At 57.5% G+C, this 57,671-nt stretch carries 41 protein-coding genes, 1 pseudogene and 1 CRISPR repeat array; of the genes and pseudogenes, 34 read left to right on the top strand and 8 right to left on the bottom strand.

The genetic code is table 11. The features are described from left to right. Positions 1-104: 104 nt before the first annotated feature. Positions 105-281, bottom strand: a complete 177-nt coding sequence (locus GTO91_RS13945) for a hypothetical protein (RefSeq protein WP_012284012.1) — start codon at positions 279-281, stop codon at positions 105-107. Between the two features lie 152 nt (positions 282-433). On the opposite strand from GTO91_RS13945, the gene pcrA reads away from it, so the two are divergent. The 11 genes from pcrA (at position 434) to GTO91_RS13890 (ending at position 20,075) form a co-directional block, all read left to right on the top strand. Beyond that, positions 434-2,845: a DNA helicase PcrA gene (gene pcrA, locus GTO91_RS13940; RefSeq protein ID WP_161259342.1), complete on the top strand. Its 2,412-nt coding sequence runs from the start codon at positions 434-436 to the stop codon at positions 2,843-2,845. Between the two features lie 24 nt (positions 2,846-2,869). After that, positions 2,870-4,903, top strand: a complete 2,034-nt coding sequence (gene ligA, locus GTO91_RS13935; RefSeq protein WP_161259341.1) for an NAD-dependent DNA ligase LigA — start codon at positions 2,870-2,872, stop codon at positions 4,901-4,903. 15 nt (positions 4,904-4,918) lie between these two features. Next, entirely contained in the window at positions 4,919-6,706 is a 1,788-nt protein-coding gene (gene ade, locus GTO91_RS13930) for an adenine deaminase (protein ID WP_161259340.1), read from the top strand. Positions 6,707-6,779: 73 nt separating this feature from the next. Then, positions 6,780-9,074 carry a hypothetical protein gene (locus GTO91_RS13925; RefSeq protein WP_161259339.1) on the top strand — a complete coding sequence of 765 codons (2,295 nt, stop codon included), beginning with the start codon at positions 6,780-6,782 and terminating at the stop codon, positions 9,072-9,074. A 25-nt stretch (positions 9,075-9,099) separates the two neighbouring features. Then, positions 9,100-9,384 (top strand): Asp-tRNA(Asn)/Glu-tRNA(Gln) amidotransferase subunit GatC, encoded by a 285-nt coding sequence (gene gatC, locus GTO91_RS13920; protein ID WP_161259338.1) that lies wholly within the window; start codon positions 9,100-9,102, stop codon positions 9,382-9,384. A 101-nt stretch (positions 9,385-9,485) separates the two neighbouring features. Further along, on the top strand, positions 9,486-10,949 hold the full coding sequence (gene gatA / locus GTO91_RS13915) for an Asp-tRNA(Asn)/Glu-tRNA(Gln) amidotransferase subunit GatA (RefSeq protein ID WP_161259337.1): 1,464 nt from the start codon (positions 9,486-9,488) through the stop codon (positions 10,947-10,949). 54 nt (positions 10,950-11,003) lie between these two features. Then, positions 11,004-12,509, top strand: coding sequence for an Asp-tRNA(Asn)/Glu-tRNA(Gln) amidotransferase subunit GatB (gene gatB / locus GTO91_RS13910; RefSeq protein WP_161259356.1), 1,506 nt, complete (start codon positions 11,004-11,006; stop codon positions 12,507-12,509). Between the two features lie 267 nt (positions 12,510-12,776). Beyond that, entirely contained in the window at positions 12,777-14,795 is a 2,019-nt protein-coding gene (locus tag GTO91_RS13905; protein WP_161259336.1) for a methyl-accepting chemotaxis protein, read from the top strand. Between the two features lie 236 nt (positions 14,796-15,031). After that, positions 15,032-17,980: a PAS domain S-box protein gene (locus GTO91_RS13900; RefSeq protein ID WP_161259335.1), complete on the top strand. Its 2,949-nt coding sequence runs from the start codon at positions 15,032-15,034 to the stop codon at positions 17,978-17,980. An 83-nt stretch (positions 17,981-18,063) separates the two neighbouring features. Beyond that, positions 18,064-19,056, top strand: a complete 993-nt coding sequence (locus GTO91_RS13895; protein WP_161259334.1) for an alpha/beta fold hydrolase — start codon at positions 18,064-18,066, stop codon at positions 19,054-19,056. An 83-nt stretch (positions 19,057-19,139) separates the two neighbouring features. Further along, positions 19,140-20,075 carry a ketopantoate reductase family protein gene (locus GTO91_RS13890; protein ID WP_161259333.1) on the top strand — a complete coding sequence of 312 codons (936 nt, stop codon included), beginning with the start codon at positions 19,140-19,142 and terminating at the stop codon, positions 20,073-20,075. A 96-nt stretch (positions 20,076-20,171) separates the two neighbouring features. Here the strand turns inward: GTO91_RS13890 and GTO91_RS13885 are convergent, their stop codons facing one another. Continuing rightward, complete coding sequence (locus GTO91_RS13885) at positions 20,172-20,531, bottom strand: PilZ domain-containing protein (protein WP_235919607.1); 360 nt, start codon at positions 20,529-20,531, stop codon at positions 20,172-20,174. 237 nt (positions 20,532-20,768) lie between these two features. Here GTO91_RS13885 and GTO91_RS18705 point away from each other — a divergent pair, with 237 nt between their 5' ends. Then, positions 20,769-21,608: a methyl-accepting chemotaxis protein gene (locus GTO91_RS18705; protein ID WP_161259331.1), complete on the top strand. Its 840-nt coding sequence runs from the start codon at positions 20,769-20,771 to the stop codon at positions 21,606-21,608. A gap of 77 nt (positions 21,609-21,685) precedes the next feature. Here GTO91_RS18705 and sfsA read toward each other — a convergent pair whose 3' ends face one another. After that, positions 21,686-22,846 (bottom strand): DNA/RNA nuclease SfsA, encoded by a 1,161-nt coding sequence (gene sfsA / locus GTO91_RS13875; protein WP_161259330.1) that lies wholly within the window; start codon positions 22,844-22,846, stop codon positions 21,686-21,688. A 179-nt stretch (positions 22,847-23,025) separates the two neighbouring features. Here sfsA and GTO91_RS13870 point away from each other — a divergent pair, with 179 nt between their 5' ends. After that, positions 23,026-23,595 (top strand): nitroreductase family protein, encoded by a 570-nt coding sequence (locus tag GTO91_RS13870; protein ID WP_161259329.1) that lies wholly within the window; start codon positions 23,026-23,028, stop codon positions 23,593-23,595. An 80-nt stretch (positions 23,596-23,675) separates the two neighbouring features. On the opposite strand, the gene GTO91_RS13865 is transcribed toward GTO91_RS13870, so the two are convergent. Continuing rightward, positions 23,676-24,248 (bottom strand): hypothetical protein, encoded by a 573-nt coding sequence (locus GTO91_RS13865; protein WP_161259328.1) that lies wholly within the window; start codon positions 24,246-24,248, stop codon positions 23,676-23,678. Between the two features lie 781 nt (positions 24,249-25,029). Here GTO91_RS13865 and GTO91_RS13860 point away from each other — a divergent pair. Next, on the top strand, positions 25,030-27,060 hold the full coding sequence (locus GTO91_RS13860) for an endonuclease MutS2 (RefSeq protein WP_161259327.1): 2,031 nt from the start codon (positions 25,030-25,032) through the stop codon (positions 27,058-27,060). Between the two features lie 63 nt (positions 27,061-27,123). On the opposite strand, the gene GTO91_RS13855 is transcribed toward GTO91_RS13860, so the two are convergent. Further along, positions 27,124-28,719 carry an L-lactate permease gene (locus GTO91_RS13855; RefSeq protein WP_407929533.1) on the bottom strand — a complete coding sequence of 532 codons (1,596 nt, stop codon included), beginning with the start codon at positions 28,717-28,719 and terminating at the stop codon, positions 27,124-27,126. A 224-nt stretch (positions 28,720-28,943) separates the two neighbouring features. Between GTO91_RS13855 and GTO91_RS13850 the strand changes: the two genes are divergently transcribed. From GTO91_RS13850 to cas2, 11 genes are all read left to right on the top strand, one after another. After that, positions 28,944-30,572, top strand: a complete 1,629-nt coding sequence (locus tag GTO91_RS13850) for a thiamine pyrophosphate-binding protein (RefSeq protein ID WP_161259325.1) — start codon at positions 28,944-28,946, stop codon at positions 30,570-30,572. A 113-nt stretch (positions 30,573-30,685) separates the two neighbouring features. Continuing rightward, positions 30,686-30,961: an autorepressor SdpR family transcription factor gene (locus GTO91_RS13845; protein WP_161259324.1), complete on the top strand. Its 276-nt coding sequence runs from the start codon at positions 30,686-30,688 to the stop codon at positions 30,959-30,961. A 41-nt stretch (positions 30,962-31,002) separates the two neighbouring features. Further along, on the top strand, positions 31,003-31,671 hold the full coding sequence (locus tag GTO91_RS13840; protein ID WP_161259323.1) for an SdpI family protein: 669 nt from the start codon (positions 31,003-31,005) through the stop codon (positions 31,669-31,671). A 327-nt stretch (positions 31,672-31,998) separates the two neighbouring features. After that, positions 31,999-32,442: a copper amine oxidase N-terminal domain-containing protein gene (locus GTO91_RS13835; RefSeq protein WP_161259322.1), complete on the top strand. Its 444-nt coding sequence runs from the start codon at positions 31,999-32,001 to the stop codon at positions 32,440-32,442. A gap of 241 nt (positions 32,443-32,683) precedes the next feature. Beyond that, positions 32,684-34,936, top strand: coding sequence for a CRISPR-associated helicase Cas3' (gene cas3, locus GTO91_RS13830; protein WP_161259321.1), 2,253 nt, complete (start codon positions 32,684-32,686; stop codon positions 34,934-34,936). A 47-nt stretch (positions 34,937-34,983) separates the two neighbouring features. Continuing rightward, positions 34,984-35,643 carry a type I-C CRISPR-associated protein Cas5c gene (gene cas5c / locus GTO91_RS13825; protein ID WP_161259320.1) on the top strand — a complete coding sequence of 220 codons (660 nt, stop codon included), beginning with the start codon at positions 34,984-34,986 and terminating at the stop codon, positions 35,641-35,643. Continuing rightward, positions 35,640-37,415, top strand: coding sequence for a type I-C CRISPR-associated protein Cas8c/Csd1 (gene cas8c, locus GTO91_RS13820; protein WP_161259319.1), 1,776 nt, complete (start codon positions 35,640-35,642; stop codon positions 37,413-37,415). The genes cas5c and cas8c overlap by 4 nt, the downstream gene beginning before the upstream one ends. 3 nt (positions 37,416-37,418) lie before the next feature. Continuing rightward, positions 37,419-38,285: a type I-C CRISPR-associated protein Cas7/Csd2 gene (gene cas7c / locus GTO91_RS13815; protein WP_161259318.1), complete on the top strand. Its 867-nt coding sequence runs from the start codon at positions 37,419-37,421 to the stop codon at positions 38,283-38,285. Continuing rightward, complete coding sequence (gene cas4 / locus GTO91_RS13810) at positions 38,282-39,070, top strand: CRISPR-associated protein Cas4 (protein ID WP_407929532.1); 789 nt, start codon at positions 38,282-38,284, stop codon at positions 39,068-39,070. The genes cas7c and cas4 overlap by 4 nt, the downstream gene beginning before the upstream one ends. After that, positions 39,067-40,098, top strand: coding sequence for a type I-C CRISPR-associated endonuclease Cas1c (gene cas1c, locus GTO91_RS13805; RefSeq protein WP_161259317.1), 1,032 nt, complete (start codon positions 39,067-39,069; stop codon positions 40,096-40,098). Before cas4 ends, cas1c begins: the two co-directional genes overlap by 4 nt. An 18-nt stretch (positions 40,099-40,116) precedes the next feature. Then, positions 40,117-40,407 carry a CRISPR-associated endonuclease Cas2 gene (cas2, locus tag GTO91_RS13800; RefSeq protein WP_161259316.1) on the top strand — a complete coding sequence of 97 codons (291 nt, stop codon included), beginning with the start codon at positions 40,117-40,119 and terminating at the stop codon, positions 40,405-40,407. Positions 40,408-40,582: 175 nt separating this feature from the next. Further along, positions 40,583-47,666: direct repeats of the CRISPR family, unit length 32 nt; unit sequence GTCGCACCCCGTGCGGGTGCGTGGGTTGAAAC. Between the two features lie 583 nt (positions 47,667-48,249). Here the strand turns inward: cas2 and GTO91_RS13795 are convergent. The 3 genes and pseudogenes from GTO91_RS13795 to GTO91_RS13785 all read right to left on the bottom strand — a co-directional run. Next, a pseudogene (locus GTO91_RS13795) lies at positions 48,250-49,338 on the bottom strand (recombinase family protein); the annotation flags it as partial. A gap of 472 nt (positions 49,339-49,810) precedes the next feature. After that, on the bottom strand, positions 49,811-50,134 hold the full coding sequence (locus GTO91_RS13790) for a hypothetical protein (RefSeq protein ID WP_161259315.1): 324 nt from the start codon (positions 50,132-50,134) through the stop codon (positions 49,811-49,813). A gap of 44 nt (positions 50,135-50,178) precedes the next feature. Then, entirely contained in the window at positions 50,179-50,601 is a 423-nt protein-coding gene (locus tag GTO91_RS13785) for a helix-turn-helix domain-containing protein (protein WP_207709031.1), read from the bottom strand. A gap of 160 nt (positions 50,602-50,761) precedes the next feature. Here GTO91_RS13785 and GTO91_RS13780 point away from each other — a divergent pair, with 160 nt between their 5' ends. From GTO91_RS13780 to GTO91_RS13740, 9 genes are all read left to right on the top strand, one after another. After that, positions 50,762-51,025 (top strand): helix-turn-helix domain-containing protein, encoded by a 264-nt coding sequence (locus GTO91_RS13780; RefSeq protein ID WP_161259314.1) that lies wholly within the window; start codon positions 50,762-50,764, stop codon positions 51,023-51,025. 37 nt (positions 51,026-51,062) lie between these two features. Further along, positions 51,063-51,224 carry a hypothetical protein gene (locus GTO91_RS13775; RefSeq protein ID WP_161259313.1) on the top strand — a complete coding sequence of 54 codons (162 nt, stop codon included), beginning with the start codon at positions 51,063-51,065 and terminating at the stop codon, positions 51,222-51,224. Positions 51,225-51,272: 48 nt separating this feature from the next. Beyond that, entirely contained in the window at positions 51,273-51,869 is a 597-nt protein-coding gene (locus GTO91_RS13770) for a TrmB family transcriptional regulator (protein ID WP_161259312.1), read from the top strand. 31 nt (positions 51,870-51,900) lie between these two features. Then, positions 51,901-52,596, top strand: a complete 696-nt coding sequence (locus GTO91_RS13765; protein WP_161259311.1) for a hypothetical protein — start codon at positions 51,901-51,903, stop codon at positions 52,594-52,596. Positions 52,597-52,616: 20 nt separating this feature from the next. After that, entirely contained in the window at positions 52,617-53,279 is a 663-nt protein-coding gene (locus GTO91_RS13760) for a hypothetical protein (protein WP_161259310.1), read from the top strand. 571 nt (positions 53,280-53,850) lie between these two features. Next, complete coding sequence (recD2, locus tag GTO91_RS13755) at positions 53,851-56,109, top strand: SF1B family DNA helicase RecD2 (RefSeq protein WP_235919605.1); 2,259 nt, start codon at positions 53,851-53,853, stop codon at positions 56,107-56,109. 435 nt (positions 56,110-56,544) lie between these two features. After that, positions 56,545-56,898, top strand: coding sequence for a hypothetical protein (locus GTO91_RS13750; protein WP_161259308.1), 354 nt, complete (start codon positions 56,545-56,547; stop codon positions 56,896-56,898). Positions 56,899-56,916: 18 nt separating this feature from the next. Next, on the top strand, positions 56,917-57,267 hold the full coding sequence (locus GTO91_RS13745) for a PrgI family protein (protein ID WP_161259307.1): 351 nt from the start codon (positions 56,917-56,919) through the stop codon (positions 57,265-57,267). Next, a partial coding sequence (locus GTO91_RS13740; protein WP_207709030.1) for a hypothetical protein occupies positions 57,264-57,671 on the top strand: 408 nt, incomplete at its 3' end. The genes GTO91_RS13745 and GTO91_RS13740, both read left to right, overlap by 4 nt.

The following is a 57,671-nucleotide window of genomic DNA, read 5'->3' as shown; positions in this document are numbered from 1 at the left end:
CTGGTCAGCCCCTGTTTTTCCTCATCCTCATCAAAAAAAGGGAGTCGCCGTCTCGCAAAAAGCGCCCAGCCACTCCCTTGAGTATGTTTTATTCAGCCTGTCTGTTACCCCCGTCCCCCCAGGATCTGCCGGCAGCGGCTGAGGCGGGAGCGGTAATACTTGATCACTTCCAGATTCGGATCCGATTTGCGGATCTCTTCGTCCAACAGGCGTTGATAGTTTTTCAGACTGTTCATGGCCTGTATCTTTTCAAACGCCGAATAGACCGGATTGTACCGCATGCCTTGTCTCTCCTCCTGTCACCTTCACTGCGCCTAGTTTTCCCTAGGGGTCCAGCATTTTAAACCGCCGCCGTCACTGCCTTTTCTCACAGTAGACCATTTTGTGGTACAATAAAGACCATGTTGGAGGGCATCCAGAAGGGGGAAAGCAATTGTCGACCGATTTTTTACACTCCCTGAATCCGGTTCAACGCGAGGCCGTCCTGCACCAGGAGGGGCCTCTTTTGATTCTTGCCGGGGCAGGTTCCGGGAAGACCCGAGTCTTGACTCACCGCATCGGCCAACTGATCGAACAATGCCGGGTGAGTCCCTTTCATATACTGGCCATCACCTTTACCAACAAGGCGGCCGCAGAGATGCGGGAACGGTTGGGCCGTCTCATCGGCTCGCGCGCCCATGATGTCTGGGTGTCCACCTTTCACTCCACCTGCATGCGCATCCTGCGCAAAGATGGGGAAAAGCTCGGCTATGATCGGAGCTTTGTCATCTACGACAGCAGCGACCAGCAACGCCTGCTCAAGGAGTGCCTGAGAGAGCTCAACATCGACGAAAAGCGGTTCAAACCGCAGGCCGTCAGCGCCGCCATCAGTTCGGCCAAGAACATGCTCATGGGTCCGGTCGCTTTTGAAAGGCAGGCCTATGATTATTTTGCGCAAATCTCTGCCAAAACGTACCATATTTACCAAAAGAAAATGCAGGCCAACAACGCCATGGATTTTGACGATCTGCTCGTCAACTGTGTCCGCCTCTTTCAGGAGTTTCCCCAAGTCCTCGACTACTACCAGGACCGCTTCCAGTACATCCATGTGGACGAGTACCAGGACACGAACCATGCCCAGTACGTGCTGGTGAAGCTGCTCGCCGAGAAGTACCGCAACCTCTGCGTCGTCGGCGATGATGACCAGAGCATATACGGCTGGCGGGGCGCCGATATCCAGAACATCCTCGATTTCGAACGCGATTACCCTGAGGCCGTCGTGCTCAAGTTGGAGCAAAACTATCGCTCGACCGAAAAGATCCTCGAAGCGGCCAACGCCGTCGTCGGCAACAACCGGGGGCGCAAGGCGAAAAAGCTCTGGACCGAGAATACCTCCGGCGAGCCCATCGTCTCCTATCAGGGTGAAACGGAGCACGATGAAGCGCGCTACATCGTCCAGACGATCAATCGCCTGTCCGAGGCGGAAGGCCGGCCCTACCGGGACTTTGCCATCTTGTACCGGACCAATGCCCAGTCGCGGGTGCTGGAAGAACACTTCTTGTACGCCGGCATACCCTATCGCGTCTTTGGCGGCGTTCGATTCTACGAACGGACAGAGATCAAGGATATCGTGGCCTACCTGCGCTTCATCTCCAACCCCGCCGATGCTGTCAGCTTCCGGCGCGTCGTCAACGTGCCCAAGCGGGGCATCGGCGATGCGACGGTGCAAAAGCTCCTCGATCATGCCGAACAGGCAGGGTGGACCGCCGGGGAGGCCCTGGCGCGCGCCGGGGAAGTGCCCGGCCTGTCCCGGGCCGCTAAGGCGCTGGCCGCCTTCGGTCAGTTGATCGAGGAACTGCGCCGGGAGGCGCCGTCGCTGCTCGTCACCCAGATCGTTGAAGCCATCCTGGATCGCACAGGCTATGTGCGTGAGTTGGAGGCCGAAAAGACGGAAGAGGCGAAGGGCCGCATCGAGAACATCAAGGAATTCCTCTCCGTCACCCAGGAGTTTGACCGGACGGCCGATGAAAAGACGCTCGAAGAGTTCCTGGCCGGCGTCTCCCTCGTGTCGGATACGGACAATTATAATGAAGACGAGGACGCCGTCGTCCTGATGACGATGCACTCCGCCAAGGGCCTGGAGTTTCCTGTTGTCTTCGTGGCCGGCATGGAGGAGGGGGTTTTTCCCCACAGCCGCGTCCAGTTCGAGGAGGCCCAGGTGGAGGAGGAGCGCCGCCTCTGCTATGTGGCGATTACGCGGGCGCGGGAGCGCCTCTACCTGGCTCGCGCATGGAGGCGAACCCTTTTCGGCAATACTGTTTCTAACGGTCCCTCCCGGTTTTTGGAAGAAATCCCAGAGTCCCTGCTCGTCGAGGAGGATGATCGGGCGAAGCGGGAGTCGCTGTTTTCCGGCGCCGGAGGGGGTTCTTCCTATGGAAGAGAATCTTTCGGCAGAGAACCTTTTTCCGGAAGCAGTCACCGCATGAGCTACTTTGAGCCGGCTTCAGCGAAGAGCGGTTCTGCCGCTACGACTGCTGCAGGCGCCACCGCCGGCGCAAACTCAAACAAGGCGATGACAGGCGCTTCCGGCCTCGGCAACGCCTCCGGCCTGGGTGGTGCGACCAGCAAGGGCAGCGCGACCGGACTCGGCAGCGCCGGTGGGAGTAACGGCGCCGGCGCGGGCAGCGCCCCAGGTTCGGGCGGCGCCGACTATACCGTCGGCGACAAGGTCCAGCACGGCAAGTTCGGCCTCGGGATCGTCGTCAAGACCTCCGGCAGCGGAGAAAACCAGGAGCTTTCCGTCGCCTTCCCCCAGCAGGGGATCAAGAAGCTGCTTGTCAAATATGCCGGATTAAAGCGGGTGTAAGGAAAAAGCTGTGGAGGTGTTCCCATGGTTGCCAGAGAGGGCGGCCCCGCCCCGGCTGATGCGGCCCAGCGTATCACCGAACTGCGGGAGCAGATCCGCCATCATGATTATCGTTATCACGTCCTCGACGCGCCCGAGATCAGCGACGCCGATTATGACCGGCTGATGCGGGAACTGCTGGGCTTGGAACAAAAACATCCCGAACTGGTGACGCCTGACTCGCCGAGCCAGCGCGTCGGCGGACAGCCGCTGGCGGCCTTCCGCGCTGTCAGCCACCGCGTCCCGCTCCTGTCACTGGCCAACGCCGTCGACGACCAGGACCTGCGCGAGTTCGACCGCCGCGCCCGCGAGCGGGCCGATCGCCCCCTTACATACGTGGTAGAGCCCAAGATTGATGGCCTCACCGTTGTTCTTTCTTACGAAGAGGGCCGATTTGTCCGGGCCGCTACCCGGGGGGACGGCGTGACCGGGGAAGACATCACCGAGAACATCAAGACCGTCCGCGCCGTGCCGCTCCGGCTGAAGAGCGACCTCAAGTCGCTGGAGGTTCGCGGCGAGGCTTACCTGCCGAAAGAGGCTTTTGCCCGATTGAACGAGGAGCGGGAAGAGGCGGGCGAACCGGCCTTCGCCAACCCGCGCAACGCCGCCGCCGGCTCCTTGCGCCAACTGGATCCGAAGGTGACGGCTTCGCGACCGCTGCGGGCCTACTTCTACAACATCCTGCACCTCGAAGGCGTGGAAGGCGACAACGTGAGTGAACAGGTGGAAGCACTGCAGAAGTTGGAAGACTGGGGCCTGCCCGTCAACCCGGAGCGGCGCTACTGCCGGACTATCAGTGAGGTCATCGACTACTGCCGGCACTGGACGGAGCATCGCCACGACCTGCCGTATGAGATCGACGGCATGGTCGTCAAGGTGAACGAACTGGACCAGTATCCCCTCCTGGGAGAGACGGCCAAGAGCCCCCGCTACGCCATCGCCTTCAAGTTTCCGCCAGAGCAGGCGATCACCCGGGTGCGGGAGATCAGCGTCAAGGTGGGCCGCACCGGCGTAATCACCCCGACGGCGGAACTAGATCCGGTGCGCGTCGCCGGCACGACCGTCAGCCGAGCCACCTTGCATAATGAAGACATCATCCGCGAACGCGACATCCATATTGGCGATTACGTGGTCATTCAGAAAGCCGGCGATATCATCCCCGAGGTGCTTTCCGTCCTCAAAGAAAAGCGGACCGGCGAGGAACGGCCCTTCGTCATGCCCCAAACCTGTCCCGAATGCGATAGCCCCGTCAGCCGATTGGAAGGGGAAGTGGCCATCCGCTGCACCTCTGCGGCCTGCCCGGCCCAGGCCAAGGAGGGCCTGATCCACTTTGCCTCCCGCGACGCCATGAACATCGAGGGCCTTGGCCCTGCCGTCGTCAACCTCCTCTGGGAGGCCGGCCTCGTTCACGACCCGGCTGACCTCTACGAACTGACGGCGGAGCAAGTGGCCCCGTTGGAACGGATGGGGAAAAAGTCGGCGGCCAACCTGATCGCCGCCATCGAAAACAGCAAGTCCCGGGGCCTCGCCGCCCTGATCTTCGCCCTCGGCATCCGACTGGTGGGGCAGACGGCGGCCAAGACCCTGGCCCGCCACTTCGGCTCCATGGAGCGGTTGATGAACGCCACGACGGAGGAACTGCAAGCGGTGAGCGAGATCGGCCCCAAGATGGCCGAGTCGCTTCAGCGCTGGTTCGCCGTCCCAGCCAACCGGCAGGTGATCGACCGTTTGGCCGAGAAGGGCCTGCCCATGGAGACAGAGAAAGCAGGCGACGCCGGCGTTCCCCAGACATTCGCCGGCAAGACCGTTGTCCTGACAGGGACACTGCCGACCCTCGACCGCCGCGAAGCCCAGCGACTGCTGGAGGAGCGCGGGGCCAAGGTGGCCTCTTCGGTGAGCAAAAAAACGAGCATGGTCATTGCCGGTGAGGCTGCTGGGTCCAAGCTCGAAAAGGCGAAGGAACTGGACATCCCGATCCTCTCGGAAGCGGAATTTTTGCAGATGATCGACCCGGGTTAGCAGGGAGGAACTGGCGTGACGGCGAATAAAAAACAGAATGGGGACATTCTGCTTAGAGGCGGCAAGGTGGTCAACGTCTTTACCTTGGAGGTCGAAGAGGCGGATGTCGCCATCGCCGGCGGGATGATCACCGGCGTCTATCGCCGGGGAGAAACCCCTGCGGTGGACGCCGCCACAACGGATTCCACTGCAGCGCTGAACTACGGTGAGATTATCGACTTGCAGGGGGCCTTTGTCACGCCCGGCTTGATCGATGCTCACATCCATATCGAGAGCACCCTGCTGACGCCGCCCGCCTTTGCCGACGCCGTCATCCCCCACGGGACGACCGCCGTCATCGCCGACCCGCATGAAATCGCCAACGTCCTGGGTTTCGACGGCGTCAAGGCCTTTGCCCGGATGGCCGCCGGATTGCCCATGGATGTCTATATGATGATCCCTTCCTGTGTGCCGGCCACGCCGCTGGAGACGAGCGGCGCTGTCCTGGACGCCGAAGCCGTGTCCCGGTTGTTCGACGTGGCGCCCGGCGCCATCGGACTCGCCGAGGTGATGAACGTCCCCGGTGTCCTGGCCGGCGACGCCGACCTGCTGCAAAAGATCGCCGCCGCTCGTTTGCGGGGGTTGCCCGTAGACGGGCATGCGCCTGGCTTGTCTGAGGATGCCTTGCAGGCCTACATTGCCGCCGGCATCTCTTCCGACCATGAGAGCGTGACATCAGAAGAGGCTTGGGACAAGCTGCGCCGGGGGATGCGACTGCTGATTCGCGAAGGATCGGCGGCCCAAAACCTGGCCGGTCTCATATCCTGTATTGTGCCGTCTGTTTCGGAAAACATTTCCTTTTGCAGCGATGATCGGCACCCCGAGGATCTGCTGCATGACGGACATATGAACGCTATCCTGCGCAAGGCCGTCTCCCTCGGTGTGGCTCCTGCGCTGGCGGTGAAGTTGGCGACACTGACGACGGCCCGCCATTACCGTTTGTCAGGTTTGGGCGCCGTCGCCCCGGGATACCGGGCCGATCTTGCTGTTTTTTCAGACCTCGCCGAGTTCCGGGCGCAGGCTGTTTTTAAGGCTGGCCGGCTGGTCGCTTCTGATGGAGAGATTCGCGATAGATTGGACCGAGCTAGTATTTGTGCGCAAACCGGCGCAGATAGCGCTGAAGCTACGGTAGAAGTCGATAAGTATCCCCCGAGGTTTGGCGAGGGCTCCGTCCATCTCCCCGACATCACGGGCCGTCTCGCGCCCGCCTATGAACCCAATGCGAAAGTGCGCGTCATCGTCATCCAGCCGGGCCAGATCGTCACTGGTCAGGAGATCGTCTCCGCCGCTGACATCGGCCCCGAGAAAGATATTCTCCCCCTGGCCGTCATCGAGCGTCACGGCAAGCGAGGTTCCATCGGCTGCGGTTTTGTCCGCGGCTTCGGCCTGAAAAAGGGCGCCGTCGCTTCGACCGTCGGCCATGATTCCCACAACCTGATTGTCGTCGGCGTCAATGAGGCGGAGATGGAGTTCGCCTGCCGGACGATCGCCCAGATGGGCGGCGGCATGGTCGCCGTCGCCGGTGGCGAGGTGAAAGCGGCGCTGCCGCTCCCGGTGGCCGGGCTCATGTCCGATGAAGATGCGGCTACGATCGCCCGTCGCCTCAGGGCCTTGCACCGGGCCGTTTCCGATCTCGGCTGTCCGCTGGCGGCGCCGATGATGACCTTGTCCTTTCTGGCCTTGCCGGTCATTCCCGAATTGAAGTTGACCGATCTGGGCCTTGTCGATGTCAATCGTTTTTCCTTGGTTCCGGTTCTCTGTTGACGGACCGCTTGAACACGCACCGTTGGATATCCACGTTAGGAAAGGCAGGCCGTCGAGCGTGAAGGTTGTTCCAATGTTCCGATTTACAGCCAAAGCGGCGCCATTCCGGCTCCAGGGCGTCATCTCCATGATGATGGTCTGGGAGACCCGGCGGATCGGCGCGCAGGGGATCTATGTCCATTTTGTAGTGGCCAATCCCGTCGAATCCCAGATCGACTGGTTTGACCAAGTGCCCTTTGGCCAAGGGGACAGCCTTTTTACCGGTTTGCCCGACCTCACGGTCGATCTCACCATTGAAGAAGCCTTGAACCTCTTTGATCAGATCCTGCGTGATCTCGACCAGGCTGACGTGGAGATCCCCACAGAGATCACGGCGCTGCGCAAAACCTTGCAAACCCAGGATCCCCTGACATCCGACCAATGGCACGCCTTGATGACGCGGCTCTTCGACCGTCCCCTCAAACCGCGGGAAGTGGTGCATGCCTATTTCCAGGCCAGGGCCGTCGATGACTGGGGCCTCGTCTACTTTCTTCTGCCTGGCCGGGTCCGGCAGCGGGACGCGAACTGGGAGGAATTTTCCCAGCGCATGCTGAAAAAACATGAGGGGGAGAGCGTCCTCCGCGGCGTTGTCGTCGAGGAATCGCCCAGCGTCAAGGGGGTTCATCTGATCGCCGAGTCGCTCATCGGCCGGGACCAGTTTCTTCTCACCTTCCGCGCCCACTTTTACCTCATCCAGGAGGAAGGCCGCTGGGTCATCTCAAGCATCCGCCGCGAGCCTTCCCTGAAGGTGCCCTTTGGCCAGGATCCCTTTTTTCAGGGGTTCTGGTACTGGCGCGTCTTCCCGACGCGCAACACCGACCTGATCCTGGATAACCTCCGCAGTGAAGACGGTTGCCATGTGGAAGACGGCGAGCGGGGGACGGCTGTCGTCTACATGAGCCACATGAACGACTCCATTGAGATGGGCGTCGATGTGGCCCGTGACGCCCGCGGCCAGGTCTGGGTCGGCCGCCGCGAGATCGCCGTCGGCACCGTCTCTGAGGAGCGGCTCAACACGCTGATCCGCGACCTGCGCCGCAGCCGTCTCATCGGCCATAACCCTGGGTGGGGACCTTACCGGCTGCCGGAGATCGCCAACTACGCCTTCCGGGAAGGCAGTTACACCAACTTCGAGGAACTGCTCGACGCCTGGGAAGTAAAACTTGACGACCCGCTGATCGGCCCGGAAGGCTGGGGGCGGGACACCGATAATGACCCTGTAGCCCGGGCCGTCGCCGAAACGGCGCAGATCGGCTCCCTGTTGACACAGTTCGTCCACTGGCGCTTCGCCGAACAGTGGAAGCGGGAGTGGAGCCAGTTTGCCCGCCATACGGACGAACCGGAGACATCCTTTGCCGACCACCCGCTCGGCGCCCTCTTTTGGGAATGGTTCGTCTTTGATCGCCGCCTCCGCGGCGGCAGCACGACCTTGGACGCCTTTGAACAGGAGGTGGCCAGCCACCTGCCGCCGGCCCTGCGGGATGCCTTGAAAAACTGGATGCAGAACCGGCCGGGCTTTTATGTGATCCTCTCCCTCGAAGAGAAGGGCTACTGGGTCCGCGACGTCTTCGGCGAGGAAAAATTCTTTATCCGCGATCCCGAGTACAACCCGAAGAAGCCGCCCTATGAAGCGGGCTTCCTGCTCTTCTGCCGGCTCATGCCCTGGGAAGAGGATTTCCGCTACGGAGGCATCGCCTTTTTCTTTCCCCCCTGGTACCGCTCGCCTGTCGTCAGCTACATCCGCGAACTGAACCTGAACACCGGCGGCGAGATGCCCTTTGACTGGCTCAGCCTGTGGCGGCGAAAATCGAGGCAGATCCTCTACTTCGTCATGGAACTGCGACGCAAGCAGATCCAACCGAAGTTAATCACCGCCGAGGGACACCGCGCCAGTTCCTGCCGGTCCATCTACCGGATCACCGACCAGGCCGCCATGCAGGAAGCCATCGAGAAGTTGCCTGATCTGTCGCCGCCCGAACGGGACTGGCAAAAGGGACAGGGCGACATCTTCCGCTACAAGTGGTTGGAAGCGGGGTTGACGGCCCAATTGATGAACGCCCTGCGCGCCGTTGATGTTGAGCAGACTGTCGACGGCATCCCCTTGACCGATATCCACTGCCTGAACCCAGGCGGGGAAATGGTGCGGCAGGTAGGGAATCTCACCTTGTACCGGCAGTATGCCGTCATCGATACCATTTCAAAGGAACGGCTCGATATCCTGAAGCGGGTGCTGATCAAGTTCTGTGGATTTTACCTCACCCATGAGGAAGATGTCTTCGAGGAGCCCGAGACCCTGGGCTCGAACCTCGTCAAGAATAAGATGAAGTGATTTTTGGATAAGGAAGGTGAAATCGATGGCCCTAACCAAAGCGGAAGTGGAACACGTAGCCATGCTGGCCCGCCTGGAACTGTCCGAGGCGGACGTGGAACGATACACGACCCAACTCAACGCCATCCTCGATTACGCCCAGCGCCTGCAAGCGCTGGACACCAAAGACGTCCCACCGACGGCCCATGTCTTCCCGCTGCACAACGTCATGCGCGACGACCGCATCGACCCCTCCATGGACCGGGAGAAGATCGTCGCCAACGCCCCTGAAGAGGAAGATGGCTTTTTCCGCGTTCCCCGGATCGTGTAAGACAATCGCCTGCCCTGTCCCGATCCATCCTGACGCATCATGACGTGGTATCATTTCTAAGAAACCAACCGGTCGCCGGAACCGACGAATGGAGGATCCCCGTGAAGCTGTATACAAAGACGGCCCATGAACTTCACGACCTGCTCGTCCGCAAGGAAGTCAGCGCCATCGAACTGGTCAAGACCCAGGCCGAACGGATGCAGGCGCTGGAATCGAAGATCCGGGCTTTCGTCACCCCGACGGTGGACAAGGCCCTCGAACAAGCCGCCCGCGTCGACGCCAAGATCGCCGCCGGTGAAGCCATCGGCCCCCTCGAAGGCATCCCCATGGCCATCAAGGACAACATGTGCACCGACGGCGTGCGCACCACCTGCTCCTCGAAAATCCTTAACAAATTTGTGCCGCCCTATGACGCCACTGTCGTCACCAAACTGAAGGAAGCCGGCGCCGTCATGATGGGTAAGACCAACCTCGACGAGTTCGCCATGGGTTCTTCGACGGAGAACTCAGGCTTTTTCGCCACCCGCAACCCCTGGGACACCGAGCGGGTGCCGGGCGGTTCCTCGGGCGGTTCCGCCGCTTCCGTTGCCGCCGGACAAGCCGTCTTTTCTCTCGGCTCCGACACGGGCGGTTCCATCCGCCAGCCGGCCGCCTTCTGCGGCGTCGTCGGTTTGAAGCCCACCTATGGCGCCGTGTCCCGCTTCGGCCTCATCGCCTTCGCTTCTTCCCTCGATCAGATCGGCCCCTTCACCCGCGATGTGCGCGACTGCGCCCACGTCATGAACGCCATCGCCGGGCATGACGCCAAGGATTCCACCTCGGCCCCTGTCGATTACCCCGACTACACGTCGCTGCTCGGCAAGTCGATCAAGGGCTGGCGCGTCGGTCTGCCGAAGGAGTACTTCGGCGACGGCATGGACCCCGAGGTGAAAGAGGTCATCGAAAAGGCCGTTAAGACCATCGAGAGCCTCGGCGCCGAAGTAGCCGAATGCTCGCTTCCCCATACGGAGTACGCCCTGCCTGTCTACTACCTGATCGCCCCGGCCGAGGCGTCTTCCAACCTGGCCCGCTATGACGGCGTCCGTTACGGCTACCGTTCCGAGTCAGCCGACGACCTGATCACCATGTTCAAAAAGACCCGCGCCGAAGGCTTCGGCGACGAGGTGAAGCGGCGGATCATGCTGGGCACCTACGCCCTCAGTTCCGGCTACTATGACGCCTACTACCTGAAGGCGCTCAAGGTGCGCACCCTGATCAAGAACGACTTTGACCAGGCTTTTGAGAAGTTCGACTGCATCCTGTCGCCGACGACGCCTTCCGTGGCCTTCAAGTTCGGTGACCGCACCGACAACCCCCTCCAGATGTACCTCTCCGACGTCTTCACCCTGTCGGTCAACCTGGCGGGCATCCCCGGCCTCTCGATCAACGCCGGCTTTGCCCAGGGCATGCCGGTGGGCCTCCAGATCATCGGCAAACCCTTTGATGAGGCGCGCCTGCTTCAGATCGCCCACGCCTATGAAGAGGCGACCGGTTGCCACAGCAAGATGCCGGATTTGGGGGTGTGACCGATGAGCCAATCTACGAACGTCATGAATGAAGCGAATGAAATGAACGAAACGATGGAAAGAGATTTTGATTTTGAAATCGTCATGGGCCTCGAGGTCCATGCCGAACTGCACACGAAGAGCAAAATCTTCTGCGGTTGCACGACCGAGTTCGGCGGCGAACAGAACACCCACGTCTGTCCCGTCTGCCTCGGACTGCCCGGCGTGTTGCCGGTCCTCAACCGCCAGGTGGTCGACTACGCCATGAAGGCCGGCCTCGCCCTCAACTGCGAGATCGCCGAGTTCTCCAAGTTCGACCGTAAAAACTACTTCTACCCCGACCTGCCGAAGGCGTACCAGATCTCCCAGTACGACCTGCCCATCGCCAAGGACGGTTATATCGAGATCGAAGCGGGCGGCAAGAAAAAGCGCATCGGCATCACCCGCGTCCACATGGAAGAGGACGCCGGCAAGCTCGTTCACGCCGGCGCGGCCAACCTGGCCGGCGCTGACTACTCCCTCGCCGATTACAACCGCACCGGCGTGCCCCTGATCGAGATCGTCTCCGAGCCGGACATCCGCTCCATCGAGGAGGCCATCGCCTACCTGGAGCAAATGAAGGCGATCCTCGAGTACACGGAGGTCTCCGATTGCAAGATGGAGCAGGGCAGCCTGCGCTGTGACGCCAACGTGTCCTTGCGCCCCTGGGGGCAAAAGGAATTTGGCACCAAGGCCGAACTGAAAAACATGAACTCCTTCAAGGCCCTCCAGCGCGCCCTCGAATACGAGATCGAGCGCCAGGCCGAGATCCTGCGCGAAGGCGGCAAGATCGTCCAGGAGACGCGCATGTGGGATGAGGCAAAGGGCATGACCATCTCCCTGCGCAGCAAGGAAGAGGCCCATGACTACCGTTATTTCCCCGATCCCGACCTGGTTCCCATCGTCATCTCCCGCGAGTGGGTGGACAAGGTCCGCCAGACCCTGCCCGAGCTTCCCCAGGCGCGCCGCCTGCGCCTCGTCCAGTCTTACGGCCTGCCCCAGTATGACGCTGACATCATCGTCGGATCGAAGGCCATGGCCGACTACTTCGACGCCGCTTGCAGCGCCTATGGCATCGCCGTTGCCGCCGGGACCGAAGCCGACAGCAAAGGCAAGGAACGGGCGAAGCAAATCTCCAACTACATGATGGGCGAATTGACGCGTTTCTTGAACGCCACGGAAAAAGGCTTCCAGGACAGCCCGATCAGCCTCGACAACCTGGTCGGTCTCCTGCGCCTGCTGGAAGAGGGCACCATCTCGACGAAGATCGCCAAGACCGTCTTCGAGGAGATGTTCGCCACCGGCAAGGCGGCCAAGACGGTCGTCGAGGAAAAGGGACTTGTCCAGATCTCTGACGAGGGCGCCATCGCGGCAGTCATCCGTGAGATCCTCGCCGCCAACCCTTCTGTCGTCGCCGACTATAAGGCCGGCAAGGAGAAGGCCATGGGCTTCCTCGTCGGCCAAGCCATGAAGGCGACGAAAGGCAAGGCGAATCCTGGCCTGGTGAACAAGCTCCTGAAAGAAGAACTGGCGAAGATGTAACGAACCCGAGAGAGCCGATCAAGCGAAAAAAACCTCCGGTGAGACGACAGAGCGTCCCGCCGGAGGTTTTTTTAATTTTTTATTATTCTCGCAAAAGAATTGTTTTTCACTATTGTCATCTGGAAGTGGATATCATATAATTTCCAGGAAAGGGAGCCCATCTTTGTATTTTTCATCTTAGCGTCGCATAGCGTTTGATCGAAGCAGAGCATCATCCGTTCAATGCAGACGCTCGATAGGGACGGGACAAATCAAGAATCCAAGGTGATGGGGGGTATCCGTATTCGCATCCATTCCGTAAGACATAAGATCGTCTGGCCCATCCTGGTCGTATTCGGTTTCGTCATCCTGGCGATGGCCGCCTTCATCTACAACTATACAGCAGAAACATTGAAAACTCAGGGGATGGTGCTCACAGAGACGATTCGCATGGGAACGGAAAACGCCCTTGCGGCCCGCAAACGGGTGGAAAAGGTGCTCGAGAGGGAGATGCTCGCGCAGGCCACCATGCTGTCCCTGGTTGTTAAAAAAGGCGCAACATATGAAGAATTGGCCGAGTTGGCCCGTAGGGGCGACCTGGATGAATTTTGGGTGACCGATGGCACAGGCCAGGTGCAAATGACCAATACCGCTCCAAAAGCAGACTTCAACTTCAGCAAAGATCCGAAGGGCCAGGCCTACGAGTTTATGGATTTGATCTCCGGCAAACGACAGATCGTCGTCCAACCAGCGCAACCGCGCTCCCTAGACGCACAGGTTTTTAAATACGCAGGTGTAACCGGGTGGGCGGAGGACCGCATCGTCCAGATAGGGCGGAACGGAAAGATGCTGACCGATCAGGAAAGACAGATCGGCGCCCGGGCATACATCGAACATTTAAGCGGCGAAGTAGGCGGAGAGGTGCTCTTTGCGGCCATTGTATCGGCGGAAGGCAAGGTGCTCCTGGGCACTGATGACACGATCAAAGAGATCACCCCCGAGATGCGCGCCCGTCTTGACGAGGCGTTGCTCACTGGAAAGACGGCTTATCTGGTAGGCGATTACCAGACGAATCGCGTAGGTTATTACGTTGCGCCGCTCTCGAACGGTCAGGGACTGGTGCTGGCTCATTCCAATCGCCTCCTCTCCTTTATTCGCAATGTTACTATCGTCTCAGCGATGGCGGGACTTGTGATCATCGCCTTCGTGCTGCCGATCGTGGTCAGTCGCCAGATGCGGCGTCTCGATGAACTGGCGGGCGCCTTGGAGGGCATCAGCCGCGGCGAAGGCGATCTGACCCAGCGACTCCCTGTCACGTCGGAAGATGAGATCGGGGTGCTGGCAAAGGCGGCTAACGGGATGATGGAGACACTGCAGCGGACGATCAGCCATGTCAGTGGATCGGTGGAAAAGTTCCGGGAAGCCTCGGATAACCTGAAAACGACGACAGGCCAGATCCGTCTTATCAACCACCAGGCGGCCGAAGAGACGCAGAAGGTGTCCCAGGAGGCCTACGATGCTGACGAAAAACTATCCGGAATGGGCGCTCGCATGGAGGAGATGGCCGAAACGGTGGATCGCATGACGGCGGCCACAGAAGAGACATTCCTGGCCACAGAACAGGCGGGGCGGAGCGTCGACCGGGGACAGGAGGTCGTCGCAGCAGCCCGAGAAAAGATGCGCCTCATCCGTCTTTCGACGGACGACACGAACCGGGTCATCGATCAGTTGTCCTTAAAATCGGGACAGATCGCGCAAATCCTGGAGATCATCGACCAGATCGCCAACCAGACGAACCTGTTGGCGCTCAACGCGGCCATCGAAGCGGCCCGCGCCGGCGAGGCCGGACGGGGGTTTTCCGTTGTGGCCGGCGAGGTCCGGAAATTGGCCGAGGAATCGCAACGGGCAGCTGGGCAAATCGCCGCCATCGTCGGCGATATCCGTGATGAGATCGAGAACATCATTGTGAACCGGGAAAAGCAAAACCAAGGGCTGGCCGCCGGAATTGAGTCCTTCGGCGAAGTCGACAAGACCTTCCGGGATATCGCGGATGCCAGCCGGCAGGTTGTGGAGCGTACGGAAATGGTCTCCGGCCAGATCGAGACGCTCGCCAAGGAGTGGCAATCCATCCTGGGGGGACTGCAGCAGGTGCAGGAGAGTTCGCAGCGGATGGCGGGAAACACACAGACCATCGCCGCTACTGTCGAGGAACAGGCCGCTTCGATGGAGGAGATTGCCGCATCGGCGGTGGTGCTGGCTTCTACAGCCGACGGGTTGCGGGAAACCCTGTCCGGGTACCGGTACTAATGAACGAATTCTGTTTTCTCCGATGAGAGATTCTTCTTTCCGATGCGTTCCTGATCCCGATAAATCGCTGATTGTCGTAGGGTGATTATGTTCCAATACAGTAGCTGCATAAGAAGCGGCCGGCGCGTCCGGTCGTTATTTTTTTCTTCGTAAACGTCTTACGGTCATTGTATAATATAAATGAATATGCGCGAACAATCACAATTCTGTCCCCGGAAGAAAGAGGCGTTCGCATCATGTGGCAACAGGAGAACATCGCATCGGCCGTACTGGATGCGCTTACGGCTCATATCGCTGTTATCGATAACAAGGGAACAATCATCGCTGTTAACCGGGCCTGGAGCGAATTCGCTCACGCCAACGGCGCCGACGAGGCGCAAACCGGCGTGGGCGCCAATTACCTGACTGCCTGTGACACGGCTCATGGTGATGACGCCGACCTGGCCGCCCGGTTCGCCGGCGGCATTCGCGCTGTCATCGCCGGTGAACGGGATATGTTTGCTTTAGAGTACCCCTGCCATTCCCCGCAGGAACAGCGCTGGTTTATCGGAAAAGTCACGCCCCTTCAGGCCCTTCCGGGGGCGGAAAGGGGCCTCTATATCATTGCCCATGAAACGATCACTGAACGGAGACTGGCCGAAGAGTCGATCCGGCGCAGGGAAGCCTGGATCGACGATGTGTTGCACATGGCTGGTACGCTGATCGTCGTTTTAGACCGGCGGGGCCGTATCATCCGTTTCAATCGGGCCTGTGAGGATACGACGGGCTACCGGTTTGATGAGGTGAAGGGGAAACTCTGCTGGCAGCTTTTTTTGTTGCCCGAGGAACGCCGGCAGGTCCGCATGACCGTCCAGGAAGTCGTCCGCCGGGGGATCCCGAAGCGCCATGAGAACTACTGGCTGACCCGAAAAGGGGAGCGGCGGCTGATCGCCTGGTGGAACAATGTGCTGCTCGGTGATACGGGTCACGTCCAGTACGTGATCGCTGCCGGCGTCGACATCACTGAACTGAAGGAAACGGAAGGACAACTTCGGCAGGCGCGTATGGCGCTGCAGCGCAAGACGGAAGAGCAGACGATGCTGCTCAACGATATCGACACCCATATCTGGTATCTGAAGGATCCAGAGACCTTCGGCGCCGTCAATCGCGCCCACGCTGAGTTTTACGGCATGAACCCCGCCGATATGGATGGCCGAAAGGTCTATGAGATGTGCGGGAACCGCGCCGAAGCGGCCAACTGCATCGCCGGCAACCGGAAGGCCTTTACAGAAAAAGTCCCTATCCGCACCCTGGAATGGGTCACAGACGGTCAGGGGCGCAAGCGCCTGCTCGCCGTTAACAAGCGCCCGCGGTTGGACGAAAAAGGCAATGTGGTATATGTTGTCTGTTCTGCCGACGACACGACGGAAAAATGGCAGGCTGAGGAAAACCTGCGGCTGAGCGAGGAGCGCTATGCCCTGGCGGTGAAAGGATCCAACGACGCGATATGGGACCACGACCTCGTCAACAGGCAAATTTTTTACTCACCCCGGATCTATGAAATCCTCGGTTACGAACAATTGAGCATCCCTACAGACCGGGAAAAACGGAAAGCCCTGATCCATCCCGACGACCTGCCGTTGATGCAGCAGGCCATCGATGCTCACCTGAGCGGCCGGACGCCTCACTACCAGTTGGAGTACAGGGTGAAGGCGAAAAATGGTGATTACAAATGGATCCTGGCGCGCGGACAGGCGAACTGGGACGAATCAGGCAAGCCGGTTCGTGTTGCCGGTTCCTATACGGACATCACCGAGCGCAAACAAGTGGAAGCGGAACTGCAGCAGGCCAAAGAGGTTGCGGAAGCGGCCAACCAGGCCAAAAGCGCCTTTTTGGCGATCATGAGCCACGAGATCCGGACGCCCATGAGCGGCGTCATCGGGATGACGGAATTGTTGCTCGACACGGAACTGACGGGGGAACAAAAGAAGCTTGCCGAGACGATCCGGGAATCAGCGAACCTGCTGCTGGCCATCATCAACGACATCCTCGATTTCTCACGGATCGAAGCGGACAGGCTAACCCTCGAATCGGAGATCTTCAACCTTTCTTCCGTTATCTCGTCGACGACGGAACTGTTGGAGATCAGGGCGAGAAAGAAGGGACTGCTGCTCCACTGTTTCGTCGATCCAGCCTTACCCCAGTATCTTTTAGGTGATGCTGTCCGCCTGCGCCAGGTGCTGTTCAACCTGCTTGGGAATGCCATCAAGTTTACCGAAGCCGGATCGATCGACCTCCGTGTCACTGGAGAGATGGAGTCGACTGACTTTGTCCACCTCCGCTTCGAGGTGCGCGATACCGGCTATGGCATCGAACCGGAAGAACAAAAAAAGCTGTTCCAACCCTTCGTCCGTATCGAAAACCATCTGACGCGCCGTCTCGAAGGAACCGGTCTGGGACTCGCTATCGCCGACCGGCTTGTCACCATGATGGGGGGCAGGCTGTCTATGGAAAGCGAGCGGGGAAAAGGCTCTACCTTCTGGTTCACCATCCCCTTGCCGGTCTTTCAAACGGCGCCCTTTGCCCATGAGCGTCAGCCAACGCTTACAGCGCCATCGCCCACAGCATCATCGCCTACAGCGCCGTCAACGCAGCCAACATCTTTGTCGCTGCCGACAACATCGGTCCTCCCATCCCGAACAAACGAGGCAACGTTGCAGTCGTGCGCATCGAAGCCGCCGGCGGCGTCAAATCTCCTGGCGACAGGGCCTTCGGCGCTGGAAAAGCAGGTGGCGCGAACGGAGCGACCGAAAGCCAACCTGCGGTGCGCGCCCATCCTGCTCGTCGAAGACAACCCTGTCAACCAAAAGTTGATCTCTCTGCAGTTGAAGTCCCTTGGTTATACCAATGTGGATCTGGCTATTTCAGGGTATGAGGCCGTCGACCAAACGAGAAAACGGGAATATGCGCTCATTCTCATGGACTGCCAGATGCCTGGCATGGATGGACTGGAAGCGACCCGGCGGATCCGCCAGCGTGAACGGATGAAGGGGCGCCATACCCCCATTATCGCCGTGACGGCCAACGCCATGCTTGGTGACCGGGAGGTGTGCATCCAAGCGGGGATGGACGATTACCTCAGCAAACCCTTTCGGCTCGATGCGCTGCGCCACGCCATCTTGCAATACCTCGAAGCCGGCGGATAGCTCGTTGTTTGTCGAGGAAGAGGAAAAAATGGGATTGAAGCAGAATCTGTTTTCCATTGGAATATCGGATGGAGGGAAACAGGTTGCTTCAGGCGAACGGCCGATCATATCAACACAGGATTCTCAGAACGGTCGGATGGGCTTTTATCATCCTTCTGCTGCTGGCCGGAACCGGGTTTGCCTCTCATGAGACAGCGGAAAGCGTGACCACCAGCCGGCTGGCGCTTGGAGAGCATACGGCAGTGATCAATGGGGTGGAACTGCGCTACCATGTGTCCGGCGACGGTCCCCTCTGCATCGTTCATCCCGGTGGGCCGGGCTTTGACTGGACCTACGCCAAAATGCCGGAAGTAGAAAAGCACTACCGCCTGGTCTATCTGGAACCGGTCGGCACAGGCGCTTCAGGCCGGCTGGAGAAACCGGAAGACTACACCTTTGAGCGCTATGTGGAAGACCTGGAAGGGTTGCGGCGTCATCTCGGCCTGGAAAAGATGTTCCTGTTGGGCCATTCCCACGGCGGCATGGTGGCCCAGCGATACGCCCTTCGCCACGGCGATCGGCTGCAAGGGCTGATTCTTTATGGAACCACCCCTGTCACTGACGATGCCTTTCGGAAAGCGGTCACCCTCAACACCCTCTGGTTTTTCGATCGCCCCTGGTATTGGGAGGCCTTGGCCGGGTTGCGCGACGCCGCTTCCGTACGCACCGACGAGGAGGCGACGCGGAACTTTCGGCGCTACGTGGGACTCTACTTCGCCGACTATGACGCCCATAGAGAAGAAATCGACCGGTTCGCTGAAGGGATCCTCTGTTCTCTCGCCCCAAACCAGGGTTTCTACCGGCAGATGCCCCTGTTCGACACACGGGAGCGCCTTAGGGAGATTCAAGCGCCTGTACTGATTTTAGCAGGACGGAAAGACTTCGTCTGTCCCGTCCAGTACGCCGAAGAGATGGCGAGCCGCATCCATGGTTCCCGGTTGGTCCTTTTTGAACAAAGCGGTCATCTGGCCCATCTGGAAGAGCCGGCGGCCTTCGCCCATGCGATGGCGAGCTTCAAAGCGGTCGCGGGGAAGTAACATTTCCGCTTCGATATACGGAAGCACCGCTTCCGCGCACGAACAAACACCTCTATTACAATGAACAAGGAAGGCGAAGAGACATGCGCATTGCAATCGTCGGGTTGGGCGGTGTCGGCGGGTACTTTGGCGGAAAAATCGCCGCTACCGCTGCAGCGTCACCGGAAGATGAAGTGTTTTTCATGGTTCGCGGCCGGCATCGGGAAGCCATCGCAGCGCGCGGATTGACCGTCAAAAGCCGGGAGGGCGAGGTTACGGCCAGACCGGCTCTAGCGACAGAGGACGCCGCTGAGATCGGCCCAGTCGATTTTGTGCTCTTCTGTGTGAAGACCTACGATCTCGAATCGGCAGCGGCCAAAATGACACCACTCATCGGGGATCAGACGATCATCCTGCCCCTGTTAAACGGCGTCGACCATGCTGAGCGTTTGCGGGCCGCCCTGCCCCGCGGCCGGGTGCTCAACGGGTGTTGCTACATCTTCTCGATGATCGAATCGCCTGGCGTCATCTCCGGTGGCGCCGGACGCATTGTCTACGGCGTCGACGGCCAGCCGGGCTTACCGGAAATCCTTCCTGAGGAACTCGAAGCGATCGCGGGCATGTTCCGCCGGTCCGGCATTGCGGCCAAGCATGCCGGCAATGCCGACGTGGCCGTTTGGAGCAAGTATCTGCTCATCTGTTCCCTCGGCGGCATCACATCCTACTACCAGGCACCTGTCGGCGCCATCACCGGCGACCCCCAGCGACTGGCCCAGTTGCGCGCCATGATGGAAGAGGTCGAGGCCGTGGCGCGCGCCCAAGGCGTTCCGTTGCCGGAAGCAATCGTCGAGGAGACCATGAAGTCGGTCTTTTCCTTTGGCCCTGACAGCACCACGTCGATGCAACGGGATTTTGAGAACGGAAACCGAACGGAACTGGAGTCCTTTTCGGGGTATATCGTCCGGACAGGCGCGAGACTTGGCGTTCCGACGCCGGCCCACGGCGAGGTATACGCTAAGCTTATCGGACAAAGCGGCTGAACGGTGTCGATCAATCCATTCATGTCGATCAATCCATTCATAAAGAAAGAGGCTGCACGCACCGATGAACGGTGGCGCAGCCTCTTTTTCTTCACCTTAGAAAAAACCACCGCTGGGGAAATCGAAGGAGCCCGATAGGGCCGACTCGACGAGGAGTTCATTGACCTTGGTCAGAATCGCCTCTTCGGTTTCCGGCGTCAGTTCGACAAACATGGCGCCGTAGCGGTTCTTGTGCTTCCAGGCGATCTCAATCGTGGCCTTGGCGACGGGGAGTTGAACCATGTAGCGGCCGTGGACAGATAACTCAAGGTCGCAGAGGAGGAGGATCCCCCCTTTGCTGATGTTGTGAATCTCCACTGGAGCGAGGAAACTGGAGCCATCGGGTTCAAACAGTTCTCCTTTCCAATTCACGTCTACCCGAGGGTGGGCTCGTTTTTCTGAAGCGACCACAGGCATCACCCCTATGTTTCCTGTCATGGAAATAATATTAGACTTACTATTTCTACGTATTGGATGGGTTTTCCATTACCGCTTTGTAGAAAGCAAAAAACCTATTTTGAATAAATTGGTTTTCTCCATGGAAAGAACAGGAGAACGATTTTTTCCGTCGAACAAATAACAAGAAAATTCGTTATACCAGTTGCCTGTATTGTGGAAAGAATCGTGTTGAACAGTGGAAAGGAGCGTCGAACCATGGATTACCGGGAAACGACCGGCGCCGCGATCCTCAATCAATTGATTCACAGCGCCCCCTTCTTTAAAACAATCATTCCCTTTGACTGCATGATGGGGATAGCAGACACAGAGCAGTTTATCTATTACTCGCCTGGCAAGAGCATCGATATCCGGATCCGCGCCGGCGAGGCCGTAAAACCGGGAGACGGCATGTACGAGGTGTTGCGCTCAGGGACGCCTCAAACGACGCTCATCCCTAAGGAAGCCTTTGGCACGCCCTTTAAAGCAGTGACAGCCCCCATCCGGAACGAACAGGGGCAAATCATCGGGGCGCTGGGGCTGGGGCTGAATATGTCGGCTCAAATGGAACTCCAGGACATCGCCCAGTCTTTGGCCGCATCCTCGGAAGAGATGACGGCCACCAGTCAGGAGGTGGCCGCCACCGCCGGCAACTTGGCTTCGCACCTTTCTGAATTGAAAACCTCCAGCGAAGCGGTTCTGCAACGCCTGAAAAAGACGGACGATATCCTCAAGTTCATTACCGGCATCGCCAACAAGACAAACCTGCTCGGGTTAAACGCCTCCATCGAGTCGGCCCGGGCGGGGGAACATGGCCGCGGCTTTTCCGTCGTAGCCGGAGAGATCCGCAAGATGTCCATGGACAGCGAACAATCGGTGAAGGAGATCAAAAACATTCTCACCAACATCGCTGAAGAGATCCAGAAGATGGGCCAGAAAATCTCCCGGTCGGACGAACTCAGTTCTGTCCAGGCCCAGGCCACCCACCAGATCTCCGAAGCGATGGAACAATTGGCCCTGACGGCGGAAAAAATCCAGGGTCTCGCGAAAGACATGTAGGAGCGCCCCGGAAGGCTTCCCTCGGTGTGTCTACAAGCCGCCATCGGCATCGGCCTTCTGCGGGTGGCTGCCCTCGATCACGCCTCGGCGGGGGAGAGCAGCCGCTCTTCGACGCGTCCCATCCGGAAACGCTGCAGCATGTCGATGAAGGGCCGGTGACGCAGCGGGTTTTCAGCAAAATAAAACAGGTGGCTGGAACAGGCGCAATCAGAGCAGCCGAAATGGGGCGTCTCCCCCTGGGCGATGGGATGGAGCGCCTGGGCCAGTTCATGTTCCAGGTCTTCCGTCGTCCGCACGGCCAGGGCGGTGCAACTTGCCGCCGCATGGCGCAGGTAGTCGATGTGCCAGTGGAAGTTCTTGCGCTTGCGGCAGTGGCGATCGATGCGCTGGGTCAGGTTTTTCCGGGCGCTGCCCGTATATACATAATAGCCGGGACGGAACAACCGCTCTCCCAGGCTGCCTACGGTCAGCCGCGTCTCTGCGGTCACTGCCAGGACGAGGAGGTAACAGCCCCCGTCCTGGAGTTCTTTTTCGAGAAAACCCCAGGGGATGGCCACCGGGGCGACGGCATGGCCCAGGCTCAGGTCATCGCGCCAGGACAGGGAAAGGGCCTGGAGCCACAAAGCATTTCGGACTGCCAGGAAGGTTTGGGCGAAGGCATAGTCGGTGTGATAATCGGGCAGAAACCAGCGCGCCCGGGGCCATTGCACGGCGATAAGCACGCCGCAGGCCACGCCCTCCTGGCGCGAGAGGGCGGCCAGTTCTTCCAGGTGCCGCCGCCCCCGGTCGGTGACGGCGTCCGGGAACATGGCCATGGCGCCCTCAAAGAGGGTGCACGATTTCACCTCCAGATAGAAGGGCTTGCCCTGGCGTTCCAGGAGAAAATCGAAGCGGTGACGGCCGACCTTCACCTCCGGCCGGATGACAGCGGCATCCTCCAGGCCCGGTATGCGCCCTTCGGTAAGCAGCTGGTGAATCACCTCGTTCGTCTTGTGGGTGTGTAGCATCACCGGCAGTCCATCGCGCTCGACAGCGACGACGGTATAGGCGGTTCGCCGGCCTTCGGCGGCGGCGGACAGGTAGAGGTTCACACCGGGAAAAAACAATTCCCAGAGTCGCCCCGGGTTGGGCAGGTAGGCCCGGACGGTTTCTCCATCCAGATTGCATTCTACGATAAAACGGTTGGGCCGGCGGAGAAAGGCGGCTGTTTTCACTTCACCGAAAAAAAGGCCGGACAATGTGCATTTCCTCCAATCCCGCCGCAGCGGCGGCGACGCTACTATTCTATCCTTTTCGACACATGGGAGGAAAGCCTTTTCTCGAACAACGCCCCTTTGTTGGCGTGAAAAAAGGGCATGCGCAATCGTCCGCTTCATGGTATGCTTTATTGTGATGACAGCAACAAGGGGGTTGTTCCATGCTCTACGGACTCGTCGCACGCAACCGCAGCTTCCGACGCTTTCATGAGAGCCATGCCGTCAGCCGGGATACGCTGACGGAACTGATCGAATTGGCCCGTTTATCCGCTTCCGGGGCAAACCGGCAACCGCTCAAGTACATCCTCTCCTGTGACCGGGAGAAGAACGAACGGATCTTTCCGACCCTGGCTTGGGCAGGCTACCTGAAGGAGTGGCCGGGACCTATCGCCGGCGAAAGACCCTCCGCCTATATCATCATCCTTGGCGATCGGGAGATCAGCCAAAACTACTTTGTAGATCACGGCATCGCCAGCCAGAGCATCCTGCTCGGCGCTGTGGAAAAAGGCCTGGGCGGATGCATCATCGCCTCTATCAAGCGCCAGGAACTTGCAGAGGCCTTGCAGATTCCCGAACGTTACGAGATCCTTCTCGTCATCGCCCTCGGCAAGCCGAAGGAGACGGTGGTCATCGAGCAGATCGGGGCGGACGGCGATGTGAAATACTGGCGTGATGAGGACGGCACCCACCATGTGCCGAAGCGTCCGCTGAGAGAACTCATCTTGGAATAAAAGAAACACCGATATAAAAAGGCCGGCGCCCGATTATTTTTACGGGGCCGGCCTTTCGGCGTTTACGGTTTTTTTTTGGATCACCGTCCGAAGAAGGGGAATGTGGGATAGACATAGCACTGGACGCCTTCGAAGATATAGCCGCCTCTGCCTTGGCCCAATTCGTTGAAATTGGTCGTATAGAAATGATCGCCGGCGGTGGGGTTCCAGTAGCGGTACAGGGGAACGGTTCTGGGACGCTGGGTCGGGAAGACGTAACAGGCGATTCCTTCGAATTGGTACCCCTGGGCGCCGGAGCCCAGTTCGTTGAAGTTGGTGGTGTAGAAGTGGTCCCCGATGGTGGGGTTCCAGTACCGGTAAAGGGGCGTTGTGCCGGGACGCTGTCTCGCAAAGACGAGGCAGGCGATCCCTTCGAAGCGGTAGCCGCTGCGGCCGAAGCCGAGTTCGTTAAAGTTGGTCGTGTAGAAATGGTCGGTGATGGTGGGGTTGTAATAGCGGTAGAAGGGGACGAGGTTGCGCTGGCGAAACTCGCCGAACTCCTCCGGCTCCCCCGGCGTTGGTCTCGGTCCGGGTCCGGGGAAAGGTCCGGGACCAGGGAGGGGTCCAGGTCCGGGGAAAGGCCCTGGTCCGGGGAAAGGCCCTGGTCCGGGCAATGGCCCGGGTCCAGGGAATGGCCCAGGTCCAGGGAATGGCCCGGGGCCGGGCTGGGGTCTGCGGGGCTGCCGCCCCGGCGGCAGGCCGGGTTGCTGTGAGGCCCCAAAGTGTTCGTCATCGTCATAATACATCGAGGCAACACCTTCCTTACCGAACAATCGCGAAGGTCTTTCCGTCGAGTTGTCTTTTACGGGAAAGACTCCGGTCTGCCATAACATATGAATGCAGGCAAGAAACGGTGAAATTTTCCTACGTCCGAATCGGCGATGAGCGGAATCAAGCAGCAGACTTGACGAATCTTGATTTTCCTGGTATTGTAAAAGAGTAACAATACGATTGGGAGTATGGTGTATGTCCGAGGTTGTTCTGAACTAATAATTCCATAGGGTCTGAAGGGGTCCCCCCGGAGCGCGCAAATGGCGCCACGCCCTGTAATACTGTAATCACCTCGTGTGTTACGGTGGGCGCGTGTGGCAATGTTGTGTGTTCCCGGTTCGGGGTTGGTTTCATGTACCCTTTCAGGTCTGGATAGTTCAGAACAGCGGAAGATGACCAGCCAATCGAAATGCGATTGCCAAGTCATGCCGTGCTGTAGCACGGCATTTTTATATCCTTTTTGAAGAGCGCGCTGGCTTAATCGGGTTTTTATCCGCCGGACCGGTTGCGCTTCCATCAAGGATGTATCGGCAATGCCAGGAGAAGGTTGCCGGTGAACGCCTGTTCATCGACGGCCTTTTTTTATTTTTAAACTTCGCCCTGATAAAGAAGGAGGAACCTGCGATGAAATCCCTGCAGATGCTCGAATTTGACAAGATCAAAGAACGAATCAAAGAATTCGCCTTGTCCGACCTGGCCAAAGGGATGATCGACGAACTGACCCCGGCAGGGGAGCGCAAGACGGTGGAGCGGTGGCTTCAGGAGACGACTGAGGCGCGGGAAATCCTGCATCGCCTTTCCGGCGTGCCGCTCCATGCGCTGACGGATATGCACAAAATCCTCGACAAACCGGAAAAAGGCTATGTGCTCACCCCGCAGGAACTGGCGGCGTTGCACGGGTTCTTGCGCGACGGGAACAAGTTGAAAAAGGTCATGCAGGAGTTGCGCCATACGGCGCCGATGGTCAGCGCCTACGCCCTATCCATCCACGAACTGACCGATGTGATGGAACGGATCGAACAGTGCATCGTCCACGAACAGGTGGACGACCAGGCCAGCGCCGAACTGGCGAAAGTCCGGCGGCGGATCACCGCGGCGGAAGGGCGATTGAAGGCGCGCCTGGAGAGCATCCTCAAGTCGTCAGAGACGCGCAAGTACCTGCAGGAGGCGCTTGTGACGGTGCGCAACGGCCGCCACGTCATCCCCGTGCGCAGCGAGTACCGAAACTGTGTCCGCGGGATGGTCCTTGACAGTTCCGCCAGCGGATCGACCGTCTTTATCGAGCCCGAGGGCATCCGGCCCATCCAAGAGGAGATCGCATTGTTGCGGGCGCAGGAGGAGCAGGAGGTCTTCCGGATCCTGGCGGAACTGACCGCCCTCGTCGCCGCCTGCCGGCAAGAGTTGTCCGTCAACGTAGAGGTAATGGCCCAGTACGACTTCGCCTTCGCCAAGGCCCGCTACAGCCGGTCTATCGACGGCGCCCCGGTCGAGTTGAATACAGAGGGGGTCATCCGGATCACCGGCGCCCGGCACCCCCTGATCGGGCGCGCCGCCGTCCCCCTCGATTTTTCCATCGGCGAGGACTACCGGGCGCTCGTTATCACCGGACCGAACACAGGCGGCAAGACGGTAGCCTTGAAGACGGTGGGCCTGATGACGGCGATGGTCCAGTCGGGCCTGCATGTGCCGGTCGATCGGGGCAGCGTCTTTTCTCTCTTTCGCAACATCCTCGTCGATATCGGCGACGGCCAGAGCATCGAACAGTCGCTGAGCACCTTTTCCTCTCACATCTGCAACATCATCGACATCGTGGCCGAGACTGGCCCGGAGAGCCTGGTCATTCTTGACGAACTGGGCGCAGGGACCGATCCTTCCGAGGGGATGGGCCTGGCCATCGCCCTCTTGGAGGAGATCTACCGCAAGGGGGCGACCATCGTCGCCACGACCCATTACAGCGAGATCAAGGAATTCGCCGCCACGCAACCTGGGTTCAAAAACGGCTGCATGGCCTTCGACATCAACACCCTGCGACCGCTCTACCGGCTGACCATCGGACGCCCCGGTGAGAGCAACGCCCTGCGGATCGCCTTGCGCTTGGGCCTGGACCGGCGGATCGTCGAGCGCGCCCATGAGGTGACCTACAAGGAGAAGCAGGCCTATCCGGAGAGGTGGGAGATGAGCGAGCGAGAGAGCAGTAGGGAGATGAAACCTTTCGGGAGCCGCGAAAAAGTTATTGGTGAGATGAATGACGCTTTGCATAAGGAAAGTGTCACAACAGAAAAACCGGCGAGATCGGCATCCGTGACAGCGGGTAGGCAAGAGCCGAATGAGGACGCGAAACAGGCCCCCGGAAAAGCCAAGCCGTCCTTCCAAGTTGGCGATGCGGTCACCATTTCCACCTTGGACGGCGTCGGCATCGTCTGCGAACCGGCCAACCACCGGGGCGAGGTGTGCGTCATGTACAAGAAGAAAAAGATCATGATCAATCACAAGCGGCTCACCCTCCGCATCGAGGCGGCCCAACTCTATCCGGAGAACTACGACATGGACATCGTCTTCGAGAGCAAGGAGGACCGGAAAAAACGGCACCTGATGAGCCGCAAGTATGTGGAAGGCGTGGTCATTGTCAAACCGGGCGATAACAGTAAGAGATGAAAAGAAGCCCGCTGTGCATTGTACAGCGGGCTTCTTTGGTTATTCCTTTTTCATGCGCTAACCTCAAGCAAAAGCCAGTACCTGCGCCATAATCGCCGTGACGAACGTCAGCAGCGCCGAGAGCACGAAGGCCGTCTTGATCACTTCGCTCTCGATGCCGAGGGCGTCGATGGTGGCGGCGGCATTTTGCAGTTTCGCCGGTGAGATGACGCTGGCCAGACCGCCACCGATGGCCGTCCCGGCGATGACGATCAGGGGATCCACATTGAGCAGTTTGGACGTGAGCAGGTGGTACTTGGTGAACATGGCGATGGTGGAGGCCTCGCTGCCGCTGACAAAGCCGCCAAAGAGTCCCAGGTAGCCGCTGATGAAGGGATATAGGCCGCCAAAGGATGACGCTGAGGCTTTCGCGAGGATGGAGATCATGTTGGTGGCCGGGTCGGCGATCTTCCAGGCGCCCGCTACATTCTGCATGCCCGAATTGTTCATCACAAAGGCGATGGCGAAGAAGACGGCGGCGGCCAGGGTGGGCCGCGGAGCCCGTTGGAGCCACTTGGACACCGTCTCCGACACGGTCTCCCGAGCCGGTTTGAGCCAGATCATGGACAAGACCGTGCTGACAAGCACCCAGGTGTAGGCGTTCCAGAGCATGCGCGTCTTGATCACCTGTCCGGGGATAATCGAGACCGGCATGGCCCAGTCGGCGAAGAGCAGTTTAAACAGGGGCGGGAAGAAGTTGGTCAGCATCAAAATGGCGCAGAGGATCAACCAGGGCGAGAGCGCCACAGGCAATGACATCTGCCCTTCCACGGCCCGGTCCGCCTCGGTCAGGCTGGAACGGTCGATGATCGGCCGCCCCGTCACTTTGAGGTAGAGGAGCATGGACAAGATGGTGCAGAAGCCGGCGATCACGCCGGTCAGCACGACGCCGGAAGCAAAAAAAGGTATGTAGCTGATGGCGACAGCTGTTCCGCCGTTGGTGAACCCGGCGATCAGGCAGGGGAGGAAGCCCTTTCGCACCAGTTCCCAGCGCCCCACGATCCAGAGCATGCCGAAGCCGATCAGTGTAGAAATGACGGGCAGAAACTTGGAAAAGACCTGGGCCGACTGGACGAGGGACGTGCCGGTCAGGTCAGCGAAGACGACGAGGGGCGCGCCGAGCAGCGCATAGGTGCAGAGGGCGTCAAAGCCAATGGCCGGCAGGGCCACGGCGACAAAGGTCGAATAGCCGAGAGCCACCAAGATCGGCGGCAGGATCGACACGGGTGTGGCGCCGATGGAGACAAGGAGTGTGCCGGCGCCCACGTTGAGGAGCATGATCTGCACGGCCTTGTCCTGCGGGGCCAGGGTCTTGACGAAGACGACGATGCGCTTTAAAGCGCCCGTCCGTTCCATAAAGGTGATCTGGAGGATCGAGGTGAGCACCATCAGCGAAACGGGAAACGAGGAGACGACGCCGGCGAGACTGGCGCGCAATCCCGCCTCCCAACTGGTGGAGAAGAAGAGGCAGGCAATCAACAGGGTGAGCAACCATCCTACCATGCCACTGAGATCGGCCGCCATTCGCCGCCAGGTCATCAACAGGACGATGACCGCGATCGGAAGCAGGATCAAAGAAAGAGAAAGAGCCAAAACTACCGTCCTCCCATACTTCGACATATTTTTTGAGTCCGATTATACCACAATGAGGGAAGGGGTTTAGAAAAAATGATCAACGGAGGATCATTTTTTTCTCAATGGAGGATTATTTTTTCCGCGCATACTAAAAGGCAGCGTCCAAAGGGCGCCATCCATAAGGACGGTGTCCAAAAGAGCGCCGTCGGTGGCATGCAGGATTGCTTGCAGAGACAAAACATGCGAAGTCCGCATCGGAGGAATGACGTTTGACTACAACTGTGGTCGAAGTGCTGTGGAAGGCGCTGGCCAAGTGGGATGTTCAACGGGCCTTCGGGGTTTCCGGCGACGCCATTTTCCCCTTGCTCGACGCCCTGGGGAAGGAACCTTCCATTCAATATATCGGCGCCGTGAGCGAAGCGGGCGCGGCCTTCATGGCCGGCGGCGAAGCGCGGGTGACCGGACGTCTGGGGCTCTGCGTCGCCACGTCGGGCCCCGGCGCTGTCAACCTGGCGAACGGCGTGGCTGACGCCTACCGGGACGGCATCCCCCTGCTGGTTATCACCGGGCAGGTCGAGACGGCAAAAATGGCGACGGCGGCAAAGCAGTACATCGATCAGCAGCAACTGTTTGCGCCCATCACCGGCATGACCGTCATGCTCACCCGGCCGGAGTCGACAGTGGATGTGCTGAAGGCGGCCATGGAAAAAGCGATCGGCGACAGCGTCCCCTGCCAGATCAGCATCCCGCAAGACATCCAATCGAGCCCGGTTCCATTGAGCCCGGTCCAATCGAGCCCCACCGCGAAGATGATTGATATACCTCTCCTGACAGCACCCTCTCCGCCGGGGATAACGGGAGATCTGGAACAGGCAGCCCGTTTGATCGATGGCGCCAGAAGACCGGTCTTAATCGCCGGACGGGCCGCCCTTCCTTTTCGAGACAGGGTCCTGGCATTGGCGGAAAAGGTCAACGCCGCCATCATCCCCGCCCAGGGCGCTCGCGGCATCTTTCCGGCGATGGAAAGACGGTTTATCGGCGGATTGGGGGAAGCCCATATCCCGGGGCCACTCCAGCAAGCCGACATGGTCCTGCTCATCGGGGCATCCCCCTTTGAACACAAATATATTCCCGCCAGCATTCCGGTGGTGCAGATCGAGATGTCACCGCATCGACTTGCTCACTCGTTGCGACCCTATCCCCTCACAGGCGATGTGGGGCGGATCCTTCGTCAATTGAGCGACGCCGTGCGACAAAGCGCTCCCGAATCGGGATGGATCCGGGAAATCGAGCAGGCTCATGAAGACTTTCTGACAATGATCCGAGATGAGGCAAGCGGGGAAAAAGGAACGGACATAAATCCCCCGCTGGTCGTATCCTTAATAAACGATCTGTTGCCTGACGACGCCATCATCGCCGTCGATACGGGTGAGTTTATGCACTGGTTTGATCGCGGTTTCCTTCCGAAAGCGCAACAGGTGCTTATCTCCGAATACTGGCGGCCCATGGGGGCGGGGCTGCCTTTTGGCATCGGCGCGCAAGCCGCCGCGCCGGGAAAAAAGGTCGTTGTCCTCACGGGCGACGGTGGCATGAACATCGCTCTTCCCGAAATGATCACGGCCGTGCGCCACCGTTTGCCGGTCGTCAGCATCGTTTTTCACGATAGCGAGTATGCGCTGGAAAAACACCGCATGCAGAAGCAGGGCATGCTCCCGGTCGGGGCGGATATCACGACGCCGGATTACGCCGCCGTCGCAGCAGCCTGTGGGGCGGAAGGGATCTTAGTGAAGGAAAAATCGCAACTGCCGGGTGCGCTGGCGAAGGCATTGGCAGCGTCAACCCATCAACCGGTCGTTGTCGATATCGTGATGAAATCCCTGCGACCAGCTTTTCTCTGAGATCTTCCACCTGCGCTTTCTCACTCTTTTGCAGTTGACAAACGATACATTAGGGCATAATATTTAGATAGTTAGACAATCGTCTAAATAAATCCTGGAGGGGGAAGCAGTCGATGAACCAAGTCTTTTCCGCCTTGGCCGACCCGACTCGGCGGGCGATTCTCCACCTGCTCCGGGAGGGGGAGAAAAACGCCGGAGAACTGGCGGCTCCGTTCAACATCTCGAAACCGAGCGTCTCCCATCACCTGCAGGTGCTCAAGAGCGCCGGACTCGTCCTTGACGAACGGCGAGGTCAGCAGATCTACTACAGCCTGAACACCACCGTTTTTCAGGATGTGATGGCATGGGTCATGACCATGACCGACCGGGGGGAGCCCCAGCAGCAGTAACACTCGTCATAGGCCGGACGCCTAAAAAAGGAGAGAGACCGATGAAAAAGGGTGTTTTTTTCTGGATCAATGTGACCCTGTGGATCGTCGCCGTGCTGGTTTCCCTGTGGGCCTACCCTCAACTGCCGGAACAAGCGCCGGTGCACTGGAACTATGCCGGCGAAGTGGACCGCTACGGCAGCAGGCTCGAACTTGTCGCCGTCGGCCCCGCCATCACCCTGCTGGTCCTTGTGCTGTCCCAGGTGACGCGCCGCCTCGACCCGCTGAAAGGGAATTACGAAAAGTTTTCGTCGACCCATGAAACAGTGATGACGAGCATAGTGGCCTTTATGTTCTTTCTCCAGATGACCGTCATCGCCAACGCCCTTGGCTGGACGGTCAAGGTGGGAAGAGTCCTTCCTGTCGCCATCGGCATTCTGTTCATAATCTTGGGCAATGTGATGCCACGGGTAAAACAGAACTACTTCATGGGCTTCCGGGTCCCCTGGACGCTGGCCGACCCGCAGATCTGGGACAAAACGCAGCGTGTCGGCGGTTACACCATGGTGTTGGGCGGCTTGGCGATGATGCTGCTCGGACTGTTCTCATCCCAGTTGCCGCAGGCCGCCGGAATCGCCCTGTTGCTGACGAGCATCCTCGCGATTGTCTTTGTTCCCACTGTCTATGCCTGGTGGCTCTACCAGAAGGGCGGGACGCGTCCGGTGGGGTAGACTTACTCATACCCCATACCAAACACAAGCGCTCCGGATAATATCCGGGGCATTTTTTTGACAAGAAAGCATCTTGTTCAAAACATTACCAGGGTTTGTTTTGAGACAAGGAGAAAATAATCCCTCTAGTAATATTCCATAAAATACCACCAGAGAGAACAAATTGACAAAAATACAGATTGCAGGTAAAATAAAATAGTAAAATATAATTTCAAAATGAAACGAAGGGTTGCCCAGCCATGGATTCGGATCCCCTTCCGAATTCATTAAAAAAATATGATTAAGTGACTGCAGACAATTAAATTCTGGAAAAGGATTGAGCTACTGTTGAAACGTATTGTGTCGTTAACATTATTCTTCATCCTGTTATTCGCTCCAAACGTTTATGCTAGAGCGCAATCAGCCGTTTTTTTGATCGGCAAACTAAATTATATAAAAGATGATAAAACAATAACCATGGATGTAGCACCCTACATCAGTCAAGAGCGTGCTTACGTATCGCTTAGATACTTTGCCGATGCATTGGATATCGCTAAACAGGATTTACTTTGGGATGAAACCAGCAAAAAAGTGACATTTCGTATTTCAAAAAAACAAATTGAACTATTCGTTGGAAGCAATAAAATGATGATAGACGGAAAAGAAGAAGCGATAGAAGCGGCGCCAGAAATTTTGAATGATCGTGTCATGATTCCCCTATTAATCCTTAAAAAAATGGGGTACTTCGTAGCATGGGATCAGGCCACCCAGACGATAGCCCTTTATTTTTGATGGGCACCGAACTGTCATCGGGATCGGGCACATGCACTTCTCCTCGGATAGCATCCGGGGCATTTTTTTTGTAAAAAAACTAATTTGTATAAAAAAGACTTCACCAAATGGGAAATCGACGCCTTGCGACATTTTTCGCTAAAGGAAACGAGATATTTGATGTGGTATAAAAAGTGAGTGAAAAGACTTGAACGAATGCCCATACAAAAAATACCGAATCGGCTTCCGGGAGGTGCACTGTTTGAAGTACTACGCCCATTCACTGCCGGACCAGCCGGAAGAGCAATGGCAGTTACTCCACACCCACCTGCTTCAAACGGCGGAACGGGCGGCGCAGTTTGCCGACCGGTTCAACGCTGCTCCATGGGGTGAAGCGGCGGGCCTGCTCCATGACATCGGCAAATACGCGCGGGAGTTTCAGAAGCGGCTGCGCGGCAGTCATATCAGCGTGGATCATTCCACCGCTGGGGCGCAATTGGCAACACGCTTGTATCCCAACGGACAAGCCCGGATACTGGCCTATACATCGGCAGGCCATCATACGGGGTTGCCTGACAGTGGTTTTCACAGCGCAGGAAGCCAAAATGTGAAGGGCACGTTGTTCAATCGGCTGGAAACGCCTGACTTGCATGATTACAGCGCCTACATGACAGAGATCACCCCTGTGCCGGGGCAGAGACTTGAGCGATTGCCCATAGGACCGATAAAAAAGCAGCAAGGCGTCAGCGTCTCCCTCTTTGTCCGCATGCTTTTCTCCTGCTTGGTCGATGCCGATTACCTCGATACGGAACGGTTTATGCAACCGGAACTGGCCGCTTTGCGCGATCCGGGAGAAGACTTATCCGCTCTGCTCGACAAGCTCGAAAAACACCTCGAAGAAAAGTGCCAAAAAGCCGCCAAGACAGTTGTCAACCAGGCCCGCGCCGACATCCTCCGTCAGTGCCGGGAAAAAGCGGAACTGGCGCCGGGGCTGTTTACCCTGACCGTGCCGACAGGCGGCGGGAAGACCTTGTCCGCCATGGACTTCGCCCTGCGCCATGCCGTAAAGAACGGTCTCGACCGAGTGATCTGCGTGATTCCCTTTACGAGTATCATCGAGCAGAATGCCGCTCTCTACCGGGAGATCTTCGGCGATGACAACGTGCTGGAGCATCACAGCACCTACCAGCCGGAGCGCCATCACCCGGTCGACGCGTACGAGGACGATATGGCAGATAACCGGGCTTTGCGCTGGAAACTGGCGACGGAAAACTGGGACAAGCCCATCGTCGTGACGACGAACGTGCAGTTTTTCGAATCGCTGTACGCTAACCGGAGTTCGCGCTGCCGCAAGTTGCACAATCTGGCGCGCAGCGTAATCATCCTCGACGAAGCGCAGATGATCCCTGATCGTTTCCTAAAACCATGTCTGGCCGCCTTGACCGAACTGGTGCGCAATTACGGCGCGACGATGCTCCTTTGCACGGCCACGCAACCGGCGCTGAACGGGTTGCTCCCAACAGAGGTAACGTCGCGGGAAATCATCGACCAACCGCAAACGCTCTATGAGCAGTTGCGGCGGGTCACAGTGCGAAACGCCGGCAGACTGAATGACGAACAGTTGATCGAACAACTGGCGCCTCACAGTCAGGCGCTGTGCATCGTCAACACCCGCCGCCACGCGCGGATACTTTTTGAGTATCTCGGCGAAAGCGCAAGGATGAGCGAAGGCATCGGCGTAGGTGAAGGGTGCTGGCACCTGAGCGCGCTCATGTGCCCGAAGCATCGCACGCTAAAATTAAAGGAAATTCGGGAGGCGCTGAGACGAGGCAACCCTTGCAAGGTCATTTCGACACCCCTCATCGAAGCCGGGGTGGATGTGGACTTTCCAATCGTCTATCGCGCCTTTGCCGGCCTCGACTCCATCGCCCAGGCCGCCGGGCGGTGCAACCGTGAAGGAAAACGCAAGAACGGGGAGGTGCTTGTATTCTCGCCCGACAAAGAATCGCCCAAAGGCTGGCCGGCTCTCATGGCCAAGCTGGGAGAGAGGGCATGGCGCGAGGGGGATGATCCCCTGTCTCTAGAGGCGATTAAACGGTTTTTTACCTATCGTTTCGAAATCGAAGCCGAAAAACTGGACGAACAGGGAATTATCAAACAACTGCAAGAGGGGGTTAAGCCGCTCGCCTTTCCCTTCAAAGACATCGCCGAGCGGTTTCGCATCATCGACAGCGAACAGGTGTCGGTGGTGATTCCCTTCGATGACGAGGCTTGCAGCCTGATTGACGAGGTAGCGCAAGGAAGAATCACAGCGGCCATCCGTCGCCGGTTGCAAGCGTACACCGTTGGCGTCTACCGCTTTGATTGGTTGAACTACTGCCGAGCCGGCGCAGTGAAGACAGAGGGCGGGCTGATCCAGGTGTTGGTCGATAAGAGCTATTATGATGACAATATTGGACTGTTGCCCTGTGATGGAAGGGGGGCCTCAACGGATCTGTTGCTGATTTCCGATTAACTATCGTTGGTTTTCCGTGAGATTTGGTTTGTAAAGGAGGGAACGCATTGGGCTATGGGATCAAACTGAAGGTATGGGGCGATTACGCCTGTTTTACCCGCCCGGAGATGAAAGCCGAAAGAGTCAGTTACGATGTCATCACCCCTTCGGCCGCCCGCGGAATCCTGGAGGCCATTCACTGGAAACCGGCCATTCGCTGGGTGGTGGATCGCATCCACGTACTGAAAGAGATCCGCTTTGAGAACTTCCGCCGCAACGAGGTGGGAAGCAAGATTTCCGCAGCCAACGTCAAAAAGGCGATGAATGGAAACACTGTCGCCCTCTATCAATCGGTCGAAGAGGACCGGCAGCAGCGGGCCGCCCTCTTGTTGCGCAACGTGGCCTATGTGATCGAGGCGCACTTCGAAGCGACGGACAAGTGGGGAGAGCGGGACACGCCGGAAAAACACTACAATATGTTCCTTCGCCGGGCGAGGGAGGGACAGTGTTACCACCGCCCCTATCTGGGATGCCGGGAGTTTCCCGCCCAATTTGAACTGCTTGAAGGGGAATTGCCCGCATCGTCCCTTCGGGGAGAGCGGGATCTCGGCTGGATGCTCTGGGACATCGACTACGCCGATGGCATGACGCCGCGCTTCTTCCGTCCCACGATGCGAAACGGGGTCATCGATGTAGAACGGCTCGCGCAGGGAGGTGGCGTTCGGTGATCTTACAGGCTCTCTACGACTTCTACGAACGCATGACCGCTGATCCCGGCTCGGGGATGCCCAAAACCGGCTACAGCAAAGCAAAGGTCTTTTTCGCCTTAAACCTGTCCGCTTCCGGCGATTTGCTGGACCTATTTCCCCTTTATGATGTGGTGAAAAACAAAAAAGTCGCCCGGGAGTTGGATGTGCCGGAGCAGATCAAACGTTCTTCCGGCATCTCGCCCAACTTTCTTTGCGACAACAGCGCCTATGTGCTGGGGATTGATGAAAAAGGGAAACCGGAACGGGCGCTTAAGGCCTTTGAGGCCTTTCTCCAATTGCATGAGGAAGTGTTCGCAGGAGTGGACGACGAGGGCGCCCAGGCGGTGCTCACGTTTTTGCGCAGACGTAAGCCCGGTGTCATCGATGAACCGCAATGGAGCGACGCGCGCAATGAACTTCTAGAGGGGGGTAACCTTGTCTTCCGTCTCGACGGGAGTCCCGGCTATATCCATGACCGTCCTTCCGTGCAGCATGCCTGGATCGGATATACCGCAAAAAGGGAATCAAGTGAAAAGGGGCAGTGCCTCGTCACCGGCGAATGGGGTCCCGTGGCCCGGCTCCATCCGGCGATCAAAGGGGTGTGGGGCGCTCAAACAGCCGGCGCGTCGTTGGTTTCCTTTAACAAGGATTCCTTCGAGTCTTACGGCAAAGAGCAGAGCATCAACTCCCCCGTTGCCTCCCATGTAGCGTCTGGATACGGCGCCGCCTTAAACTACCTGCTCGGCAGCAAGCGCAACAAGGTGCAGATCGGCGATACGGCGACCCTTTTTTGGGCTGAACGTGAAGCCTCGGTAGAAGAAAGCATCATCGGAACTCTTATTGACCCTGCCGAGCTTGAAGACGATGAAGCGCCAAAGGACGGCCGGCGCTACGATCCGCTGGCCGCCGAGTGGGTGCGCCAGGTCTTGCGTGACGTGCGAGACGGCAACCATGTGCTGGATCAAGACGCTAGACTCGATTCATCCGTGCGGTTTTACATACTGGGGCTCTCTCCGAACGCCGCGCGCTTGTCGGTGCGGTTCTGGCATGTGGATACCTTCGGCTCTTTGGTAGAGCGCTTCGTTCAACATTTTCGCGATATGTCGATCCAACTGCCGGTAGGGGGACGTTGGCCGGAATACCCGGCTATCTGGAGAATCTTGAAGGAAACAGCGGTGCAGGGCGAACGCAAAAATGTGTTGCCCCAATTGGGCGGGACGCTGGCCCGTTCGATTCTGCTGGGTACCGCCTATCCGCAGGCGCTGTATCAGGCCATACTGGTGCGCATCCGGGCGGAGCACGAGATAAACCCCGTGCGCGCCGGGGTGATCAAGGCACATCTGCTGCGTAATGCCCGAATCTACGGTTCAATCAAAGGGGAGGAGGCACTGACTATGGCGCTCAATGATCAGTCGACACATCCCGGTTACCTGTTGGGGCGGTTGTTCGCCCTGTTGGAAAAGGTGCAACAGGAGGCGCTGCCGGGGATCAACGCGACTATCCGGGATCGTTACTTCGGCGCTGCTTCGGCCACACCGGCTTCGGTCTTTCCGCTGCTGCTCCGCAATGCGCAGCACCATCTCGCCAAAGTGGAATACAGCATCTATTTAGAAAAGAAGTTCCAGGAGATCATGGCGGGACTGTCGGAATTTCCGGCCCACCTGAACCTGAACGATCAAGGATTTTTCATGCTGGGCTATTATCACCAGCGGCAAAGCTTCTATACAAAAAAGAACGATAAGGAGGAATAACCGATGACCGAGCCGATCTGCAACCGCTATGAGTTTGTCTTGTTTTTTGAGGTGGAAAACGGAAATCCCAACGGTGACCCCGATGCAGGCAACCTGCCACGCATCGACCCGGAGACGGGCCTGGGGATCGTCTCTGATGTGTGCCTGAAGCGAAAGATCCGCAATTATGTGGAGATCGCCAAGGCCGGTCAGCCGAACTACAATATCTATGTTCGGGAAGGCGCTGTGCTGAATAAACAGCACCTAACGGCCTATGAAGCACTTGGGATCAAGTCGGAATCGAAAAAGTTGCCAAAGGATCAGGAACAGGCGAAAAAGTTGACCGGGTATATGTGCGCCAACTTTTTCGATATTCGCACTTTCGGCGCGGTGATGACGACGGAAGTCAACTGCGGTCAAGTGCGCGGTCCGGTGCAAATCGCCTTTTCGCGTAGTATCGATCCGATCGTGCAACAAGAGGTGACCATCACCCGCATGGCGGTGACCAACGCCAACGATGCGGAAAAAGAGCGGGCCATGGGTCGAAAGCACATCGTGCCCTATGCCCTCTACCGCGCTGAGGGGTACATATCGTCCCACCTGGCTGAAAAAACAGGCTTTTCCGACGAGGACCTCGCTCTTCTGTGGCAAGCGCTGATGGAGATGTTTGAACATGATCATTCGGCGGCGCGCGGCAAGATGTCGTCCCGCAAGTTGTATGTCTTCCAGCACGAAACGGCCCTTGGCAATGCGCCCGCACACAAACTCTTCGACTGTGTCCGGGCGGAACGGATCGACAAAGCCCGGCCGGCGCGTGCCTTCGCCGACTATCACATCGAGTTGCATCAGGATAAGCTGCCCGGCAATGTGAAGGTATTGGAACTGCTGTGAGCAAGCGGGAGTATGGTGAAGAGGAACTGCTGGCGTTGTCGGGACTGCAGCACATGGCCTTTTGCGAACGCCAGTGGGCGCTGATTCACCTGGAAAAGCAGTGGAAGGAAAACCTGCAAACCATGGAGGGGCGCATCCTCCATGAGCGCGTCCACGATCCGCTGCTGTTTGAAAAGCGCGGCGATCGCATTACGGCCCGCGCCGTGCCGCTGGTGTCGCGACGGTTGGGCATCTACGGCGTCGCCGATGTGATTGAGTACCATCGCGTGGTCGAAAGCTTGACGGATACTGAAAACGAAACCGCAATGGAAACCGTGCGAGACGCGCCGGACCCCGCCCCGGAGGCCGTGGCGGGGTTCGCGCCGGGAGCCGTGAGGGTGGCAGGGAAGGATGGCATGTGGCGTCCATATCCGGTTGAATACAAAAGGGGACGGCCCAAAAAAGACAACCGGGATCGGGTGCAACTGTGCGCACAGGCAATGTGCCTGGAAGAGATGTACCATATTCGCATTAATGCCGGGTACTTATATTATGGAGAGATCCGCCGGCGCGAAGCAGTGGAACTGGACGAGCACTTGCGTAAAGAGGTGGAGGACTTGGCGCTGCGGATGCATGAACTGTACGAACGCGGCGCCACACCGCCGCCGCTGACCCGGCAAGGACCCTGCAAATTATGTTCTCTCCGGGACACCTGTATGCCGCGATTGCCGAAGACCGGCCGCGTGACCGACTACGTGCGGAATGTGCTGAAGGATATTCAGGAGGAGCGGGGGGCGTTGCCGTGAGAAAACTATTGAATACGCTCTATGTGACGCTGTCCGACGCCTATTTAGCCCGCGATGGAGAGAATGTGGTCGTCCGTTCCGGTGATGAGGAACGATTTCGCGTCCCTATCCACAACCTCGAAGGAATCATCACCTTCGGCTATACCGGCGCGAGCCCCGCTTTGATGGGGTTATGCGCCGAACGGGGAGTGGCGCTCTCATTTTTGACGGAGCACGGCCGTTTTCTGGCGAGGGTGACAGGCGGTGTCTCGGGGAATGTTCTCTTGCGACGCAAACAGTACCGGATGGCCGATGATGAAGACGCTTCTCTCGCGATTGCAGGCCATATGGTGACTGGAAAGATCGCGAACGCGCGCACGGTGCTCCAGCGGGGACTGCGAGATCATGAAGGGCGCATCCGGGGAGAAGTTGTCCAAAAGGCTGTGAATTCGCTTGCCGGCATATTAAGAGAAATACCCGGCGCGGGGTCTCTGAACCGCCTTCGCGGGATGGAGGGTGACGCAGCTAAAATCTATTTCGAAGCGATTGATGAACTGATCCTTGAACAAAAGGAAACATTCTATATGCGCGGGCGCAGCCGGAGGCCGCCGTTGGACTGTTTTAACGCCCTGCTGTCTTTTCTCTACACGCTGCTGGCTCATGATGTAGAGGCGGCGCTGGAAACGGTCGGTTTGGATCCGTCGGTCGGTTTTCTCCATCGTGACCGTCCTGGCCGCGCTAGTCTGGCCTTGGACGTGATGGAGGAGTTGCGGCCGTATTTAGCGGAACGAATGGCCTTGTCGCTGATCAATCGCAGGCAAGTGGACAGTAAAAGTTTTTACCAGAAGGAAAACGGCGCTGTCTACATGGATGCGGAAGCGCGAAAGACGGTGTTGACGGCCTGGCAGAAGCGCAAAGCCGAGGAGATTACCCATCCTTTTTTAGGAGAAAAAGTTCCTATCGGGCTCATCCCCTATGTTCAATCGTTGTTGTTGGCCCGCTATCTCCGAGGCGACCTGGATGGGTACCCGCCCTTTGTGTGGCGATAGAGATAGGGGTGAATGCTTATGATGGTGCTTATCACCTATGATGTCGATACGACGGATTCAGCCGGTCAAAAAAGGCTTCGCCAAATTGCCAAGCAATGTGTCAACTACGGGCAACGGGTGCAAAAATCCGTATTCGAGTGCCTGCTGGATCCTGAACAGTATGTTCAGTTGCGTCACCGTTTGGAGCAAATCATGGATCCGGAAACGGACAGCATACGGTTTTATATGCTGGGAACTAACTGGAAAAAGCGAGTTGACCATGTTGGGGCCCATTCATCGTATGATCCCGAAGGTCCGATGATCATCTGATTACGAAACGCGAACGTAAAGTGATCATAAAAACCCGGTAGGTTCGCGATCGTGATCTGACAGGGGTTGGATACCGATTCTGTCATTTCAGGCACGTGTTTCTAGAACGCCGCACAATGGTTTCGCGGAAATGTGTTTCGTAAAGGGCTAGGGATTAGGTTTTTTGCTGTATAGCGTCGCACCCCGTGCGGGTGCGTGGGTTGAAACCGGGGCCAGGGCGACGACGACTTCGTCGCTCTTCGCGCCGTCGCACCCCGTGCGGGTGCGTGGGTTGAAACTAGTCCACCCCACCATCACCGGCACACTTTGCGCCGTCGCACCCCGTGCGGGTGCGTGGGTTGAAACTGCGCCGACGACGCCGGATGCGCTCGGCTTTAGGGTCGCACCCCGTGCGGGTGCGTGGGTTGAAACCGGGTCAATGCGGAAGCTGGTGTCCTTGGTGCGGTCGCACCCCGTGCGGGTGCGTGGGTTGAAACCTGAGCAAGGGAGGCGAGGGCGATTTTCGGTCCTGTCGCACCCCGTGCGGGTGCGTGGGTTGAAACGCTGTTCGGAAGAGCGTAGGGCGTGCCGTTGATGGGTCGCACCCCGTGCGGGTGCGTGGGTTGAAACCGTACAGTTCAAACTTTGCCGTCCCGCCGATAGTGTCGCACCCCGTGCGGGTGCGTGGGTTGAAACGGAAACATCACCCAGCAACCCGGAGAATCAGCCGTCGCACCCCGTGCGGGTGCGTGGGTTGAAACCATGGCTACCTCCTACAGTTTTTGTCGGTCTCTGGCGTCGCACCCCGTGCGGGTGCGTGGGTTGAAACGGCGCGCCCGTCACCGCTTACGATGGCGTGGCAGGGTCGCACCCCGTGCGGGTGCGTGGGTTGAAACTTTTACCGCCGCAGAAAGGGCAGAACCGCATGAGGTGTCGCACCCCGTGCGGGTGCGTGGGTTGAAACCCAAATCTCCATTATCGATATTTGCAACGGAAACCCGTCGCACCCCGTGCGGGTGCGTGGGTTGAAACTGCCCGAATGTTTGCGCCTGGATGTCTGTCATAAGTCGCACCCCGTGCGGGTGCGTGGGTTGAAACGCGCCCCGGTGCCGGGGTCGTAGGTTCCGATGGTCGCACCCCGTGCGGGTGCGTGGGTTGAAACCGGTGTGACCGTCTTCGTCAGGGCAACCAGCGCCGGTCGCACCCCGTGCGGGTGCGTGGGTTGAAACGACATTGCCGGTAAGTTCTCCGACGCCGAATGGAGTGTCGCACCCCGTGCGGGTGCGTGGGTTGAAACCATGGCTTCCTCCTTAAATGTTCACGACGGTATTGGCGTCGCACCCCGTGCGGGTGCGTGGGTTGAAACTGTCAGATCCCTGGTGGTCTTCAAGTCGGAAAACCGTCGCACCCCGTGCGGGTGCGTGGGTTGAAACTGTTGGAGCACGGCAATTTTTTCTTCTGCCGTAGGGTCGCACCCCGTGCGGGTGCGTGGGTTGAAACACCTGTCGCCCATCCCGCGTCTCCAGTTCCACGCGGGTCGCACCCCGTGCGGGTGCGTGGGTTGAAACATGCTGTACATGGTCAGGCGGCGGGCGTTGATGTCGTCGCACCCCGTGCGGGTGCGTGGGTTGAAACCACTGCTTGCAAATTGTGCACCATTTCAAACCACGTCGCACCCCGTGCGGGTGCGTGGGTTGAAACCACTGCGTCCGCGCCGTAGTTCGCGATCCGCACCGTCGCACCCCGTGCGGGTGCGTGGGTTGAAACGCGTAGGGCGGAGATGAATCCTGTCGGCGGCGTTGTCGCACCCCGTGCGGGTGCGTGGGTTGAAACAGGAGGATGGAAACCGCGGCATCGCCGTAAGGTCGTCGCACCCCGTGCGGGTGCGTGGGTTGAAACCGGTTGACACGGTAAGACTTGCACTCAGGACGTTTGTCGCACCCCGTGCGGGTGCGTGGGTTGAAACCCTGCGCTCCCAGCGCATAACGAAGGTGGCAGAAAGTCGCACCCCGTGCGGGTGCGTGGGTTGAAACGACAATTTCACAATGCGCCCTGGTACAGAAAAGGCGGTCGCACCCCGTGCGGGTGCGTGGGTTGAAACCTTTGCCGTGTCTAATACCTGGTTGAAGTTCTGCGTCGCACCCCGTGCGGGTGCGTGGGTTGAAACTACGCCAGCCGCCATTTCCCTGCTCAACCTGTATCGTCGCACCCCGTGCGGGTGCGTGGGTTGAAACCTCCCCGGTGAACCCCGCCTTAATCACTACGTCCACGTCGCACCCCGTGCGGGTGCGTGGGTTGAAACCAGTGCTTGACTTTGATCTCATGGACGAATTGAGTCGCACCCCGTGCGGGTGCGTGGGTTGAAACCTATTCTCCGCGAGAAAGAAGATAAAAACGTGTGGTCGCACCCCGTGCGGGTGCGTGGGTTGAAACAAAAACAAACCGCAAAGGGCCTGGAAAAGTACGGTCGCACCCCGTGCGGGTGCGTGGGTTGAAACTCCGGCGGCGAACTGCTTATCGACAGAATCTTGGGCGTCGCACCCCGTGCGGGTGCGTGGGTTGAAACCGTAGATCTCGAATTTCGCTGTACCGCCTTTGGTGGTCGCACCCCGTGCGGGTGCGTGGGTTGAAACAAGATGTTTCAGGAGCAGATCAACGGCGGTCTGCGTCGCACCCCGTGCGGGTGCGTGGGTTGAAACTTAAACAGGTCGCGGGCGATGGCTTCGACGTAGGCGTCGCACCCCGTGCGGGTGCGTGGGTTGAAACCCCTCTGCTTCCCCCTCCACTTCGCCACCTGCCCGTCGCACCCCGTGCGGGTGCGTGGGTTGAAACCGCCGCGATCTCCCACGTTTCGGCTGGCGTGGCGTCGCACCCCGTGCGGGTGCGTGGGTTGAAACTTTAGCGTTTCCTGCGTGGCCCCCTGGAGCGCACCGTCGCACCCCGTGCGGGTGCGTGGGTTGAAACCCCTACATCAACAACGGTCAAGTCACATCCGCCAGTCGCACCCCGTGCGGGTGCGTGGGTTGAAACTTGTCTGGTTGACGTTTGCCGTCCGCTCGGCAAGTCGCACCCCGTGCGGGTGCGTGGGTTGAAACCTGACGGCATCCTGATAGCGTTTCAATCGCCGCTCCGTCGCACCCCGTGCGGGTGCGTGGGTTGAAACCGCCACCTTGTCTATGGCATCGGACACGTCGCCAAGCGTCGCACCCCGTGCGGGTGCGTGGGTTGAAACCGTAGTCCATGGCAACGTGGTAGGAGTCGAACGGGTCGCACCCCGTGCGGGTGCGTGGGTTGAAACTTCTACTGCGCGAAGGCTTCACAGTCTGAGCGCAAGTCGCACCCCGTGCGGGTGCGTGGGTTGAAACCTCAGCCCGCCGGATCTGGCTGTCATCGACCACAGTCGCACCCCGTGCGGGTGCGTGGGTTGAAACGCCGTTTGCGCTATCTATGACAGCGCTGACATCGCCGTCGCACCCCGTGCGGGTGCGTGGGTTGAAACTGCTTCGGTTGTGGCTGTTACTCTGCCTTGGTTGGTCGCACCCCGTGCGGGTGCGTGGGTTGAAACTGGTCCAGGGTCATGCCGTATTTTTCGAGTCCCTTGTCGCACCCCGTGCGGGTGCGTGGGTTGAAACCGACAGGGTATCCGTGTTTTTTGATCACTTCCTGGTCGCACCCCGTGCGGGTGCGTGGGTTGAAACATCGACAACGCCGAAAGCGTGACGCGGTTGCCCGTCGCACCCCGTGCGGGTGCGTGGGTTGAAACCCGAAGGAAGCGGCCTACTACGCAATCATCGACGTCGCACCCCGTGCGGGTGCGTGGGTTGAAACTGGCAATGGGTAGCATCATGGGCCTGCGTCTTTGTCGCACCCCGTGCGGGTGCGTGGGTTGAAACGCGCTGGCTCAACGCGCCGCGCAACTCCTGGCCCGTCGCACCCCGTGCGGGTGCGTGGGTTGAAACCTGTAGTAATCGCACTCCTCGCCCACGCAGACTTGTCGCACCCCGTGCGGGTGCGTGGGTTGAAACAAGAGCGAATCAGCGCCCGCCGAGACACCGTCCAGTCGCACCCCGTGCGGGTGCGTGGGTTGAAACTCGTTCCACGCTTTTTCGCCAACCTGCGGCGTCCAGTCGCACCCCGTGCGGGTGCGTGGGTTGAAACACAAAGCGAACGCAACCACGGACTGAACGGCAGCGTCGCACCCCGTGCGGGTGCGTGGGTTGAAACACTGTGTACGTCAACAGTGCTCTTTTGGCCCGGTGTCGCACCCCGTGCGGGTGCGTGGGTTGAAACGGCGGTGATCATCGCGGCCTGCTCCCTGCGAGTGGTCGCACCCCGTGCGGGTGCGTGGGTTGAAACCAACGTCAGTTTCCGCAGTGACATCTGATTGATTGTCGCACCCCGTGCGGGTGCGTGGGTTGAAACGGGGTTTTTGATTATACCCAGCCCGGTCCTTAGCCGTCGCACCCCGTGCGGGTGCGTGGGTTGAAACCAGCGAGGTTGCGGAAGTGGCGACTGTTGGCGCGGGTCGCACCCCGTGCGGGTGCGTGGGTTGAAACAGCTTGATCGGGGTAGTCACACAAACAGATATGCGTCGCACCCCGTGCGGGTGCGTGGGTTGAAACCTTACGAACTCAAAAAGAAAAGTCACCTTTCGGTGGTCGCACCCCGTGCGGGTGCGTGGGTTGAAACATTGATTATTAATGGATATAATTTCCATGAAGGGGTCGCACCCCGTGCGGGTGCGTGGGTTGAAACCACCATAAACATTTCTTATAGCCAAACACCCATTGTCGCACCCCGTGCGGGTGCGTGGGTTGAAACAGCGTTGCAAATAACAATCTCGTTATAATCGGCGTCGCACCCCGTGCGGGTGCGTGGGTTGAAACTTTTTGTTCTGTTTTAACCTGCCTCATCAGTGTAGGTCGCACCCCGTGCGGGTGCGTGGGTTGAAACCCTGATGCCGTTTTGCCTGTATAGTTTCCAACGGTCGCACCCCGTGCGGGTGCGTGGGTTGAAACTCCCGTTCCAGACTATCCTAAATCAGACCTTTATTGTCGCACCCCGTGCGGGTGCGTGGGTTGAAACTGTGGAAACAATGTGTCCTAATTATTTCCGCATCGTCGCACCCCGTGCGGGTGCGTGGGTTGAAACTATAGCTTTAGAGGTTTTCCAAATGATGACGTTGCGTCGCACCCCGTGCGGGTGCGTGGGTTGAAACGAGGACTGGTCCCGGAACATCGCCGCTCTGTCTCAGTCGCACCCCGTGCGGGTGCGTGGGTTGAAACTATTTCTTTTATTTTTTACTTCTCAACACTTGCAGTCGCACCCCGTGCGGGTGCGTGGGTTGAAACCTTAATGGTCCGGGAAGGCAGAAAGACTGTCGACGTCGCACCCCGTGCGGGTGCGTGGGTTGAAACTGGACGACGAGGAGGAGAATTACTGGACATTCGAGTCGCACCCCGTGCGGGTGCGTGGGTTGAAACAGAGGTTGAGGATTAAAAAATAAAGGGGTGTTTTAGGGTCGCACCCCGTGCGGGTGCGTGGGTTGAAACTTTTATAATCTAACTATTTCCGTATATACTCCATGTCGCACCCCGTGCGGGTGCGTGGGTTGAAACGGTGGTAATCGCCTCCGGGTTGACCTTGTCGTAAGGTCGCACCCCGTGCGGGTGCGTGGGTTGAAACGCCCAGACCACGAATGACCAGGTCGTCGACGGTGATCGTCGCACCCCGTGCGGGTGCGTGGGTTGAAACTGCCGCTGCTGAGTTATTGTAGCAAGTTCGAAATGGTCGCACCCCGTGCGGGTGCGTGGGTTGAAACAGGCTGTAGGTTGTCATCCTATCAGCGACAGAGGGTCGCACCCCGTGCGGGTGCGTGGGTTGAAACAAATGATTGGGGAATTCTGCTATATTCCGAAAAGCGTCGCACCCCGTGCGGGTGCGTGGGTTGAAACGTCGCGTCCAGACCGGTCTCGACAGGGTAGCGGTGTCGCACCCCGTGCGGGTGCGTGGGTTGAAACTTGCCGATGCAATACGTCAGCGTTCTGCTGGCATTACGTCGCACCCCGTGCGGGTGCGTGGGTTGAAACGGGTGAGTTCCGATAGAAGGAGGACGAAGGGTGAGTCGCACCCCGTGCGGGTGCGTGGGTTGAAACTGGCGCCTGCCGACAGGGTGGCTGAGATCCTCCAAGTCGCACCCCGTGCGGGTGCGTGGGTTGAAACTCGGCATAGACCTTTTTCAGTTCGGCTGCTTTGCGTCGCACCCCGTGCGGGTGCGTGGGTTGAAACAGGCGCCCGATGTAGGTAAGGGCTGGCGATTGGGTCGCACCCCGTGCGGGTGCGTGGGTTGAAACTTTTCGGCGTCCTCTCCGGCAGCGGTAACGCGCTGGTCGCACCCCGTGCGGGTGCGTGGGTTGAAACCGCCACGCACCCATTCAAGCATCCGGTCTTTTGCGTCGCACCCCGTGCGGGTGCGTGGGTTGAAACTCTAATGCCACATATAAACAACCGTTCTCTTGTGTCGCACCCCGTGCGGGTGCGTGGGTTGAAACTATCTCGGCTTGGCCGATGACGAGCACGACCGCGAGTCGCACCCCGTGCGGGTGCGTGGGTTGAAACACCGGTTGCCTTATGAACGGTGATGCATTTGCCTGTCGCACCCCGTGCGGGTGCGTGGGTTGAAACATCGTGCGCTGGCCAGGAACGCCGGCAAATCCAGCGTCGCACCCCGTGCGGGTGCGTGGGTTGAAACGTGATGTTGATTCCCGGCTTCACGTCTACTTGGCTGTCGCACCCCGTGCGGGTGCGTGGGTTGAAACTCTGGAAGCAGAAGGAGCGCCTGTGTTTAGAGGCGTCGCACCCCGTGCGGGTGCGTGGGTTGAAACCATAGCCCAGCAGGTGGATTGTTCCATGCTCGATCGTCGCACCCCGTGCGGGTGCGTGGGTTGAAACATGGAATATCTATCACCGGGTAAGAACAGACGTTGTCGCACCCCGTGCGGGTGCGTGGGTTGAAACGCATTTAACCCCATCTTGGATAACTCCGTTTTGGTCGCACCCCGTGCGGGTGCGTGGGTTGAAACCTTCCCTCACTTCCCATCAACAATTAAACTTTATGTCGCACCCCGTGCGGGTGCGTGGGTTGAAACCGCCACCCTCGTACACCAGATCGATACTGCCGCCGTCGCACCCCGTGCGGGTGCGTGGGTTGAAACCCGATCGTGCAAAAAACGACACCGATCCGAGATTGTCGCACCCCGTGCGGGTGCGTGGGTTGAAACCAGTTCCGGCCGGACATGGCCCCACAACGAAATGATAGGCCACCATACTGAATCGGGAATACCATAGTCGCACCCCACGCGTGTCCGTGCATGTAACACCTTTAGAGAAAATATATCGAATCGTAACGGTTCCATGGGGGCGCCCGTTTTTTATTTCTGTCGAGACTTCAATCCGGCCTACAAGGGACGTCACGATTTGGCGCCGAGTTTCAAAGGTGTCGTCTTTGGCCAGTTTGTCTCGCAATGCCTTGAGCAGTTGTTCGGCTGAAGCAAATCGAGATAAGAGGTTATCCTCAGAAGCAATCGCAACGAGCTTGTCTAACTCTTTGAGGCGTTGCCGGAGGTATTCCGTTTCCTGGGCGATCTTCGAAAGTTGCTTCTCTACGTCTGACGACGAGATAATATTGCGGCGGTACAAATCCAGAATCGGTTGTTTTTCTTGGTCCTTTGCGAATATAGCTTGTTCGATCATTAACTTCTCGTCAGAGTATTTCTCCTTTTCCGATTTCCGGACTTCCATACTGGCCACAACCTCTGCCAGTGTTTCACCAGGGTCATTTATGAAGCGAACGCAGTCCCCCCATACGGCGCGTTCTATTTCTTCTAAAGGCAGGTTTTTTGACGCGCATTTGCCGCTATACTTGCCTCGGTAGGATATCTTTCCATTACAGACGTAATATGCCTTCAGTGCGCCTTTAGGACCCTTAAAGGCAGTTCCAGTATAGGTAAGGCCACACATTCCGCACTTGATTAATCCCCGGAGGAGATATTCCCGTTTGGCATTTCGGGTTGCTTCGATCTGGTTGTTTCGTAACGATGTCTGGGCGGTCTCCCAGATATCCTCCGAAACGATGGCGGGCACCTGTCGGGTGATCGTACTGCGCTGTTTCTTTGAGCGTTTTCCGTACTCGTGAATTCCTTTGTACGTAGGGTTGACGATCATGTTCCGGACGCGACCGGGAAGCCACTGGCCGGATGTGGCCACTTTGCGCTTGCCGGAGGTAACGAGCCGGTTGTCCTTTGTGTAGGAGGGAGGGATGCCCAAGGCATTCAGGTAGTCGGCAATCTTAATCGTTGAAAGCCCCTGGGCGGTGATCTGGTGATAAATCATGCGGATTACATCGGACTCACTCAAGTGGTGGCCGGGGAGGGGGTCATCGTTGATCTCCAGGTAGCCATCAACAACACGATATCCGTACGGGACAATCCCACCAAGCCAGCGGCCTTCCCGTGCGGCCCGATTGGCGCCATGCCATAGGCGGGTGATAATTGTATCCCGTTCAAGGTCAGCAACGCCAGCAAGGATGGTAAGCAGGAAACGACCAGAGGGGTCACCCGTGTCGAAGGGTTCCGTCATGCTGCGAACAACGATGCCGGTCTGCTCCAGGTCGTGGACAGCGTTGAGGATAATGCGGGCGCTGCGGCCAAGGCGGTCTAGTTTGTATATGAGAAGTACGTCAAATGGCTTTTCGGAGGCTTCTTTGACGAGTTTTGAGCCCTCTGGACGCTGTTCCAAGGGGATAGTTCCGGAGATGCCATCATCGATGTACCATTTGATGATGGTGTGCTGGTGAAGGTCGCAGTACTTGTTGGCGAATTCGATTTGGTTTTGAACGGTGCCCCGGTCTGCTTGATCGTCGGTTGAGACTCGGGCGTAAATAGCGACGCGCATTGTGAATCACTCCTTCAAAGAGCGATTGGTGGGTGTGCTTGATTGTGCCCTTTTTTCGTTATTTTTGCATGTGAATCTACCGTTTCTCTGGTTACTCAAGGACTTATCCGCTAGAAGTCACAAAGAATCACGAAATCAGCACAACAGAATCCCACAAAAAGGCAAATTATTCGTCTTAATCTTGTTTGTTACGGTTAGCACACTGAATCAGGCTGAATCCGTGATCCCTCGCAAAATTTGTTATTGGCATATCAACTTGCGGAATGCGGGCTAGAAGGAATAGGAAGCATGTTTCCGTAAAACAAAGATTGGGTCCATTACCACTATCGCGGCGGCTGTTTTAGACTCAATGACCTAAAGGATCAAAGTAATTTTTAGAAAATAAAGACACGGAGTATCATTAGTCGAAAGATGGAATATAGTGTCGAAATATGTCTAGAAGACAAAAACACCCTTAGGGGTGTTTTTGCTTTTATGCCAACTTAAACAAGTCCGCAGCCTCTTCAATTGTCGTCCTCTGCATGTCCAGACCCACAACATATCCTATCGTCGGCAAATCATAGATGATGTGCTTTATCTCATGGCAGAACACCCGGTACTGGGTCTTTGCGTTAATGTTTCCATTTATCACCAGATGGTATCTAACTTTCCGGCTGACATACACGAACGCATATACCTCTGGCGTGAGATTGCCGATGCTTATCCGAATATCAAAGGTGTTCATTACGTCATGAAAGGGTATCGACTCGTCAATCAGACTGAGTATCAGTTGTTTGTCAAGGATGGAGAGGTTCAACGTAGACGTGCCTCCCTAGATGGTCCTGCGTGGTTATGGACTAATCAATCTTCTTGAGCTTCTTCATCCTCAATGGCTTTGATAATCCGAATGATCTTTTTGATCCCGTCGGGCGGCAAGGGGCGTACTTGTTTGAAAAGAAGTTGGAGGTCTTCGCGCTCTTTTAGTTCAGCAAAGAAAGTAAGAAGTTCAGGGTCGTCTGTGAGAGCCGATTCTATATGATTGACAGCGTTTCCAACACCTTTATTTTGGGACGGTGTAGGTTCATCAGTTAGGCCCAGTAGGAAATCCGCTGACACATTGAGCACTGAGGCAATTAGAGGGAGTTTCTGATTATCTGGTTGCCTGTAATTATTTTCATACCCAGATATTGTTGGAATCTTAACACGAATTTTCTCTGCTAGTTGGTCTTGGGTCATTCCAAGACGTTCTCTGGCCCACTTTATCCGTTCTCCAGTAGTTTTCAATCGGCTCCCCCCCCAGCTAACTACATAATAACAGGATTATGTGCTTCGCAAATAACAATACGCAAAATGCAAATAAATCTATTGACATTCGCGTATCGCGTATGTAAAAATTAATTGTGTGTATTCGCGAAATGCGAAATTGAGTTTTGGGGGTGAAATCTTGGGTTGCGGTTCTAATGTTCGTGAATTGCGAGTTATGAAAGGACTAAAAGCAAAGTTTGTTGCCTCAAAAATTGGTGTTAGTCCTTCAATGTACTGTGACATGGAGAAAGAAAGGCGACGTATTGACGCAAGTATTTTGGCTAAGATCGCAGATGTTTTTGGTGTTTCTGCGGATGAATTATTGCGCCCTAGAGTACGCGAAACGCGAATAGAGATGATGGCTAAAAAACAATTAGACCACCCGTGTTCCGGTGCTTGCTAAAAGTGGCTATTTATTTAAAGAACTTGGAGGTGGCCTTATGCCCAGGCGGCCAGATCCCATTGAATACCGTGCCGTCTATGGCACGGACCCCAGTAAGAATGCCGAGTTGCTCAGCAAGGTTATCGATATCCTCAATCGGAGCGAAGTCATGAAGAAGGCTGAGCAGCAGTTGGCGGAAAAGGACAAGGAAACGGCGTGACCTGTTTGCTTTATAATAACCTATTTTTGGTATAAACAGGAGGGTTATATGCAAGCCCCATGGCATGTCATGGACCGGGAATTCCGTCAAACCCGGTCGTTGCTGAGTCGAAGAAAGACTGATCTACAGTTTGAACTGTACCGGGCCATCGTAGACCGGGCCAGCGACGAGGAAAAGTCCATTGTCGCCAAACGGCTCGACCAGAATCAGTTCAAGCTGTGCAATATCAACACCCAGGAACAATTCATCCAGACACACAAGCTGTCGGAATTGAAAAAGCACCCAGACAATCTGGTTTTTTATGGTTTAACGGCTCGCCACCGCCAGGCGCTGATCGTCAAATACGCGGGCGGGAGAAGTGAACGGATGGCCCAGCAACTCGGAATGACCGTCGAGAGTTACCGGCAGGCGATCCGGGAGGCGACCGGTATCATACATCTCAATGCTGCCACCTTACAGGAGGCACATTCCCTGGGGCTGACCGAGGAACAAACAGCGGTTTACATCCGGTTGTCTAGGCTGGAGCGGTCAGTCTACGTACGGAAGGACCAAAAGCCCAGGGACATCGCAAAGGAACTCGGAGTCAGTCTTTCTCGTGTATACGAGGCGATCCGAAGGATAAAGGCCAAGACAGAAGGTCAGTAGGGAATGGCGTTGCAAGAAGGGAGGAGGGAGCGTGCAAAAGGAAACGATTGACCTATTCCAGTGGCACGTGGCCTGTGTCCGCCAGACAGGACAAGAACGGCCGCTCTGCGCCACGATATGTACGCAAGCGCCTCCCGAACTGAAACCCTATCTCAAGGTGGATTCGCTACACCGGGAAGCGGTGGTCAACGCCGGTAAGTCGCCTCGCGTTGTATCAGAGCCGGTATTGCCAGGGTATATACTCGTCGGACTACGAAAACAGGCCAGTCTACTGGAGCATCTGGAGGTGTTTCTATCTGGGGTTCCACTTTACCACACTGGATACAAGCTTCGCCCGATCTCAGCCGCAGAAGCAAGGTTCTTGCAGTCCCTTACTCAGGATTTGAGTGTCCAGGTAAACGTGAAGACGACAGATATCTACTCCTGGACGGTCGGACAGTCCGTTGAGGTGGATGTGCCCGAATACGGTCGCTGCAGAGGTGTAGTCAAGCGCATCCAGCAGAGCGACATGCTTACCATATGGCTCCACGGCTCTCTGGCCACCACGCTGGGTAATGCCGCTGTTCGATTGGTGGTGCAGGCAAAAGCGCCTGTGGCTTGTTGGGTTCCAAGAGGAAAGAGCGAAGTTGACTACGACTGCGCGTGCGCAGCTAAAGACTGGGCAGACCTCATGCAACCGGAGTTTTTTAATCCCGACACGATTCCATATGCAACCAAGGCGAAGTAACTGACAGAAAGGGGACGGCTATGTTCACAAGACGACTGCGGACTGCGCCTTCCAGGCCACCGATGCCGGCTGATCTGGCGGTGGTCAACCAAGAAGAAAAAAAGGCGAATGTGGCCGGGTTTACGCTGGTGAAGAAGCGAGAGAAGGGGGCGGCTCAGTTTACCCAGGTGATTTCACGGAATGTACTGTATCTCACCAGCAACAACTACCTAACGACGTCCGAATCGTCTTTCCTTTTTCATCTGAGCGCCGTGGTGGAGATGCACTCTAACGCCCTGACGAAACATGTTCAACAGGGGAAAGAACAGAAGTCCAGCGGAAAATACTTCACCATTGCCGAACTGGGGCGGGTCTTTGGGTTCTCGCGGGAACACGTCAGTCGCCTTGTCAGCCGGCTTATCGAAAAGGGTATCGTCTATGAACTGATCAACCTTCGGAGTATCAAGCGTCATGGGCGGGTGGTGGAAGAGCGGCCACTGTTCGTCAACCCTGAGATCATGTTTGCAGGCAGCCAGAACCGGATCAACGCCACCTTATGCCGGATCGTCATTAACGACGATTTTCTGGAGAAGGAGGGCATGATTCTTCCCTACAAACTTTGGATTCGTCCCGGTGAAGAATACGGGCGTCTCTATCCCCGTAAGCGGTACATAGAACTGAAGCAAGGTAGCGCCGCTAAATAACCCTGACGTTTTTTGACCAAAACCGCACAGGGGGAGATCTGTCTATAGGGTGTGATAAAAACATCACACATGTGTGATGAAAACGTCACACCCCCCACACCCCAAAAAATGCTTCCAATCTTCGTCTAGCGAGAGTTTTCGGCTGATTTCGGCTAATCGGCAGCGACTCTCTCTTCTTACTCTTTAAATATACAACGGCAGTCGGTTTGGGGGGGGCTGGAGCGGTGAATCCGAGGAAGTGCGGTCAGGGTAGATAGTGATTTTTTCCAGTGAAAAAGGAAATCGGATTGATGTTGATTGGGAAGCCTTTGCGCTGGTGCGCTGGGTTCGGGACATTCGGGTGGCATTGGCCAGATTGACATACTCCCACGAATTTATTCGTGGGAGTATGTCAAATTGGCAGCGTGTATGTTTCTGGCTGACAACAGAAAGCCCCAGATAATCAAGCATTTCTGAACGAAGGAAAAAGGCAACCGAATTCCCTTCTTTCACTGGAAAAACCAAAACGATTGCCGGAAACATAACCGATAGAAGGGAGAAGGGGGGTTTAGCAAGGGAAAGCATGTTGGCTATGCAGAGTGACCTTTTTCAGCAAGCAACGGAACCAGCAGCGGGTGATGCAAGAACAGCAGAACTGAAGGGGATCGTCCGGCGGATTATCTTTCAAAAAGGCGACTTCTACATCCTCGCCATTTCACCGGAACAACGGAAGGATACGGTGACGGCCACCGGGGAGTTTTTCAATCTGGCCCCGAATGATTCCCTCATCCTGTGGGGTGAATGGGTGGACCATAATCGCTTTGGAAAACAGCTGAAGGTGACCCGTTGGGAGCGCCCGCAGCCGACTAACGAGGCTCAACTCCGCGAGTATTTGTCTAGTGCCTTTATCAAGGGTGTCGGTAGTAGCAAGGCCGCTCAGATTGTCAACGCTTACGGCACTAATGCGCTGGATATCATCCTGGAGCAGGGACCGAAAACGTTGGAGGCGATCAAGGGGATAGGACCCCGACAGGCCGAGCAGATCTACAATGCCATCCGGGACCGGCACGAATTGCATCGCGTGGTCATGAACCTGCTCCCGCTGGGATTCACGCCGAAGCTGGCCCAGCGAGTGTACAAGAAGTTTGGCAGCCGTACCGTTGATATCGTGAAGACGGACCCCTACCGGCTCACGGAAGTGGACCTGATTGGCTTCTACCGGGCCGATCAGATCGCCGCCTCGGTGGGTCTGCCAAGGGACAGCGATGGGAGAATCAAGGCGGCGATCCGGCATGTCGTAGAGGGACAGACTGCCAGCCTGGGTCATTGCTGGATCCCCATGGAGGATGTCATCGAGCAGTCATGCGTGCTACTGAACCGTGAGACTCGTTCGGTGGAGAGACAGCGCGTTGAGCGGGCCCTAAGCCAGTTATGCACCCTGGCCGACGACAAGGAGCGGACTGTGTTAGTACAGAACGGGCAGGTCGTGTATCCAAGCTGGCTGTACCAGGCCGAACTGCGTCTGGCCGAAAAAGTGCAGGCGATGATGGGTGTTCATGACAAACCGCCAGCCAACCTGGATAAACTTATTCTCGCTTATGAGCGTGCCACCCGGATTGAACTTGCGCCAGAGCAACGACAAGCGTGTCGGGCCATCTCTCAGACGGATCTGTTGATTTTGACGGGCGGTCCGGGAACTGGTAAAACACAAACAACCCGTGCTGTTTTGTATGTCTTTGAAAAGTTGCATCCCGAAGCGAAGATCTTACTGGCAGCACCCACCGGGCGCGCTTCCCGGCGCATGGCCGAAGTTACTGGCCGGGAGGCGGGAACACTGCACCGGATGCTGGGTATCGGCAAGGACGGCAAGGCCCAGTACAACCGGGACAACCCGCTTCCTTGCAACCTGCTTGTGGTCGATGAATCCTCCATGATGGATCTCTCGCTGGCCTATCGGGTATTCGACGCCTTGGCGCCGGGGACGAAAGTGTTGCTCGTGGGAGACACGGACCAGTTACCCTCTGTGGGGCCAGGGAACGTACTGAAAGACCTGATTGAGGCCGGTTGTCCATCCGTCCGGCTGACCCGGATCTTCCGCCAGGCGGAACAGAGCCAGATCGTGCTGAACGCACACCGCATCAACCGGGGGCAGGCGCCCCAGATCAATCCGACCAAGGGAGACTTTTTCTTCATCTGGCAGGAAGACCCCGAAAAAGTGGCCGACTTGATTCTTCGGTCCGTCATGCGGCTGATCCAAAAAGGGATGGGCATTGGGGACATACAAGTGCTGTGCCCGATGAAGAAAGGGCATACCGGGACGGATAGCCTGAACCGGCGGTTGCAGGAGGTTGTCAATCCGGCGCGGGGTAGTGGAAAGATGGAGGAAATCACTTACGGCAGCCAGGTGTTCCGCCTACGGGACAAGGTGATCCAGACGAAGAACAACTACGGTAAAGGCGTACTTAACGGCGACATCGGAACCATCGTCTCGGTAGGAATGGTGCAGGCGAACAGCGACGATAGCGAGTCGGAACCCGCAGAGGGTATCGTGGTCCAGTTTAACGGCCAGGAGGTTGCCTACACGCAGGAAGAGTTGGGACAGTTGGCGCTGGCCTACGCCATCACCGTCCACAAGAGCCAGGGAAGCGAGTTTAAGGCCGTAATCGTCCCCATTACTACACAGTCCTACGTCATGCTGGCAAGGAACCTTCTGTATACGGCGATCACGCGGGCCAGGGAGATGGCGGTTCTTGTGGGGACAGACAGGGCTCTCTGGATTGCTGTCAAGAACGACAAGGTGAGCCAGAGAAACACGGGATTGAAGGAAAAGATCAGGCCATTCAAGCATTGAAGGTTGCAGTATGCTAATAACGTCTTTGTTTTCTCGTCTGTCGCCCAGTCGTTTGACACTAATTAAAGGATCAGTATAATTAAGTTGTAAATGGTTTTTGGTGATTCCCGAATCGAAAATTTGGGTTTTTCACCTCACAAAAACCGTAGTGCCCAAGGTATGCCCAAAACGAGGCAGGTGTGACTTGCTGGAAGTCGAAAGCGCAGGCCTCTACATCCACAGAAATTTGGGTTTTTGACCTCACAAAAATCCAGCGCCCAAGGTGTGTCCAAAAGTAAGTAAAACGCCCTGGCTCTCCATAAAAGGCCGGGGCGTTATGATTGCGGAGCTGATTTTTCTGCCATGGCAGGGAAGTCGGCTTTTTTGTTTGAGGGGGGGTAACAGGCCTCCTGCAAAACAAAAGCGCAGTTCATTTTTCTTTAAGGGGGTGAAAGAATGGGATTGAAGAAAAAAACAGCGGTGATTCTGGCCCTCTGCCTAGCTGCTACGTTCATCTTTTGCGGGATTGCCTTTGCTGAAGTAAATGTCAGTGTAACGGGCGGCGTACAAAAGCAAAGTTTGGAATCTGCAGGGAACAAAATCCTAGATGCGGTCAAGTGGATCATGGCGATTTTGACCATCGTGTGCGCCGTTGCCATGGCTACCATTGGGGCCAAGATGGCAGCGCTCAGTTCCAATCCGCAAAAGCGTGCCGACATGATGACGGGCTTTCTCATGGCCATGGGCGGCACGGCGATCTGTGGCGGCGCCTGGTTTCTTACCTCCGTGGGTCTTGGCATTTTCCAGTAGAAAACGAGGAGATGAACAATGGGGGGCATGTATCACCTTCCCCTGCAGATGGATGGGGAGGATAAGGTTGTCGGAGGCATGTTCAGCCTCCGGCAATTGGCCTACTTTCTGGTGGGGCTGTGCTTCGGAGGAGGGGCCGGCCTCACCGTCTTCGCTCTGTCCGGCATCATCCCCGGCCTTGTAGCGGGCGTCATTCCGCTGGGTCTTGGCCTATACATGGCCTTCTGGAATATGGACGCCTTCGGGATGACCGCCGACCAGTATTGGCGAAACCGACTGGCCTATGCCTTCCGTCCCAAAGCGTTCCCGTACATCCAGGATCCGGCGGCGATGTTGCCCGCCCAGGAGAAACGGAGGGGCTTACGTTGATCGTTGCCGCCGGGATCATTACGCTGCTGACTGCCATTTTTGGTAGCGTTTTCTTTTTTGAGAAACGAAAGCAGCGGCGAAGCAAAAAGGAGAAGCCCGACATCCCCAGCGCCCAGACGTTCCTCAAGATTAAGGATATCCGTCACAGCGCCATCAACCTGGGCGCGGGCGAATACCGGGCGGCCATCGAGTGCGGGTCCATCAACTACTTCCTGCTTTCGGACAATGAGCAGTCGTCTGTCGAGTCGGCCTTCTCCCGCTATCTTTCCGGCCTGACGAGGCCCGTACAGTTTCAGATTCAGACGCGGCAGGTGGACATGCGCTGGGCGATCAACCAAATCCGGTCGAATGCGGCCCGGCAGCAGAACCCCGTCCTGCAGGGCTATGCGGAAAACCTAGCAGGT

It is taken from the genome of Heliomicrobium undosum, from assembly GCF_009877425.1.
In the GTDB taxonomy this organism is placed as follows: domain Bacteria; phylum Bacillota; class Desulfitobacteriia; order Heliobacteriales; family Heliobacteriaceae; genus Heliomicrobium; species Heliomicrobium undosum.
Note: the sequence above shows the minus strand (reverse complement) of the source record. Positions and strands in the feature narration are given on the sequence as shown.

What these genes read in the sequence shown, in the direction of transcription:
- GTO91_RS13750 (WP_161259308.1), top strand. Translation starts at nt 56,545, where the DNA reads ATGGGATTGAAGAAAAAAACAGCGGTGATTCTGGCCCTCTGCCTAGCT.
- GTO91_RS13870 (WP_161259329.1), top strand. Translation starts at nt 23,026, where the DNA reads ATGCTCTACGGACTCGTCGCACGCAACCGCAGCTTCCGACGCTTTCAT.
- GTO91_RS13770 (WP_161259312.1), top strand. Translation starts at nt 51,273, where the DNA reads ATGCAAGCCCCATGGCATGTCATGGACCGGGAATTCCGTCAAACCCGG.
- GTO91_RS13925 (WP_161259339.1), top strand. Translation starts at nt 6,780, where the DNA reads ATGTTCCGATTTACAGCCAAAGCGGCGCCATTCCGGCTCCAGGGCGTC.
- recD2 (WP_235919605.1), top strand. Translation starts at nt 53,851, where the DNA reads ATGCAGAGTGACCTTTTTCAGCAAGCAACGGAACCAGCAGCGGGTGAT.
- GTO91_RS18705 (WP_161259331.1), top strand. Translation starts at nt 20,769, where the DNA reads ATGGATTACCGGGAAACGACCGGCGCCGCGATCCTCAATCAATTGATT.
- GTO91_RS13855 (WP_407929533.1), bottom strand. Translation starts at nt 28,719, where the DNA reads ATGTCGAAGTATGGGAGGACGGTAGTTTTGGCTCTTTCTCTTTCTTTG.
- GTO91_RS13905 (WP_161259336.1), top strand. Translation starts at nt 12,777, where the DNA reads ATGGGGGGTATCCGTATTCGCATCCATTCCGTAAGACATAAGATCGTC.
- GTO91_RS13890 (WP_161259333.1), top strand. Translation starts at nt 19,140, where the DNA reads ATGCGCATTGCAATCGTCGGGTTGGGCGGTGTCGGCGGGTACTTTGGC.
- cas2 (WP_161259316.1), top strand. Translation starts at nt 40,117, where the DNA reads ATGATGGTGCTTATCACCTATGATGTCGATACGACGGATTCAGCCGGT.
- cas7c (WP_161259318.1), top strand. Translation starts at nt 37,419, where the DNA reads ATGACCGAGCCGATCTGCAACCGCTATGAGTTTGTCTTGTTTTTTGAG.
- GTO91_RS13860 (WP_161259327.1), top strand. Translation starts at nt 25,030, where the DNA reads ATGAAATCCCTGCAGATGCTCGAATTTGACAAGATCAAAGAACGAATC.
- GTO91_RS13900 (WP_161259335.1), top strand. Translation starts at nt 15,032, where the DNA reads ATGTGGCAACAGGAGAACATCGCATCGGCCGTACTGGATGCGCTTACG.
- GTO91_RS13840 (WP_161259323.1), top strand. Translation starts at nt 31,003, where the DNA reads ATGAAAAAGGGTGTTTTTTTCTGGATCAATGTGACCCTGTGGATCGTC.
- GTO91_RS13760 (WP_161259310.1), top strand. Translation starts at nt 52,617, where the DNA reads ATGTTCACAAGACGACTGCGGACTGCGCCTTCCAGGCCACCGATGCCG.
- ligA (WP_161259341.1), top strand. Translation starts at nt 2,870, where the DNA reads ATGGTTGCCAGAGAGGGCGGCCCCGCCCCGGCTGATGCGGCCCAGCGT.
- GTO91_RS13945 (WP_012284012.1), bottom strand. Translation starts at nt 281, where the DNA reads ATGCGGTACAATCCGGTCTATTCGGCGTTTGAAAAGATACAGGCCATG.
- GTO91_RS13885 (WP_235919607.1), bottom strand. Translation starts at nt 20,531, where the DNA reads ATGCCTGTGGTCGCTTCAGAAAAACGAGCCCACCCTCGGGTAGACGTG.
- GTO91_RS13775 (WP_161259313.1), top strand. Translation starts at nt 51,063, where the DNA reads ATGCCCAGGCGGCCAGATCCCATTGAATACCGTGCCGTCTATGGCACG.
- GTO91_RS13845 (WP_161259324.1), top strand. Translation starts at nt 30,686, where the DNA reads ATGAACCAAGTCTTTTCCGCCTTGGCCGACCCGACTCGGCGGGCGATT.
- gatC (WP_161259338.1), top strand. Translation starts at nt 9,100, where the DNA reads ATGGCCCTAACCAAAGCGGAAGTGGAACACGTAGCCATGCTGGCCCGC.
- GTO91_RS13745 (WP_161259307.1), top strand. Translation starts at nt 56,917, where the DNA reads ATGGGGGGCATGTATCACCTTCCCCTGCAGATGGATGGGGAGGATAAG.
- gatB (WP_161259356.1), top strand. Translation starts at nt 11,004, where the DNA reads ATGGAAAGAGATTTTGATTTTGAAATCGTCATGGGCCTCGAGGTCCAT.